This is a genomic window from Bradyrhizobium sp. Unk1 (assembly GCF_059512345.1).
The window spans coordinates 106,637-162,793 of record NZ_JCAMOP010000013.1 but is presented as its reverse complement, the minus strand read 5'-3'; the positions used below and the strand labels follow the sequence as shown (position 1 = coordinate 162,793).

The window sequence follows — 56,157 nt, the reverse complement described above, 5'->3', positions numbered from 1 at the left end:
GCACAAGCTGATCGACGTCGACAAGGTGGTGTCCATCGGAGGTTCCTATGCCTCGGCGGTGACGTCGGCCATCGCGCCGCTGTGCTGGGAAGGAAAGACGACGCTGCTGACCTCGTCGGGGGCCGACAGCATCACCAAGTTGCCGCACCAGGGTTACATTTTCCGGACTTCGCCCACCGTCACGCTGCAGGGCACCAGCGTCGGCAAGTACGCGGTGGAACTCGGCGGCAAGAAGATGTTCTTTCTCGGTCCGCAAACACCCTTCGCGCAGTCGTACATCGACATCATCTCCGGAATCTTCAAGGCCGCCGGCGGATCCGGCAGCGGGTTGATCTACGAAGACAAGAAGTCGAGCTACAGGTCGGAGGTCGATCAGGCGCTCAAGGAGTCGCCGGACGTCATCGTTCTCGGCGGCTACGTGCCGGACACCTCGGTTGTCCTGAAGGATCTCTATCGCGCCGGCTACACCGGCAAGAAGCTCGGCTTCTCGTTCGGCATCAACGATGCGTTGACGAAGGCAGTTCCTGCCGAAGTCTCCGAGGGAGCATATTCCCTGATTCCGTCGGCAGCCGAGGATTCTGAAGCCTACAAGCGGCTCATCGGCAAGTTGGGCAGGGCTTCTCTCGATAGCTATTCCTGCCAGGTATACGACCACGTCGTTCTGACGTCGTTGGCGCTCGCGCGCGCGACTTCCGGTGCGGTGAACGGCACCGCGGTCCGCGACAATCTGCGCGCGATCTCGGCGGGCGAAGGCAAGCGGACCGACGACGCCGTCGATGCGCTCAAGACCGTCGTCGCCGGGGGGCAGGTGAACTACGACGGTCCGAGCGGTCCGCTCGAGTTCGCTGACAACGGCGACGTCAAGGGCGTCTTCTTCCGCTACGAACAGGTGCAGGGCGGCAAGCTCACGCTTCGCAAGGTCGGTTGACGCAACAAAGAGAGCGGACGCCATGTTGACCGACCTGCTGCAGTATTTGGTGAACGGACTGATCGTCGGCGCGCTCATCGCGTTGCCGGCGCTCGGTCTGACGTTGATCTTCAGCGTGCTGGGTTTCGTCAACTTCAGCGTCGCTGCGCAACTCACGGCCGGCGCGTACGCGGGCTGGCTCGCGAATACGACCCTCCATTTGCCTCTAGTGCCCGTTCTGGTCATCGCCTTCCTGGTCGCCGGCGCGCTTGGGGTCGTGACCGATCGCATCGCGCTTGCGCCGATCCGACGCAGGCCCAGCGCCCAGACTCCGCTGATGGTGGCGGTGGTCTCGATCGCGCTGAACATGGCGCTGGAAAGCGCCTATCGCTTCTCCTTCGGGAGCGGCCTGAACAGCTTCGACATGCCGATCGCCCGCGACATGAAGGTCGGCGGCATCCGCATCGGGCTGCAGCAACTGCACAATCTCGAGATCGCGATCGGGCTCGCCGTTCTTCTGGCGTTGTTCTTCTCGTTGACCAAGCTCGGCAAGGCCATGCGCGCCGTCGCCGACAACGCCGATCTGGCCCGTCTCAAGGGCATCGAGCCGGTCCGTCTCGCCAATCTCGCCACGTTCATCGGCATGGGCCTGGCGGGCGTCGGCGGGGCGCTGCTTGCGATCGACACCAGTGTCGATCCGTCGACGGGATCCAGGCTGATCCTCCTGATCTTCGCCGGCAGCGTCGTGGGTGGCCTGACGAGCCTTCCCGGCGCGGTCGCCGGCGCGCTGCTGATGGGCGTCATCGGCGAATTGGGTCTTCTGGTCCTCCCGCCGGTCTATCAGTCGCTGACTGCCTTCGTCGCGATCCTGATCACCCTGCTCGCGCGTCCGGGCGGCATCTTTTCCGGAGCCTCGGGGGTGCGAAAATGATCTCCTATCTGATCTTCGCCGGCACCATCGCCGGATTCTACTCTCTGCTTTCGCTGGGCCTGGTCACGGCATGGGGGCAGGGTGGACTGGTGAATCTCGGCCTGGTCGGGTTCGTAGGCTTGGGCGCCTATACGTCGGCCCTGCTTTCGGGCGCGGGTTATCCGATCTGGATCGACTGGGGCGCGGCCGCCGCGGTTTCGGCGGCGGTTGGCGTCGCGCTTTGCCTGGTGGTCCGGAACCTTCGCGGCGACTATCTCGCGATCGTGACCCTCGGCTTCGCGGAGATCCTGCGCCTGGCCGAAACGAACGAAAAATGGCTGACGAAGGGCAGCGACGGGATCTCGGGAATCGTTGCGCCGTTCAAGGCTCAACTCGGAGACAACTTCGCCGTCTTCTATCTCGTTCTGACTTGGGTTCTTGTCGGTATCGTTGCGTTCGTTCTCAATTGGCTTCTCCGAAGTCCCTTCGGGCGGGCGCTGCGCGCGGTGCGCGACGACGAGCAGGTCGCGGCCGTGGCTGGAAAGTCGGTCCTCCGGCTCAAGCTTCAGGCTTTCGGAATCGGTGCGGCCCTCTCGGGCCTCGGTGGCGCGCTCTATGCGCATTTCACCAGCTACATCGCGCCCGACGTCTTCATCACCCAATTGACCATCTACATCTTTCTCGCGGTCACCGTCGGCGGGTACACACGCCTCGCCGGCGCCGTGATCGGCTCGCTGGCCCTGGTCGCATTGCTCGAGGCGACCCGCTTCGTCGCCGCGTGGGTCCCGGGCCTGGACGCGGTGCAGGTCGCCTCGCTCCGCGAGTTCGCGATCGCCGCGACCCTGATCGTCGTCATGCAATTGCGGCCCGAAGGCGCGTTCCGCATGACCAACGAACGGTCGGGCCTTGGTGCTTCTCGCCCGGGTCCGGACGCCTGCTACGGAAAGAAGGCGATACTCGATGACGCAACCTGACCTCGACGGTGCCGGCGAAGAGTTCGCCAAGATGTTCGCCGCGGGCGGCCTGCCTCAGGTCGAGGCCGCGACGTCGCGGACCCGCGGGCGGGGGCCGTTCAAGCGGCTGGTGCTGCGCGGCGCCTCCATCATCGACGGTACCGGTGCTCCTCCCTGGGGGCCCGCCGACGTGGTCGTCGAGAAAGGCCGGATCACGGTGCTGAAGAAGGTCGGCACACCGAAGCTTCCGATCAATCCGCAGCGCCGTCCCGCAGCGGGCGACTTCGAGATCGACTGCACCGGCAAGTTCCTGACGCCCGGCCTGGTCGATGCCCATGCCCACATCGGCGCGCCGTTCCATGCAGAGAACGGTCCCATGCCGAGCGCCGACTACGTCTACAAGCTTTGGCTGGCGCACGGGGTCACGACCATCCGCGAGACGGGCTGCTTCAACGGCCTGCAGTGGACACTGCAGCAGAAGCAGGCGGCAGCCGAGCATCGCATCGACGCACCGCGCATTCTGGCCTACGCGCCCTTCCCGGGCACGAACGACTACATCAAGACGATCCACACTCCCGACGACGCGCGCAATTGGCTTCAAGCGGTCAAGGACCGGGGAGCGGACGGCATCAAGTTCTTCGGAGCCCCGCCGGCGATGATGAAGGCCGCTCTGGAGCAATGCGCCAGCCTTGGCTTGCGGAGTTGCTGTCATCACGCGCAACTGGCCGTCGGCAGGATGAACTCGCTGAGAACGGCGCAATGGGGGTTGACGAGCACGGAGCACTCCTACGGAATTCCCGAGGCGCTCCTGGACGGTCAGACGCTGCAATCCTTCCCGCCAGAGTACGACTACAACGACGAATACCTGCGCTTCTCGACCGCCGGACAGACGTTCCTGCAGGCGGCTAAGCCCGGATCGCAGAAGTGGAACGACGTCCTCCACGCATTTCTTGAGGCCGGGCACACCTTCGTCCCCACCTTCAACGTCTACGACGGCAACCGAGACCTGATGCGGACCCGCCGGGCGGATTGGCACGATCGCTTCACCGATCCGACCCTCTGGGCCTACTTCCAGCCGCAGCGCGGTGGACACGGTGCGTATTGGTACCGTTGGTCGACGACCAACGAGGTCGAATGGCGCGAGACGTTCCGTCTGTGGATGAGGTTCGTCAACGACTACAAGAATCTCGGCGGGCGCGTGTGCGTCGGGTCCGACTCCGGCTTCATGTTCCAGACTTACGGCTTCGGCCTCGTCCGCGAGCTCGAACTGCTTCAGGAGGCCGGCTTCACTTCTCTCGAGGTCTTGCGGGCAGCGACGACGTGGGGCGCGGAACTTCTCGGCATCCAGGACGACGTCGGAACGCTGGAAGTCGGAAAGCTCGCCGACATCCTTGTGCACGACGAGAATCCGCTCAACGACTTCAAGCTCCTCTACGGGACCGGTGCGATGCGACTGGACGATCCGTCGGCGTCGGTCGTGTGGAAGCGCAGCATCTCCAGCGTCATCAAGGAGGGCTCCGTCTTCGATCCGGCCGAGCTACTCGCCGACGTCGAGGAAATGGTCAAAGCGCGCAGGAGAGCGGCGTGAGAACCGGATCGCCCCCGACGCCCGAGTTCGTCCTGCTGACCGGCAGCCTCGGTAGCGGCAAGACGACACTACTTTGCGACTATCTTTCGCTGCCCGATTCCGCCGACACCGGCGTGATCGTGAACGAGGCTGGCGAGATCAACGTCGACGGAGCCGTCGTGTCCTCAGGACGGCGCGATCTGCCGATGACCTTGCTGGGGAACGGTTGCGTATGCTGCTCGTTCGGTGACGACCTCCATTCGGCGATCGACGAGTTGCTCGCCGCGCGGCGGCAATCGGGCGCAGGCGAGTTCCGCCGAATCATCCTGGAGACCAGCGGCCTGGCTATGCCTAGCCCCATTTTGCGCTCGCTGATGCGCTACGACAGGGCTGAATATCGGCTTCGCATCGTCTCGACTCTCGATGCGGTCGCCCCCCGCGCGGACGACGTGACGTTTCCGATCCGGTCGGCGCAATTGACTGCCGCCCAATCCATCGTCCTGACCAAGCTCGACCGGGTAACTCATGGCGCGAGAGGGGCCGCCGAGCGCGTCGCCGGAGAGTTCAATCCGGCCGCCGTTCTGGTGACGACCGAAGACAGATCGGCTCGCGCTCGCGCGGCGTTTGCGCCGAGCGAACTCGAAGCAAAGAAGGTGGCGAGCCAATTTCAGGCGATCGCCGCCACCGACCACTCGCGGCTTGGCGTCTTCTTCGCGGAATGGCCCGGCTCCGTTCCGTGGGCGGATTTGGGTGACTGGCTCGAGGATCTCGCCGGGCTTTGCGGCGATCGATTGCTGCGCGTGAAAGGATTGGTGTCGGTGGGAGGCGCCCCCCGACCGATCCTGATCGACGGCGTCGGCACGACGTTTGCCGAGCCCCGCTGGACGGACGCCGACCTCGCAGCGGGACGAGGCATTGTCATCATCGCCCGCGACGTCCGCCTGAATGAACTGACCGAGATGTCTGGTGCCTATTCGCCGAACGTCAGGCCGTCCCTGAAAGCTACGTCGAGCGCGCTGCCTGAGCGCCACTGAAGGACGGTCGATGTCTCGCGGACCAGAAACTTCGGACGCCTCAGCGGCCGTCGCCGAGTTCCAGCGGATAGACGACCGCGCCGGCGTTCAGCAGGTTCGATGGATCGAAGGCGGTCTTGATCCGGCGCATCGCGGCGACGCGCCCGGCATCGCCGTACTTCTCCAAGAGATGCCTCTTGAACCGGCCGACGCCATGTTCAGCGCTGAAGGTGCCGTCGAGGGAGGCCGCGATGTCGTAGAGCTTCAGGGACAGACCGTTCTCGATCTCGCGGCTGAATTCGATCCGATCGAGGCCCGGCGGGACGAGAACGTTGTAATGGAGATTGCCGTCGCCGACGTGGCCGTAGACGGAGAGTTCGAGGTCGGCGGCATGGCTCCGCACCTGAGCGCCGGCGAGGTCCAGAAAGCGCTGAATGGCGGAGAGCGGAACGGAGATGTCGTGCTTCACGGACCCGTTGCGGCGCTTCTCGCCCTCGGGAATCGTCTCGCGCACCTCCCACATCGCCGATCGTTGGGATCCGCTTTGTGCGAGAAACGCATCGTCGAGCCATCCGGATTCCACCGCTTCGCCGAGAACCGCCTCCATCAGCCCGTCGAGATCGAGATGATCGGAGGAGGAGGCAAGCTCGACGAGGACAGCTCCGCCCGGGCCGGCGCCGACGGAGGGCGGATTGATCATCGAGTCTGTCGCGAGCGAAATCGATCTGGATGTCATGAATTCGAACGTGGTGAGCAGGTCGGCCGACTGACGCCGTACCAACGCGAGGAGTTCTGCGAGCGGGGCGCCGGCGGCGAGCTTCAGCCAGGCGGTCGCGCGGCGGACCGGAGAGGGCGCGAGCCGCAGCACCGCGCCGGTGACGATGCCGAGGGTCCCCTCGCTTCCGACGAAGCATTGCTTGACGTCGTAGCCCGTATTGTTCTTCCGCAGTTTGCGCATGTCCGAGACGACGGTCCCGTCCGACAGAACCGCTTCGACTCCGAGGATCAGGTCGCGCGTCATTCCGTATTTGACGACCGACAGACCGCCGGCATTCGTGCCGATATTGCCGCCTATACGGCAACTTCCCTCCGCGCCGAGGCTGAGCGGCAACAGGAGCCCCGCGGCCGCTGCGGCGTCCTGAACGTTCTTCAGGATGGCGCCGGCGTCGACCGAAACGGTCATCGACACCGGATCGATTTCGCGGATCCCGTCCATCCGCTCCAGACTGACAATGATCTGACGTCCGGAGGCGTCCGGCGTCGCGCCCCCGCAGTAGCTGGTGTTGCCGCCCTGCGGAACGATGCCGACGCCGAGACGTGCCGCCAACTTCACGATGTCGGCGACCTGCTGCGTGCTTGCCGGCCTCAACACTGCGTAGGCCGAACCCGTGAAGAGTTGGCGCTGATCCGTCGTGTAGGTGGCGATGCGTTCCGGATCGTCGACCACGCCCGCCTGGCCGATGAGATCGCGAAACGCGTGGATTGGTGCGGAGTTGGACATGCCGCTGCTCCCGATTGCCGTCGGGCGATCTTCGCGCATTCGCGCGGCAGCGCTTGCCGTTCGACCGCAATTTCGAAAAAGGCTCTGCCGAATTATCGCGATGTTCGGCAGTTCCGACTTCCCGGGTTTTGTATTGATCGGCGTGGAGTTGCTTCGGCTCCCGAGGAGATCATCGATGACCCGTCCAACGATCTATCAAGGCCCTGTGTTCGATATGGCGCGCCGTCAATTCGGCGGAGTGGCCGACTTGCTCGATCTATCGCCCGACGAGCGGGACCGTCTGCTCTATCCGAAGCGCGCGATGGCCGTGACGTGTCCGATCCACCGCGACGACGGAAGCGTCGCGGTCTTCGAGGGCTACCGGGTGCAGCATCATCTGACGCTCGGGCCGACGAAGGGCGGAACGCGCTTCGCGCCCAATGTGGACCTCGGCGAGGTCGCAGCCCTCGCCGTATGGATGAGCTGGAAGTGCGCGCTGTCCGGACTGCCCTACGGCGGAGCCAAGGGTGGCATCGCGGTGGATCCCCGCGCGTTGTCCAGGCGCGAACTGGAGACTTTATCCCGGCGATACATGCAGGAGATGATCCCCTTCGTCGGTCCCTACACGGATGTGATGGCACCGGACCTCGGGACGGACGAGCAGGTGATGGCCTGGTTCATGGACACGTACTCCATGTACCAAGGCCGAACCGTGACCGAGATAGTCACCGGCAAGCCGATCTCCGCTGGCGGAACGCACGGTCGGCGGGATGCCACCGGCAACGGGGTGGCGCACCTTGCGGGTCGGGCGATGGAGAAGCTCGGGATCGATCCGAAATCCGCGACGGCCGTGGTTCAGGGATTCGGCAACGTCGGATCGGTGAGTGCGGTGGCGCTGGCGAAGCAGGGTGTTCGCATCGTGGGCATCAGCGATCACTCCCTGGCGCTGCACGATGCCAAGGGCTTCGATATCGAGGCCGTCCTCGGGCACGTGCGGCAGACGGGCGTCCTGAAAGGTTTCGCGCAGCAGGCGGAGATCGATCCCAAAGAGCTTCTGATGACCGCGTGCGACATTCTCGTCCCGGCCGCGGTCGAACGTGTCATCGATGCATGCAACGCGGCGGCCCTCAAGTGTCGAATCATCGCCGAAGGCGCCAACGGTCCGACGACGCCCGATGCCGACGCGATCATCGAGGCGCGTGGAGATATCTTCGTCGTGCCGGATATTCTCTGCAACGCGGGCGGCGTCATCGTCAGCTATTTCGAGTGGGTGCAGGATCTCCAGAGGCTGTTCTGGGACGAAGCGGAAGTCATGCGGAGGCTATACGAAATCCTGGACCGCAGCTTCGCGCAGGTGGTGGGACGCGCCGAGCGGCTGAGCATCTCCAACAGAAATGCCGCGCTATCGATCGGTGTGCAGCGCGTTCGCGACGCCAAGGGCACCAGAGGTTTGTTTCCGTAGGCCGGCGTCCACTCAGCGAGGCAGACGGCAGATTGTGCTGCGCCGGGGACGATTTCCGATCGGTTCTGCGTCCAGGTCCCTTCGGACGCGGGGATCCTGCCATTCGTTTAACCTACAATGACAACATCAAAGAGGAGACATGACCATGTTGCTCACGGACTTCGACGCTCTGACCTTCGACTGTTACGGCACCTTGATCGATTGGGAGGGCGGGATGGTCGAGGCCCTGAAGGGGCTCACGGATCGCGTGAAGCGTCCGCTCACGCGAGACCAGATTTTGGAGGCACACGCGCGCCACGAATCGAGCCAGCAAAAGTATACTCCTGCGAAACGCTATCGCGACCTGCTGCCGATCGTCTACAAGCGCCTCGGCGAAGAATGGAGCGTGCACGTCTCCCACGAAGATTGCGCTGAGTACGGCCGATCCGTCGGAAATTGGCCGGCGTTCGAGGATTCCCCGGGGGCGCTTCAGTACCTGAAGAAATACTTCAAGCTCGTCATCCTTTCCAACGTTGACAATGAGACGTTCCAGGCCAGCAACCGCAGGCTCCAAGTGGAGTTCGACGCGATTTACACCGCTGAGGACATCGGCTCCTACAAGCCTTCGCACCGGAATTTCGACTACATGATCGAAAAGCTAGGCGAAATCGGCGTGAAGAAGGAGAAGATCCTGCATACCGCCGAGAGCATGTTCCACGACCACAAGCCGGCGAACGAGCACGGTCTGAAATCATGCTGGATCTATCGGCGTCACGATAAGGAAGGCTTCGGAGCCACAATGAACCCAGGCCAGATGCCGCATTTCGATTTCCGATTCAACAGCATGCACGATCTCGTCAAGGCTCATCAGGAGCAACTGAGGGTGAAGTGATTGCCGCGCGGCAGAGGGCCATCCAGGCCCTCTCTCCGCTTATCGAGACCGGCGCCTTTGTAGTTGAATATAGTGCAATGCGAGCGCCACTGGTTGTCTGGCATGGTCGCATCTAGCATCACTGCTGCCACGATCGGGGCGTTTCCCACCGTTGTGCCGGCAGTATCGGGCAGTGCGCATGACTATGGTCAGACGACCTAGATGCTGGATCGCCATGATCGACTACGACATAGCGATGACGTTCGGTTTGAAGTGGAATTGCGCTAACCGGACCATCAATGCCTGGTTCAGCCTAATGATTGACGGTATCGAGCAGAACCGGGTGAGAAGCCAAGAGAAAGCTGCTCCGACTTAGTAGGCGTCTGCTACGCCGATTGACTCTGATAGTTGCTGAAGGTGCCACCCTTCCGAAGCGCCAAAATTTTTCTGTGAACTCAAGACCAAAAGATTTGGGCGGGCATACCGTCGGGATTATACCGTCAGCCTTAAGAATTTATGCTTGGAAATCAACGCGGAAACATCTTTCTGAATGATAGAGTGGGAGTAGTGCTGCAGGCTGGCATCGCGCAGTTTAGCGTAGTTTGGTCGAGTGTTCTCGCTTCCTTCGCGTTGAAAATTCTGACCGAAGTAGTGAGCTTGGCTTAGACGCCATGGGATAGAGCGCGCAGATCAATTGGTACAGTCGATCCGATGCGCGTCGTAAAAAAGGATATCAGGGCGAGCAAAAACGGACTCTCCAGAGTTTTCGGACGAGGGGCGCTTAGGGACCGGCTGCGGGTCCATTGCGGAGACGCCGCCGCGCTGGTTTTGCGTCAGTTGTTCGCGCGCAAACTATCACCGCACGCGCAGCGTCAGCTTGCTGCAGGGCCGGAATGTTCGGGCCGGGGGTTTCGCCGGGAATGATCGAAGGTGACGAACTGCGCGATCGCAAGGACGGCGGTTGCTGCAAGCGCCGTGAGAACAAGCGCACGCGTTCAAGTTCGCGACTGGATTCTCTTCGATCATCGCTACTCGAACGCCGCTTCAAAGATCTCGACGTCGATGAGCGGCGGCTTTGCGATCACTGTTCCGTGCGCCTCAAGGGTCAATGACCGCCGAAGGGTTGGAAAGGCAAGACCGTGGTCGTCACCGGCGGCTCTTCGGGTATCGGGATCGAGACCGTCCCTTACTTCTTCTCCGCGGGCGCAAAGATCATCGTTCCGGCCCGCGATACCGCGAAGGCGAAGGACGCGCTCGTTGCAATGCCCGACGTTGTCGTCGAGGCACTGGAGCTGCTCTATCCGGCGTCGATCGATCGGTTCGCCGGGCGTGTCCTGTCATTAACCGACAAGCTCGGCATCCTCATCAACAACGCCGGAGTGATGGCCCGCGCCGCTGACGCGCGACGCCCGCGGCTATGAGTTGCAATTCGCCGCCAATCACCTCGGACACTTCCAGCTCTCCTGCCGGCTCTGGCCTGCGCTGGTCCGCTCCAACGGCGCGCGCGTCGTTGCGCTGAGTTCATATGGGCATCGCCGGGCGGGCGTCGACTCTCATGACCCAATTTCGAGGAGCGCGAATACGATCGCTGGGTGGCCTACGGTCAAAGCGCGAATGGCGAAGAACGTGCTAAGCGCGTCGCGCTGTAGGTTCTTCGTTCGCCGACAGGCTCGAACGTCAGTGAAGCGTCAAACGCGACGAAGAACGCTCGGGCGAGCCCCAGGCGCGAAAGACCGTTTCTGATATCTCGCTTACGGAGATATCGAGCGTCCGGGTCCCCTCGCGCATGACGGGGTAGAAATCGCGCACCGGAGTGCTGATCACGAACGGCAGAACCGCCAGGCCAAGATAGCGTCCCGACGCAAGGATGGTCGCCGGGTCAGCGCGTAGTGCACCAGGTGTCGCCAAACCCCGGCCCGACGTCCTCTGCCATCCGAGAAGTCTTATTTCCCAATCGGCTTCGTTCAATTCGAAATCAGGTTCCGAGATGGTCTCTAGCGCCCCCGAGCACGCGGCCTCGATCAAGGGCAGGTGTTCGAGATTTCGGCGCTTTAACGCGCCCTTGAGCGAACGCAGTTCGGCAAGGACCGTTCTGGCGGCATCCGCGTCCTCTAGCGCTATCGCGGAAAGCCCATATAGGGCATCGAAGACCTTGACCGGGTGCGTCGCGCGGGAGACCACCCGCAGATACTTCTCCACAACGTCACTTCCGAAGGCCATCGCCGAACGGGCGGCGCAGGCCGCCAGCCACAGCGTCCGTTCACGCAGCAGAGGGAACGTAGGCGTCCACGAGACCCACGGTATGCGCTTCGCCATGTCAGACAGCCAAGGGTTGGCCTCCGGCGCAGACGACAGGAGTATCGTGTTGGCCATGGTGTGGATCGCCATCCAGTATTGGCCAAGTCTGGCTTCCTTCACCTTGGACTCGAGGATGTCGTACCTGATGGTGTCCACCAGGCTGCTCATCCTCGTCGCACATCGATAGGCGAGGTGTTCGAGCACGGGAGACCACTCGATCAAACGGCCGAACTGCTGCCGCGACGGCAAATCCCATCCTTGGACCAAGGGCTCCATTAGCTTCCCGGCCCTTCTGAGGGCCCTTGTATCCGTCGATGCCGCATCAACCAATTCGCCGAGCGCCGGGTCGCGCGTCATCGCTTGCCCAAGGTCGATCGAAGGCGACCTTTCAGGCTTTTGGCGGCGCGCGATAACAGATCCTTTGGGATCGATCTCCAGCCATGCATCTGTCTGGAGGTAGCTCACGAAGATTGCCTGACTGTCGGATGTGCCGGCGAGTGCTCTCAAACGGCTCCGAAGGGATCGGTTCAGCCCGATTCCGATCGCGAAGGCGATCGACGATTCCATCGCCGCGTAGTCGGAGGAGATCAAAGATGCCAGCGATTCCGCATCCGAGTTCGACTGTATGTTCAACCCGAGCCTGCCTGTCTGATGATTTTCGGCAACCATGGAAATCTCTAGGTCATGCTCCCAGGCATGAAGCAGATAACTTGAGGGTGTCCGTCCAACCAGAAACACCAAACCATCGTCCGCCCCGCACGATTTGGCTCTGTTACAACGGCGTCCTCGGGGACGTCGACCCAATCCCCATCAATGTGAACGCGATAGTGACCGTCATGTGATTCCCAATCGATCTCCGAGAGCGCCCGACCATCGGCGTCCGAACAACAGCGACCCTTTTTGCTGGCCAGTTGTTCAAACCATTCGTGAAGTGGCGAATTGGCATATCTGCCATCGCGATCACGGGCATGCGCTGATTGGAAGGCCAGCAAGACGGCTGCAAACACGGCGAACGATCTGATCCACAAAGCCATCGATTGCCTCTCACATTGCCGATAGGTGGCGCTTACTTCACTTTCATTCGGCGCGGGTCGCAAAAGTGGTAATCCAGGATACTCGAAAGTGAAGTCGATGCGATGTCCCAGGATTCCTGCGCACGATGAAGATACCTATCCGAAGACTGTTGCACCGCGCTGCTGCGGCAATAGATGGCCCCAGTCCCAACTCACTCGTTGTCTACAGAGCCCATCGGCAAGATGCGCTTGAGCGCAGAAACCTCCTGTTCAAGTCGCAAGACCCGATCAGGAGACTCTCCAAAGGAGACGTCTCGATCGCCTCGATCATCCGGTAGAATTGGCCCAGGGTCCTCCGCATCCTGTGCTGGCGCCCGATGGCGTCTCTACTGTTCGCATGTTCGCTCCCGTAAGCTGAATAGAAACGTCGTCCTGGCGCGGACAAACTAACGCGATTCACGCAAGAGCTGTTCTAGCGTACTCGCCGTATTTTTGGCGATTGCACCATTAGATGATGATTGACCTCTATATTGCAAGCTAGAACGGACGGACAAGCGAAATCGATCCCCTCACACACGAAAGTGAATGCGTACCAGGGCAGAAACCGGCATTCGCCAGCGTGGATGAAGCGCGCTCGTCGTCATGCATGGCAAGGACCTGAACCGGCTCGAAGCCAACGCGTTAGATCGAACACGTGCTTTCAAACGGCTTCGGGTTTGGCGGCGTCAACGCGAGCGTGGTGTTGCGGAAGATGTAAGAGCGTCAATTCTTTGAAGACGGAGTAGGGAATACATGTGCTTCAGCGGTATGGGCACAGTCACTCGCGCTGCCGGCCGCAGGGGACGTGCTCGTGGATCGAGGGCTGAGCTTCCGCGGCGGCCGAGGCATTTCCCCATCGAGCGAGGGCCAGCAGGACGGGATAGAACTGGCGGCCTTTTTCGGTCAGGAGATATTCGTGAACCCGCGCCGACTTCCGCGAAGGCACCTTCTTCAGCACCCCTAGGCGTACCATTTTCTTGAGCCTTGCGGCGAGCAGCGGTCTTGATAAACCCAGCGAAGACTGGATTTCTCCATATCTGCGAAGCTTGAGGAAACCCTGGTTCAGTATCAAAAGTGTCCAACGATCCCCGATCACCGACAATGCATTGCACAGGGACGAGGATTGCTCGGCGTTCCACTTCATCGACCTTTTCCCCACGCCGATTCCCTCTCGTTGCAACCGGTCGGCGCAGCCCCGACCATTCACTGCCTGGTTTCGGCGGCTTCGGTTCTTGATCTTTTCATCTTGCCGTGACCGAGCGGGGGGAACTCCGGGAAGAACAGCCACATCGCTCTTGACTCTTTAGAGAATAGTCTGCGTTAGATGTCGATGGTACTCTAAATATCGAACTCACGTCCAGCGAGGATGACGCCGCTAAACTGCGGTCCGCGATAGTTAGTGGATCCGACTAAAATGTATGGGCAGGATGCGTTCAGCTGTCCTGCAGGAGACTACTCATGAGAAGGTCGAGAGAGGAAGCAGCGGAGACGCGACGTAACATCGTGAAGACCGCCGGAATTCGTTTCCGTCAGAATGGGATCTGCGAAACCGGCTTGGCCGATCTGATGGAAAGTGCCGGCCTGACGCACGGCGGGTTCTACCGGCACTTCGACTCGAAGGACCAACTCGTCTCCGAAGCTTCGGCGGACGCGTTCGCGGCCAATCTCGCCGAAATGGAAGCTGCCGCCTCCACGGGCAAGGGCCGCAAAGCGCTTGAGGCAATCGCCAACGCCTATCTTTCCCCCGAGCACAGGAAGGACCGGGCTCACGGATGTCCTCTAGCCGCGCTCGGGAGCGAACTCGCGAGATCGGAGAAGTCGACCCGGTCCGCGGCCACCAAGGGAATCCTGAAGATGATCGCCACAGTGGCCGAACGGATGAAGGATCCGAGTACCGACCGGGCGAAGAAATCTGCCAGCCTGTTCGTCGCGACGATGCTCGGCGCGCTGACGATCTCTAGAATTGTCGCTGATCCGAAGGTCTCGAACGAGATTTTAGCCGCCGCGCGCGCCAAGTTGTCTTCTTGGGAGTGACGGATTTCAGCGCATGCCACCTGGCCCGACGTGCCGGTCTCCACGTCTGACGGGCATACGCGGCGACTCGGCACAAGTGCCCGATCTCGAAGCTTCGAGGATCTCCGACAAGAACGCGTCGTCGTGGACGACGCGCATAGGGCGGCACCGACAATTCCCGTCATCAACGAGCGCAGCGCCGCACGCGAAATCGCTATGGCAAATTTGGGCCTGAGCGGGGCGTCACTGGAGGGGGCGCCAACCGGTAGTCAACGCGCTAGGAGCCATCCCTTTCACGCCGCGCGGGCGCGGCGACAGGACCGCCACCTGATGTGGGGACGCCGGCATTCCGTAGAGCATGAGCGTCGGCGTTGGTGATCTCTCTCGGACGCCAGCAGAACCCAACACCGCAACCTGGGTCTGCGTAATTGGAAATCCGAACCTTTCGAAAGCTGGAAGTTCTTCAGCCTTCGCGTTGATTCCGCCCAGCACGACGACCGTTGCGCCGATAGTCAAAAAAAGCTTGTTCACGCACACCTCCGTTCAAAGTTTGCGACGACTAACCAGCAAGGCGCGCGATCAGTTCGGCTATGCTGCGCCAGAACGTTTTAATATGTCGATTGACATCTAATTCAATCCCTCCTCGTTCGATGGACGCATATCACTTTCCTGTGTGGGGGATCGAATTCGCTTGTCTGTCCGCGCTTGTGCGATAGATGTCGATTAGCATCTAATTAGTAGTGTTCGTAAAATACGGCGGGCACGCTACGGCTCCAAACCTTCACTATTCGAGAGCGACGGTCCTTTAACAAGGAGATTGTACCGTGACGATGCTACGCTACCGAAATCGTGGGACGCCAAAGCAGAAAACACCGAGAACACGCGAGTCGTTACGCTCACTCAGGCGATACGCCGTAGCGCTGGCGCTTCCGGGTCCAGGACGCCGGTGACCTCGCAGACCCGGGATCAAGTAAGGCGCAGCCGATGGAGAGTCCTATGTTCGCGCATTCCAATTGTTCCCGCTATTACAGGCTTTTAGCTGGCGTGATGCTGGCCTTTGTTGTCGTGATTACGCTTACCGGCTGCAACGACACAGTGGCCCAAAAGGCCACCCCCGGTCGGCCCATTCTGATTGCCACCGTACATTATGAAGCGGAGACGCCGGAGCGCAGTTTCGTTGGTACGATCAAGCCCCGGATCGAGACCGACATGGGCTTCCGGGTCCCTGGCAAGGTGGAGAAGCGGCTGGTCGAGGTCGGCCAGACCGTCGACATCGGCCAGCCGATCGCCACGCTTGATGAAGTCGACCTGAAGCTGCAAGCCGAGCAGGCGGAAGCTGAATTCCGTGCCGCGACCGGCGTGCTGGCGCAGGCCGCCGCCGCCGAGCAGCGTGCTACGGATCTTCGCGCAAAGGGCTGGACCACCGATGCGCAGATGGACACCAGCCGCGCCGCCGCCGATGAGGCCCGCGCGCGGCTCAATCGCGCCGAGCGCTCGGTCGAGCTGACAAGGAATTCGCTCTCTTATGCGACGCTGATCGCCGATACTCGCGGCGTCGTCACCGCGACACTGATCGAGCCGGGCCAGGTCGTCGCCTCCGGTCAGACCGCGATCCGCGTCGCACGCCTTGGCGAGAAGGAGGCCGTGGTCGCAATTCCAGAAACGCTGCTCGGCCGCGCCAAGTCCGGCGTCGCCACCGTGACACTGTGGTCGCAAGCCAACAAAAAATATGCCGCGAAGCTGCGCGAGGTCGCGCCATCGGCCGATCCCGCCACGCGCACCTATCTCGCCAAGTTCTCGCTGCCTGACGCCGGCGACGACGTCTCGCTCGGCATGACTGCGACGCTGACGCTCACCGATGCCGCGACCGAGCGGATGGCAAGGCTGCCGCTGTCGGCGCTGTTCAGCCAGGGCGGCGATCCCTCGCTCTATATCGTCGATGCTTCAGGCGGAATCTCGCTAAAGCCGGTGAAGGTGAAGTCCTACGCGAGCAATTGTGTCGTGATCGCAGGTGGCGTCGATGAAGGCGCCAAGGTGGTCGCGCTCGGGGTGCAGAAGCTCGATCCGGAGCAAAAGGTGCGCGTCGTCTCGTCGCTATCGTTCTGACGCGTGGTCGGCAAAAACAGGCACTATTGGAGAGTTCTATGAAGCGCTTCAATCTCTCGGGCTGGGCGGTGAGCCATCCGACGCTGATCCTGTTCCTGATGATCGCGCTCGGCGCGGCTGGCTTCTTCTCCTATCAGCGGCTCGGCCGCGCGGAAGATCCGTACTTCACGGTGAAGGTGGTCAACGTGTCGGCGATCTGGCCGGGCGCGACGGCTGCGGAAATGCAAAGCCAGGTCGCCGACCCCATTGAGAAGAAGCTGCAGGAACTGCCGTTCTTCGAGAAAGTGCAGACTTATTCCAAGCCGTCGTTCACGGCATTGCAGGTCACCTTCAAGGATTCGACGCCGGCAAAGGACGTGCCTTACCTGTTTTATCTGCTGCGCAAGAAGATTGCCGACGTGCAGGGCCAGTTGCCGGCGGGGCTGCTCGGCCCGAACGTCAACGACGAATTCTCCGACGTCGATTCCGTTCTCTATATGATGACCGGCGAGGGGGCCGACTATGTGCAGTTGAAAAAGGCGGCCGAAGGCCTGCGCCAGCGGTTGTTGAAGGTGAACGGCGTCACCAAGGTCAATCTCTACGGCACCCAGGACGAGCGCATCTACGTCGAGTTCTCGCATGCGAAACTGGCGACGCTCGGCATCACGCCGCAGGCGCTGTTCGATTCGCTCGCCAAGCAGAACAACGTCACCCCGGCCGGCACCGTCGAAACCTCCTCTCAGCGCGTGCCGCTGCGTGTCACCGGCGCGCTCGACGGCGCCAAGGCGGTCGCCGAAACCCCGGTCGAAAGCAACGGCCGCGTGTTCCGTCTCGGCGACATCGCCACCGTGACGCATGGCTTCGTCGATCCGCCGAGCTTTGTGGTGCGGCAGGAAGGCAAGCCCGCGCTCGGCATCGGCGTGGTCACCACCAAGGGTACCAACATGCTCGAGCTCGGCAAGGACGTCGAGAAGGCGACCGACGAATTCATGAAGGCGGTGCCGCAGGGGATCAATGTCGAGCAGATCGCCGACCAGCCGAAAGTGGCCGAGCACGCCGTCGGCGAGTTCGTGCACTCCTTCATCGAGGCGCTGGCGATCGTGCTGTTCGTCTCCTTCGTGGCACTGGGCTGGCGCACCGGCATCGTGGTCGCAATGTCGGTGCCGCTAGTGCTCGCCATCGTGTTCATCGTGATGAATTCGATGTCGCTCGACCTGCACCGCGTCACGCTCGGCGCCCTGATCATCGCGCTCGGCCTGCTTGTCGACGACGCTATCATCGCGGTCGAGATGATGGTGGTGAAAATGGAGCAGGGCTGGGACCGCATCCACGCGGCGTCCTTTGCCTGGGAATCTACTGCGTTTCCGATGCTCACGGGAACGCTGGTCACAGCCGCTGGCTTCCTCCCCATCGGCTTTGCCAATTCCGGGGTCGGCGAATATGCCGGCGGCACTTTCTGGATCGTGGCGATCGCGCTGGTCGCCTCCTGGTTCGTGGCGGTGATCTTTACGCCCTATATCGGCGTCAAGCTGTTGCCGAATATCAAGGTCCACCATAACCACGATCCTCACGCGGTCTATGAGACGCGCGTCTATCGCATTCTGCGCGGGATGATTCAGTGGTGCGTCAATCACCGCGTCAAGGTAGTGCTGGCAACCGTCGGCGTGTTCGTCGCCTCGATCCTGGCCTTCGGTCACGTCCAGCAGCAGTTCTTCCCGCTATCAGAACGTCCCGAACTGTTCCTGCAATTGCGCCTGCCGGAAGGCACCGCCTTCAACGTCACGGAAAACGCCGTGAAGAAGGCCGAAGCGCTGTTGAAGGACGACAAGGACATCGCGACATACACCTCCTATGTCGGGCAGGGTTCGCCGCGGTTCTGGCTCGGCCTCAACCCGCAACTGCCGAACGAGGCTTTTGCCGAGATCGTGATCGTGTCCAAGGACGTCGAAGCGCGCGAGCGGATCAAGGCCAGAATTGAGAACGCAGTCGCCGACGGCGATTTGTCGGGAGCCCGCGTTCGCGTCGACCGCTTCAATTTCGGCCCGCCGGTCGGCTTCCCCGTTCAGTTCCGCGTGATCGGGCCCGACGCCAACACCGTGCGCGACATCGCCTACAAGGTGCGAGACATCATGCGCCAAAACCCCAACATCAAGGAGGCGCAGCTCGACTGGAACGAGCAGTCGCCCTACCTCAAGCTCGTGGTCGATCAGGATCGCGCCCGCGCCATGGGCCTGACCCCGCAGGACGTCTCGCAGGCGCTGTCCATGCTGATCTCGGGCGCGCAGGTCACGACCGTGCGTGACGGCATCGAGAAGGTCGGTGTGGTCGCCCGTGCGGTGCCGTCCGAACGGCTCGATCTCGGCCGCGTCGGCGACCTCACCGTGACGTCACGTAATGGCGTTGCCGTGCCGCTGCAGCAGATCGCCAAGATCGAATACGCCCACGAGGAGCCGATCCTGTGGCGGCGCAACCGCGACATGGCGATCACCGTGCGCTCCGACGTCGTCGACGGCGTGCAGGCGCCCGACGTCACCAACCAGATCACGCCGAAGCTGCAGGCGATCAAGGATCATCTCGAGCCGGCCTACCGGATCGAGCCGGGCGGTGCGTTCGAGGAATCCGCCAAGGGCAACGCCTCGATCTTTGTGCTGTTCCCGCTGATGGTCATCGTGATGCTGACGCTGTTGATGTTCCAGCTTCAGAGCTTCTCGCACCTGCTCCTGGTGTTCCTGACCGCGCCGCTCGGCATCGTCGGCGCCTCGCTCGGGCTCAACATCGCCAACGCCCCGTTCGGCTTCGTGGCGCTGCTCGGCCTGATCGCGCTCGCCGGCATGATTATGCGCAACGCGGTGATCCTGGTCGACCAGATCGAGACCGACGTCTCGCACGGCCTGACCCGCCGCGAGGCGATCGTGGAGGCCACCGTCCGCCGCGCCCGCCCGGTGGTGCTGACGGCGCTGGCCGCCATCCTCGCCATGATCCCACTGACGCGCTCGGCCTTCTGGGGCCCGATGGCGATCACCATCATGGGCGGTTTGTTTGTTGCAACCTTCCTGACCTTGCTGTACCTGCCGGGCCTCTACGCGCTCTGGTTCCGCAAGAGCCTGGAAGAAAGCGGCACCAGCGAGCAGCCCCCTTCTGCAGCGCGGCACGAAGCCCAGGGAAAGCCCGCATCTCCGCTTGCTCAGGCTGCCGAATAAATGAACATTGAGCACTGCACATGACGCTGGTTTCGGACCATATCGAAAGCGACACGCGGGAGCGGATCCTGGTGGTGGCCGAGCGTCTGTTCCGGCAGATCGGCTACCAGAAGACCACGGTCGCCGATATCGCCAAAGAGCTGCGCATGAGCCCGGCCAACGTGTATCGCTTCTTCGATTCGAGGAAGGCTATCCACGAGGGCGTGGCGACCATCCACCGCATGAATACGGAGCGCTATGTCGGCGATTCCAAGCTGCATGAGATGGTCAAAGTGGCGATGGAAGAGAGCTGGGAAGTCTGCGTCGCCCATATGGAGCTGATCACGACGACGCTCGGCGAGGTGATCGCGCAAGGCGCCGCATCGGGCGAGTTCGAGATCGCCGACCTGCAGACGGCCTCGCTCTGCGCCTGCACCGCGATGATGCGCTCTTCCACCCCCAGATGATCGCGCAATGCGCGACCAAGCCCGGCCCCTCGATCGATCAGATGATCGACTTTGTCATCGCCGGCCTTTCGCAGCATGCCAGGGCGAACTGACGCATTCGTCGTTTGACACGTCCGTCATTGTCCTGACGGTCATTGCGAGCCAACGGGTCGCGCGAATGCGCGCCCGATGACCGCAGCATGAACATGGTCGCGGTCGGACACGTGGTGTTGACGAGCCGCGAACACATCATCGTGCTCGAGCCGCTGGACAAGGGACTCGTCGGCACGCTCCTGCGCTACCCGTACGAAGTGCGCTCGGAAGCGGAGTATTTCGACGAAATCCATGACGTCAAAGTCGCCAAGGTGTCAATGTCGCTTCAGATTTCCCCCAGGCGGATTAGCGAGAGCACCGGAGGCGCTTACACGAATAGCTTCCGACAGGCTACGTCCGCGGCCATGCAGCACCTTTCTGTGTTGGAAAAAATACATAAGGTGCATTCAGCAATCGGTGCCACGGTCGCGGGTGTCGCTGGCGCGAAGGCGTTCCAGATCGCACGCTCCGCGGTCACGGATCACATCCCGTATGAGCGCGGGGTTCGCTATCAGCGCGCCATTCAGCACTACAGCGACGCAGACATGGCGTTGCTGGAAAGGCAGCGGTGTGGATCGGCGCCATGGAATGACCCCGCGCGGATCAATAATGTCAGTGGCTTACCGTGCCGATCGGCGTCGGGACCCCACGCCGATTCACAGTCTCTGGCGGGCTTAATCTTCGATTACCTCGTATTCGAAGGCGACGCCCTCCGGGTCGTTCTCCTCGAATCGTCTCTCCCCGGCACCTGTCGTCGCAAAGACCTTGATGTACTCGGTGTCGCCGACCTGTCGGGCGGTGTTGACGTATACGAAGACGGTCATTGGTCCCTCTTCAGTTTCCGCCGGCCCCAGTGCGGTTCTTTCCCCTTTGGGTTAAACTCAGGAACGTCGCCTCGATCATCCGGTAGAGGCCCAGGGTCAAACCTTTTGGTGTTCGCTTGTCCGTCCGCGCTTGTGAGATAGATGTCGATAATCATCTGATTAGTGCATGCTCAAAATAGAGCGGGTAAGCCGCGGCTCCAAGCTTCACCTCGAGAGCGATGGTCCTCCCTAGCAAGGAGATTGCACCGTGACGATACCATGCTACCGAAATCTTCTATGACCGTCGCAAGCGTTAATGCATACAGGGACGGGGCGGGGACAGTCCCTTCCATGTCGCTTGCGCTTCGCCAGGGACCTAAAGGTGGGTGCCACCCCGTCTAGACTCGGCGATCTCAACACGGCACCGCCCACAGAATAAGCCTGGCAAACAAAAACGTTTGCATCGCTCTTTCCGTGGGCTGTGGACGTCAATGGACGATTACCTCTTTGCCGCCTCCAGGATAACATCCGCTACTTCTTGAGGCTTTGACAGCATCGGCGCATGACTGGTCTTCAGGACAACCGTCTTAGCACCGATCTTTTTGGCCATGGACAACTGTAATCCAGTGGCCATCATACGGTCATTGCCTGCCACGATGAAATAGGATGGCTTGGTCTTCCATGCCGCCGTGGTGACCTTTTCTCCGAAGGCCTTGCTGTTGATGGGCACCTGACTAACGCCCATCAGCCTGGTTTCTTCTTTTGGTGCATCCGGAGCAAAATCCTGAACCATAGCTTCGGCAGGCAAGCTCAAATAGCCGCTATCATCAGCGTGCAATTTCTTCATGCCGGCGGGAGGCTCATATTCCTTGCCCAGGTCGCCGGCGGCCTGACCCTCGGATGGTGCAAAGGCCGAAACGTACACAAGCGCACTGACCTTATCGCTGGCCCCTGCCTCGGTGATCGCCATGCCTCCCCATGAATGCCCAACCAAGACGACCTTGCCAGTTTGCTGGGCAATAGCACGTTGGGTCGCCGCAACATCCTCGGCCAGAGAGGTCAGTGGGTTTTGCACGGAAACCACCTTCAAACCGTTGGCTTGCAGCAGCGGAACAACCTTGTTCCACTCCGAACCATCGACGAATGCTCCGTGCACAAGGACGATGGTCGTATCCTGTGGTCCAGCCGAGGCCGAGGTCGGCATAGCCAGGCCGGACAGCATCGTCATCGTCAGCAGCAGCGTTTTGAGATTGGGCAGGGCCCGCATAGTCTATTCCTTCCAAGAGTTCGTTGTTTACGTCCTCAGGGAAAGTGACCGAGAAACCAACCGGCCGGTATCGGTCGAACGACCGATCCATGGACATCGTCGATGTCACACATCATATGATGATCGTCAGACCGCGACGAGGAACTTACCGGTACGATGGAAGAGAATTCGACCCTTCGAGCCTTTGACGTCGCGAGAGCCCTGGCGTTTGTCTGCGACCTCAGCATGGGACAGCCGACGGACCACTCCCTGCGCACTGCCTGGCTTGCCCGGCAACTAGCCGTCGCCGAAGGCCTCAACCCGAATGAACGTGATGCCGTCTGCGAAGCGTCGCTGCTCCGATGGTCTGGATGCACGGCGAATGCATCTGAATCTGCGGAACTGCTCGGTGACGACATTGCCGGTAGAGAAGCCATGGTCGCCATGCGGCCGGGATGGGCAGATGCCATCAATGCGGTCGGGAATATCGATGACGCGTTCGAGCCGCTGGCGCGGATCCACTGCGAAGTTTCCGTGGAAGTCGCGCGTAGGCTTGGGCTCGACAACGCAACCCAAACGACATTGTGGAATATTTTGGAGACTTACGACGGCCGTGGAAAGCTCCACCAACTGCCCGGCGACCGTGTTCCACTTGCCGTGTTCATCATTTCGGTGGCTGGTGATCTGGAGATATTCGCCCGGGTTTACGGCACCGAACGGGCGTTGGCACTCATGGCCAGGAAAGGCGGCGCCTCATATCCCGCCAGCCTTGTCCAGACTGTCGAGGTACTGAGCGAGCAATGGCTCCGGGCGCTCGATCAAACTCGGCCAGATGAAATCGAAGCGGCACTCCTGACTGCGGGCATGCGGAAGGCGACGTCACCCGAGCTGATCGCCGACGTGGTCGACCTCAAACTGCCCTGGATGACGGGATTTTCTCGCGCCGTCGCGCAAATAAGCGCGGTGTGCTGCGAAAATGCCGGTCTGGATGGAGCCAGCCAAAGCCGCGTCTATCGTGCCGGCCTCATCCACGGAATTGGGGGCGCGGCGATTCCCAACGCGGCCCACGACGATCCTGCGACGAGATCAGCATCGGCGTGGGAGAGATTTCGGCTCGCCCCGTACTGGACATTGCGCGCGGGACGGCAGATTCCCGCCTTCGAGCGGGAAGCGGAAATCGCCTCGTTTGCCCATGAGCGCCTTGATGGCTCCGGATATTTCCGGGGCGCCGCCGGCAAGGCTATCCCCATGGAGGCACGTATCCTCGGGACTGTCGTTGCCTGGGTCGAGTTAAGATCGGCGCGGCCTTGGAGGAAGGCGCTGTCAGCCTCAGAGGCCGTGGCACAGCTCATGAAGGAAGCGAAGATCGGGCGTTTCGATCCTGATATAGTCGAGTACGTCGGATCGGCGACGCTCGTCGATCGTCAACCTCGGCGAAGGCGTTCGAATACGATCCGCCTTTCTTCGCGAGAAACAGAAGTGCTTCATCGCATCAGTCTTGGCGCCAGCAATAAGGAGGTGGCACGGGACCTGGACCTCAGCCCAAGTACTGTGCGCACCCATGTCGAGAGCGTTTTTCGCAAGCTTGAGTGCTCGACTCGAGCGGCCGCTACATTGAAAGCGTCCTCAATGGGGCTCTTACCTTCGGAACCGACCGATCCAGTGTCCAAAGCGATTTCTTATCGTTCAGACAATTCCATTTGAACAGAGGCGGCCCCCTTCGCTCGGACAGTTTGGCGGCCTGATTAGGCTAGTCCCGTGCTCCCTTATGCCGCCGGCTTTGTGCTCGCCGTTGCAGGGGCACGCGCCCGGCAACGGGGGCGGTTCGATCGTGTGATACGCCTCCCGACGGCCGAGCGCCGAATGCGGCCTGGCGGCATTGCAACAACCGGCCCATCGCGACAGCCTGGGCTGCAGTTCTGGTCGGGTCTCGAAGACATGAATTCTGGGGCTAGCTCCGACGACCGCTTCCCGCAGCAGCGAAAGAAAGCCAATCCCCGAGCGCTTCGGTCATTTGACCGATACAGCTCGCCTGGACGCACGAGTATGCACAGAGGCTGACGATAGCTAGGGGCTCAAGCGCATCGCGATATCGAGGCAAGTAGGACGACGGGGTTAACAACCCTGTTGGCAAAGCCGATCGAGTGACCCGCCCGTTACTGGTTATCTGTTGAACTATTCGCAATCGATGGGAGACACATTCATGTCCGACTTTACCCTGTGGGGCTTCGACGGCTCCACTTACGTACGCACCGTCAAGATGCTGTTCGCGGAGAAGGGCTTCACCGAGTTCAAACAAGTGCCGCTCAACGTTCTTGCCGGTGAGCCAAGGACGCCCGAACATCGGGAGCGTCATCCTTTTGGCAAGGTCCCTGTTCTCGACCACGGCGGGATGCGGATTCTGGAGACCCCGGCGATCACTCGCTACCTCAACGACGTATTGCCCGGGCGGTCACTGGTCCCGGCGAGTCCGCAGGATCGGGCTCGCATGGACATGATCGTTGGGATCGTGGGTTCTTACGGCTACGGCTCGCTGGTTCACGGCGTTGCCGGCTATCATCTCTTCCCTGATTTCGTTGGCGGCAAAAGCGAGGCGATGCGAAACGCCGGCATCGAGAACGGGCGCAAGGTGATCAAGCTGGCGATGGAGACCAAAGGCGCGTCGCGCTTCATCGCCGGCGATTTGAGCCTTGCCGATCTCTATCTCGCGCCGCTTGCATATTACGTCTCCCTGACGGCAGACAAGGATGTCGTTTTCGATGTAGATGGGTTTGCCGAGTGGTGGGCGACAGTGCAAGCCCTCCCTAGCTTCACGAAAACTCAGCCGTAATCCACCGTACCTTGGTTGAGAGCCGAGGGTTCCGGTATTAAATTCCGCTGCAATCGTCGCTTCGACTCACGTGGAGCGACGGTTGCAGTCAACCCGCCGGTCACTGCACAAAGCGACATCGACGGCTCGATGCAGCCGCCGGAGGCCTTGATGCAAATTGAACAGGCGCTGAAGTCGCTCGAGGCAAGGCTGTCGGCGGGTTATCATATCGAGGCGCACCGTGATATCGAAAATTCCCTAAAGAACGGCTTTGGTCCCAGTGTCCCTCGCCTTGTTGGTGCTCACGCTGGCGGTACTCGTCTTCCAGGCGCGACCGATCTTCGCAGTGATTATGGTGCTCCTCAGAGCGCTTTTTTGCCTAATCACACCGCGCCCCTACTTATTTTCCAGCAGCCATTCGGGTTCAACGCGATCGTGGGTCTGCTCGCTGCGGAATCCTGATGCGCAACATGCCCATCCTGATCGCCCGGATTCACAGTTGACTTCGCCACCATCGAACAAAGAAGTCAACAACGCCGGCATCACCGGGAAAACCACTCGTGCCAACGGGAATCGTGGCGATCGGACGCGACGCCCGAGCTTGACAGCCTTAAAGGTAACTGATATAGCTCTATTTATGGCTACGAACAGTCGTATGGCGAGTGCCGTCCACATTATGAGTTTTGTCGCTTACGCCGGCGACGAGGGGACGACGTCGGAGGCAATCGCGAAAAGCCTCCAGACCAACCCGGTCGTGGTGCGCAAGATCCTCAAGCTCCTCGAGCGAGAGGGACTGGTCGCTCTTCGCCAAGGCCGCCAAGGCGGCGTCGGGCTCCGACTTCCGGCATCTCGCATTACCCTCGGTCAGATCTACAAGGCGGTTGAAAGCGAGAGCGGCGTTTTTGCGATGCGCGGCCAGGTGCACGAGGCATGCGTGGTGGCCTGTGCGATGAAACGAAGGCTTGGCCCCATCTTCAACGCTGCGAACGACGCCGTTGAGCAGGCTCTCAGCAAAACGAGTTTGGCGGAACTGGTACGCGGCGTCCGCTGAATTTGCCCGAAATTGTAACTGATACGGATATGTTTAATCCAAGGGAGTGACGACGATGGGTAGACTGGCGGGCAAGAATATCCTTATCACCGGCGGTAACAGCGGGATCGGGCTGGCCGCAGCGCAGGAATTCGACCGAGAGGGTGCGCGCGTCGCCATCTGCGGTTTGAATGAGGGGTCGCTGCAGGCGGCCAAGGAGACGCTTGGAGCCGGAAGTCTCGCCGTTCGCGCGGACGTCAGCAATCTCAGCGACCTCGACACGCTGTTCGCCACGATCAAGCGGGAGTTCGGGCACCTCGACGGCCTCTTCGCAAATGCAGGTTACAGCGAGTTCCTGTTGTTCGAAGAAGTGACGGAGCAAAGCTTCGACAAGGTAATAGGCTCCAATTTCAAGGGCGCATACTTCACGATCCAAAAGGCCTTGCCGCTACTCAGGCCAGGCTCGTCAGTCATCATCAATGCGTCCGTTGGCGCGCGCAAGGGTTGGCCGACGACTTCGACCGTCTCGACCTGCAAGGCCGCGGTCGTCCATCTCGCGCGAATCCTCAGCGCCGAACTCGTCGACCGCGGGATTCGCGTGAATACCCTGAGCCCAGGCCCGACGGACACAGCGATGTTCGCTCGCTTCGCAGGCGAAGAGCAGGGCGAGGCGGTCAAGGACATCCTCCGGATCAACAATCCAAGCAAGCGGATGGCCGATCCGATGGAGATCGCGAAGCTGGCAGTTTACCTCGCGTCGGACGATTCAGCATACGTCGTTGGGGCAGACTTCCTGATCGACGGTGGGGTCACGGCCATTTCGGGCGTGGGCGCCTGAGCTTCGTTGCGAGGGTCGAGGCCGTTCTCGAAAGGGACGCGGCGCCAACCCCCGTCACCTCAAAAAATGTCGGTCGAGACGTTTCTGCTGTCTGCGGCCGTGCTGCTGAGATGGAAAAATCGTCGGTCACGCGGCTGACGGAAGTACGAACAGGCAGGATAAGGAGATCACATGATGGCGTCCACTCTCGAGCAGCGCAAGGCAACTCACACCCAACACGACGTCGGCTCTCCCTCGCCAGTTGAACTTGATGTCCCTCCGGCCGCGCGCCGACCCGGCGATCTCTCTTCAGCAACCACTCCAAATCAGGTGCTGGCCATCGTCTCCGTCGGAATGATTCTGGCCAATCTCGATCTCTTCGTTGTGAATGTCGGCCTACCCAACATTGCCCTGGATTTCGGCAGTCCCAGCCTGGAGAGGCTTTCCTGGATACTCAACGGGTACACGATAACGTATGCGGCCCTTTTGGTATTCTTTGGACGCTTGTCCGAGCGCTATCCACGCAATGTAAGCTTCCTCGTCGGGATTGGGGCCTTTACCGCAGCGTCAGCCGCGTGCGCAGCTGCCACCAGTACTGAGATGCTCATCGCTTTTCGTGTCGTACAGGCGGCCGCCGCGGCGCTCATGACGCCAACATCGCTTGGGCTACTGTTATCCGCCTTCCCCCCTAAGGGCCGGAGCGGCGCCGTGCGGACGTGGACGGCTGTCGGCGGCGTCGCGGCGGCGCTCGGGCCGCTCGTCGGCGGAGTTCTGGTCACGGCGAGCTGGCGCTGGATCTTCCTCGTCAACCTCCCGATCGGGCTGATCACCCTGGTCGTCGGTTGGCGAAAACTCCCGAGAATTCCTGGCCACAACAGCCCACACCCCGATTTCGGGGCAGCGCTACTGATGACCGCCGGTATCGCGTCGCTGGTTTTCGCGATCGTCAAGATAAACGATTGGGGTTGGCATTCTCCAGGCATTGTTGCAGCCTGTGCTGCGACGGTTGTTTTTCTCGGCTGGTTCGTTGCGCACTGCCTTCGGTCGTCCGCCCCTTTTATCGATCCGCATCTGTTCCGCATCCGTCCGTTCACCGGAGCCGCGTTGGCTATCGCTCCGTTTTCGGCAGCCTTTGGCGCGCTTTTGCTGTCGATGGTGTTGTGGGATCAGATGATCTGGGGCTGGTCGGCTCTGAAGATCGGTCTCGCGATGGCGCCCGGCCCACTGCTGATTCCCGTCGTCTCGCTTCTTTTTTCGCGCCAGCTCATAGCCCGGTTCGGCGCCGCTGCGGTTTGCGCCGCGGGGATGATTTTATTCGCTCTCGGACAGGTCTGGTGGTCCGTTGTGCCCGGTCTTGAGGCGAGCTTTCTCGCCGCGATTCTTGGCATGCTCCCGATTGGCCTCGGTGTTGGATTAGCGCTGCCGACCTTGATGGGGGTTAGTACATCATCGCTGCCTCCCTCATCGTTCGCGACAGGCTCCGGAGCAATCAACATGATCCGCCAGACTGGAATCGCAATCGGAGTCGCTCTGCTGGTCGCTATCGTCGGCGTGCCTCATGAGGTCGCGGAGTGGGCACAGGCCTTCCGAGTGGCCTGGTGGATCATGGCGGCGATCACCCTCATTGGCCTCGTCCCAACGTTCCTTTTGATCAGGCCCAGGCCCGCCCGAGTGCTGGCTGCGTCGGAGTAAGGCTGGCCGTCCGCATGGTGGAGATCTCGTTGACGACATCTCGTTTGAGCCCCCAATTCAATGAAAGGGTCGATACAATGCATCCATTCCGTAAACTTCGAGAGGGTGGCCCAATGACTCCGGCACAGGCCGCCGAGGTTCTCAATGAGAACGTCGTGATGCACACTCCGGTTCTGATAAAGCCGATCGTGGGCCGAAAGCTCGTGTCAATCGCGGTTTCAATCTCGACGCAGAGCCGCGACGATCCCGGCAAGTACATCTTCGAAGGCAAGATCGACGCTCGAACGACCTTTCTCCGATGGCAAGGCACCGTCCAAGGACACGAGATCGAGAGTCTCGAGGTTCTGACCGACGACGAGAACGGACTGCTGCTGGAGCGCACAATCGCATACAGGCCGTATCCGGCTCTCAAGCTATTCAGATATCGGCTGATCGCTCTGAACGCCGGCAGGTTGCCTGACGACATGTGGGATTATCCGAAGGCAAACGAAAAGTGATTGCGAGCATCGGGCTCGTTGTCGACCGGTTATCGGTTTGATCACTACAGTGATACGGCGGCCAAAGGGACTGCATTTATGAAGGCATTTGTTTTTGAACGCACCGGTGACCCCAACGACGTCCTCGCCGTACGAGAATTGCCGGAACCGAAACCCGGTCCAGGTGAAATTCTCGTCCGCGTGCGACTTTCGCCGGTTCATCCCAGCGACATGCACATCATGCGCGGCCGGTTCGGTCGTCAGCCGACGCTACCAGCCAGTCCCGGCATCGAATGCGTCGGTGTCGTTGAGGCGCTTGGGTCGGGCGTTGCAGGTCCCGCACCTGGCACGCGCGTCGTTCTTCTGAACGTTTGGGGTTCGTGGCGTGAACTCATCGTGAGCCCAGCGGACCGGGTCATACCTGTGCCTGACGATCTCTCGGACGAGGACGCCGCGCAGGCTTTTGTGAATCCGCTGACTGCCTGGGTGATGACCATGGTCGAGCACGATCTTAAACCGGGCGACTGGTTGGCCCAGACCGCCGCCGGTTCGACGGTGGGCCAGCTTGTGCTGCAACTCGCTCGTTCGGAACGCTTCCGCACGGTCAATATCGTGCGCCGTCGCGCGCAGGTTCCAGACATCAAGGCACTTGGTGGTGAAGTAGTGATCACCAGCGAGGATAGTGATTGGGGCACGCAACTCGCGACAGCTTGCGAGGGAAAGGCGCCATCTAAGGCGATCGATTGTGTCGCCGGCACGACCGGGGCGACGGTTGCGCGGCATCTCGCGCCTGGTGGCCTGTTGCTGGTCTATGGGGCATTGTCGTCCCACAGGCAAACCGATCCTTCGGCGTTTGAGATGCCACTCTTCGCACCAAGGCTGATCTACGGTGCGGCGACCGTGCAAGGCTGGTACAGCTCGCATTGGCTCGAAGTGACACCGCTCGCTGACTGTGCCGCCATCTTTGCCACCGTCCTCGACCGTCTGGCGTCCGGCGCGCTGCGCCTCCCGCCGGCGAAACGTCATCGGCCACAGAACATCGCGGACGCCCTGCGCGACGCGGATGGGGCACCGCGCGAAGGCAAGCCATTGCTCGATCTTAGCAACTGGACTGCAAACTGAGGGATCGTGCTGTGGTCGATTCGGAGCGCTTCAAAGCGGAGCTTCAGGTAACCAATAGCGACATTAAAGCGGTTCGCGACCGACTTCGATCGGCAGCCGTTGCATTTGCACGAAAGCCGCCGCGGCGGCATGGCGACGCCAAAAAGGTGACCGAGAAGATCGTCAAGGCGATGTGCGGATATGCAGGAGCGATATTGACTCTCCATAACATAACTATTATGGTTCGGTTATGGCAGCAAATAGTCGAATGGCGAGCGCAATTCAGGTACTGTGTTTCCTGGCGCGCGCGGGAAAAGACGGAACCAACTCGGAGAGAATCGCTGAGAGCCTCCGCACTAATCCTGTTGTTGTCAGACGTCTTCTCAAGCATCTCGAGCAGAATGGAATGGTCGAGGTTCGTCAAGGGAAGGACGGCGGCGTTCGATTGCAGCGGTCTCCGAAGGAGATAACTCTGGATCAGGTTTATGATGCGGTCGAAGGTGCTGGTGAAATCTTCGCTCTACGATCGGGGGGTAATCCTAATTGCCCGGTAAACCGGAGCATGAAAGGTGTTCTGAGGCCGGTATTCGACGCTGCTAATTCGGCGCTGCGAACGACGCTGAGCAAGACGAGGCTATCGAGCTTGATGAGCAGGATTCAGTAGATTCTTTTAGACGACAAAACAAAACATAACAGGTTATGTTGTGTTCTTAGGAGTGCGACGATGATTGGTAGACTTGGAGGCAAGCACGTTCTCATTGAGGGTGGCGGCTCAGGCAAGGGCCTCACCAGAGCATGGGACTTCGCGAAGGAGGGCGGTCGCGTCGCGATCCGGGGGCGAAACCCGGACACGTTGAAAAAGGCGCAATGCCATGTTGGCCACGAGATCGATCGGGGAGGATCAAATGTCTAAGGGATACTGGGTAGGAGCGTATCGTTCTATTTCGGACCCCGCTGCGCTCGCCTCCTACACCAAACTCGCTGGACCGGCAGTCGAGGCAGTAGGAGGTCGCTTTTTGGCGCGAGGCGGCACCGTCAAGACGCACGAAGCGGGCGTGAATGAGCGAACTGTGATCGTCGAGTTCGCGAGCTTTGAACTCGCCCAGGCTGCCTATGAATCTAAGGCGTACAAAGAGGCCTTGGCTGCGCTCGGCGACGGCGCGGTCCGGGACGTCAGGATCGTCGAAGGAGTCGACTAGAACGGCGTTCGCCGTCGTCGATCTGTTCACTGTCTGCTTCGAATGAATTGGGTCGGCGCCCGGCAAGCGCTGACCTCGCAGCCGAGCCCCGCTCACGTGAGGGCAGCACGCGATACCTCCTTACGGCGGGGAGGTCGATCGCATTGATTCTCCAACATGCCTACGGAGAAGGAACTATGAGAGAGAACTCATGACAACAGTCACGCATGAAATTGACGGCGGTGTGGGTATCGTGACTCTCGCTAAGCCACCTCACAATCTGATCGACGGAGTGATGATCGACGATCTTATGGCGGCTTATAAGAAAGTCGTCGCCGATGGCTGCAGGGCCATTTTGCTGCGCAGTTCGATGCGCCATTTTAGTGCGGGTGCGCAGCTGGACTCATTCGGTACCACGACTGTGCTGCATGAGGATCAAGAGCGCCTTACGGAATTTTGGGACGCTCTCGAGGATGTGTCTGTACCAACGGTGGCGGCTATCCACGGTGGCGTTTTGGGGGGCGGTTTGGAATTGGCGCTTACCTGCGACCTGATTATCGCTGCCGACACCGCTTTCCTCGGTCAGGTCGAAATGATCGTCGGGTTGCTGCCGTTGCTTGGAGGCACGCAGCGCCTCGCGCAACGCTGCGGATATGCCCGTGCTAAAGAGATTGCCTTGCTTGGGCGCAGGCACACGCCGCAGGCTTTTGAGCGATGGGGGATTATCAATTTGGTCGTGCCGGAAGCCGAATTGCCGACGGCATCGATGGCGATGGCTCGCCAGTTGGCGGCGGGTCCGACCCTCGCACTCAAGGGCATAAAAAAGCAGGCTAATCTAGCGGCTCGCGGTGGCCTGTCACTCGCGGACTCGAAGCAGGTCGAACTCAATGAAGCGGCTTGGAATACGACTGACCGGGAACGCGGCATATCCGCGTTTTTCGCGACAGGTCCGGCGTCCGCCGTTTTCGAGGGGGACTAACATGTCGGCTCCTTTGGACGGATTGCGGATAGTCGATTTTACCCGGGTGCTTGCCGGGCCCCATTGCACCAAAGCCCTTCGGGATTTGGGCGCCCAGGTCATCAAAATTGAACCGCCTTCCGGCGACATCGTTCGAATCGGACTTCCTCACGTCGGCGACATGGGCATGTACTTTGCCCAGCAAAATGCGGGCAAGCGTAGCCTCAGTCTCGATCTGAACTGGTCCGAGGGGCGCGAAGTTGCCGTCGAGATATGCAGGACCGCGGATGTAATCGTCGAAAATTTCCGACCTGGCACGCTGAAACGCTTCGGTCTTTCTTACGAGGATGTTCGCCAATTTAATCCGAAAGTCGTCTACGCCTCGCTTAGTGGCTATGGACAATCGACATCGTGGAGTAATCGTCCGGCCTTCGCGGTCACTGTCCAAGCGGAAACCGGGTTGACCTCAATCGTCGAGGACCATTTCGGTGGTGCGCTGTCGGAACCGATGAATGACGCTTGCAGTCATGCGGATATATACACCGGGCTTCAGGGTGTTATCGGAATTCTTGCTGCGCTCCAGCATCGCAATCGGACCGGTGAGGGGCAGCATATAGACGTCTCGATGGCGGCAACCATGCTATCGGTGAACGAGCGTGCCGGTTCTCAGTTGTCCGGTATCGACACCAACGGCGAACCGATCGCGCTGTCGGCGAATGAAGCTCATATTTTCGAGTTGCCGGACGGCAATCGGCTAACGATTGCGGCAAGCCCGATCTTTTCGCCGATGTTCGCGCGCTATTGCGCGATGATGAGACGGAATGATCTGTTGGGCGATCCTCGCTACGCGACGGCCAATCTCCGGCGCAAGCATCTGAGTTCCCTGCTGGAAGAGGTGCGCGTCTGGTTGATGACCTTCACGGACTTGCAGGAGTTGCAAGCTCAGGTCAGCGAAGCCGGCCTTGCCTGCGGCGTGATCCGAACCGTGAACGAGTTCGCCAAATCGGATTGGGTCAAGGAATGGGGGGCGGTTGTCGAAGTCGACGACAGGTCGGGCGGCACGACCCGTATGCCCGGCAATCCGTGGCGCTTCAGCCGATCGACGCTTCCGCCGCCCGGCATTCCTGCCTTTCAGGGGGAGCATAACGAGGAGATTCTCGCGGAAAGCAATGTGCCGGCCGATCGCATCAAAGACATGCAGGCGCGTAGGATCCTTCTGAGCCGCCGCAATCCGTTCGGCGGGTACGATTAAAAATGGAGCAAACGGGGGCGAGTTGTTAGTCCTTTTTCTGATTCAAGTCAGAATGACGGCCACAGCCAAATGGAGTTGCGGTGAGGAAGTTTCGGGCGGTCTTGTCGTAACGCGTCTCGCTCGCGCCGATAGGATCGTGGCGAAAACATATCTCCACTGAGGACGGTTGAATGAAGCGTGTGGAAATAACTTCATATGGCGTGCCAGAGCACGTGGCACATTGCGTCGAGGCGCCGGACGTGGGGACGCCGGCGGCCGGAGAAATTACCTTTGAGGTCTTGGCATTCCCGATCAATCCGGCGGACGTGATGTTCTGCGCTGGCGGATACCGACTCAAACCGCCTTTACCTGCCACGCCAGGCGCTGAATGCGTCGGAAGAGTTCTGGCAATTGGCGACGGCGTGTCTCACGTCGCGCCGGGTGATTTGGTCATCAACCTGCAGCGTGAGAACTGGGCTCAGCGCCGCTGCGTCAAGGGCGACGATGTGATTCGTCTGCCGACAGGCATCGACGTGAAACAGGCAGCTATGATCCGCATCAACCCGCCTACTGCTCTCCTGATGTTGACCGACCTAGTCAAGCTGCGGCCAGGAGAATGGGTGCTGCAGAACGCAGCCAACTCCGCCGTTGGAAGGTTGCTGATCCACTTTGCGCGGGCGCGCGGCCTGCGCACAGTCAACGTCGTCCGTCGTGAGGCTCTATTCACGGAGCTCAAGACTCTGGGTGCCGATGTCTGCCTGATTGATGGCCCTGACCTGCCGTCTCAGGTGTCGTCCGCCGTCGGCGGAGCGCCAATCAGGTTGGCTCTCGACGCGGTGGCTGGCCAGGCCACGCAGCGTTTGGCCGCTTCCGTTGCGGACGGAGGGACGGTTTGCAACTATGGGGCGATGACAGAGGCGGAAGTCACCGTAGCTTATTCAGATCTGATTTTCCGTGGTCTCAGCGTGGTCGGCTTCATGCTCGGGCGAGCCCTCGCCAGGCGCTCGTTGGCAGAAGTCCGTGCGCTCTATGCCGACATCGCCGGCCAGGTGTGCACTGACGGCTTGCAAGCCCCTGTTGAAGCTATCTACCCCATCGAGGAAATCGGCGCTGCCCTATCGCATGCTCAGCGTCCGGCGCGAGGCGGAAAAATCCTGGTCGCCCCCAATGGCGTCATCTGATCGAACGCGAGCTTCATACGAGGGCTCGGCTATCGTCGGCAACCGATTGATGTTCGTACGAGGAATGGGCGCATATGCGCGTGGTTGTTCTGCTGCGCCTAGGTAGCGTTTGCGTGGGCGCGCTCCGAAGGAAGATACAACAGGAGTATCTGGTGATGCGACTAAAGGGAAAGAACGCGCTCATAACGGGTGGCAACAGCGGCATCGGTCTCGCCACTGCAAAGCGATTCGTCGAGGAGGGCGCAAGGGTGCTTATTACGGGGCGAGATGCGAAAACGCTCGCTTTTGCGGAATCTTCACTCGGGTCTTCCGCAATTTCGATCCGAGCCGACGTCGTCGATGCGGACGCTCGCGCTCGCGTCATTGCCGTGGCCAAGGATAGCTTCGGAAAGCTCGATATCGTTTTTGCCAATGCAGGCATAGCCAAATCGACTACATCCTCGATCGAGGATACGCCCGAAGATATCTACGATGAGGTCTTGAAAACAAATGTGACCGCTGTCTTCCTGACGGTACAGGGCGCACTCCCTTTGCTTAGAGACCGCGCATCGATTATTCTGAATAGTTCGGTCGCCGCAAACGCCGGTTTTCCCGGTTCAGGCGCCTACCCCGCGAGCAAGGCCGCTGTGAAGGCCATGGCACACTCGCTTGCGTCCGAACTCGCTCCTCGACGGATCCGGGTCAACTGCGTCGTTCCTGGAGTCATCCGCACTCCCGTCTGGAATCGAGGGCGCTCTCCAGAAGAGGGAGAGGCGCGAGTGAAGCGGATGCTGAAGAAGGTGCCGTTCGGAGAGATTGGCGAGGCCGAGGATGTCGCGAACGCGGTATTATTTCTCGCCTCCGACGAGTCGCGGTACATCACGTCGACGGAAATAACTATCGATGGCGGGTTCTCTGGATCGCACGGTGCGGTCTGAAAGTCACACCTCATTGCTTGCTTGGGTCACGGGCGACGCTCATCCGAAGGCACCCGAAACGTAATGTGAGCGGCTCGCGCTCGTTATCGGCCGCTTATCGGTTTGACCATCATAGCGACACCACGACAAACAAATGGACTGCGCTTATGGAAACGTTTGAAAGCCGCCCTCCAGGTGCAGGAGCTATCGAATGACCGTTTCCTTCGAACCCAACATCAAGAATGCGTCGGCCCGAGATTCCGAGACTTTGCGTTGCGAGCTTATAGGAACGCCGGGATCACCCTATTCGGTCAAGCTGAGGGCAATCCTTCGGTACAGGAGGATTCCTTTCGACTGGATCATTCGAGCTCCGCAATTCGAAGCCGATCCACCTCCTGTCAGGCCGCTCCTAGTTCCGCTTCTTCGCTTTCCAGGCGAGGCGACCTACCATATTGACACGTCTCCAATCGCGCACGCGCTGGAGGTCCGCTATCCGGGCGGACGCTCGATCATTCCCGAAGATCCGGCATTAGCGTTCTTAAATTTCCTCTTTGAGGACTTGGCCGACGAGTGGATCACAAAGATGATGTACCACTACCGATGGTCGTATGCCGACAATATCGCCTATTGCAAATCCTGGATAGCAAGCGACCTTCATCCCGAGGATGACGCAAGAAAAAGAGCGCAAGTCGCGGAGATGCTGGCAACTCGGCAAATCGATCGCATGGAGATGGTCGGCTGCACACCTGAGAACGGCCCGGTGATCGAACAGGGGTTTGCCCGGGTGATCGCGGCTCTGACGTCACACATCGCAGAGGGCGGGCCTAACTATCTGTTTGGCACCCGTCCAGCCCTCGCGGACTTTGCTATGTTCGGTCAATTGCTGCAACTCGCGACCGATCCGGTGTCAGCCGCGATCATGCGACGGGATGCGCAGGATCTATTTGATTGGCTGCGCCGCCTCGACGATGCTTCCGGCGTCAACGGCGCCTGGGCGTCGTCGCGAGACATCCTCGATTGGCCAGTCGTTCGAAACCTCGCGCGGATCGCCGGCGACAGCTACCTTCCATATCTGAGCGCCAACAGTGCTGCATTCGAGGCGGGCCAACCGTCGTTCGAGGTCCTGCTTAGTGGCCAGAGGTTCGCGCAGCCCGTTTTCAGATATCAGGTCAAGCGTTTTAGGCGCCTGCGCGACGCGTTCTCCACCTTGCGGCGCGATGCCCGATGCCGGCTCGAACCTCTGTTGCGTGACACGGACTGTCTCCAACACATCGTTTAAGGGAAAGCGGCCATACCTCTGATGGTGAGACGATGCTTCTCTGGGATTTCGTGATCAATCATTCTCGACGCAAGCCCAGCGAGTTCTTCGCGCGTCAGGGATCGCGGCAAATAACGCTTGCAGAAACGGCGGAACGGATTGATCGGTTCGCGGGAGCGTTGATCGGAGAGGGGGCGGTCGTTGGCGACCGTATAGGCTATCTTTCAAAAAACGATATAGACATGGCCATCATGTTCCTGGCCGCTGGGCGCGTCGGGGTAGTGGCTGTGCCTCTGAACTACCGACTGTCCGCCGCCGAACTGAGCGCAATCGTGAGCGACGCCAAAATCAAACTGTTCTTTGCCCATTCAGCTTTCCTGTCCGTCGCCGACGCTTTCCGGTCCGAGCAGCCTGGGGTAGTACGTTGGATCGCGACAGGCACGCAGGGCCGCTCAGGCTGGACCGATCTGGAATCATGGTTCGATTCTCATCCCCCACTGTCTAGCGATCATCCCAGACCGGATGTCAGCGACGTCGCGTGCCAGATGTACACGAGCGGAACGACGGGGCGAGCAAAGGGCGTGATGATCACGCACGCCAACTATCACGCGAGTGTTTCACAAGTCGTTTCCTGCCTGGAGCACAGGCCATCCCTGGGCGAGGCCACGCTGCTTGCCATGCCGCTCTTCCACGCCGGCGGGATGCAAGTGCTGACGTTGGCCGCGTACCTAGGTCTCACATTGGTGATACACGCGGACTTCGACTCCCGGATGGTGGTCGAGAGTCTCGTCGAGAATCGAATTGCGATTGCTCTGTTCGCTCCGACGATGATTAGCTTCCTTTTGAATGAGATCGGTGACGTCGCAGAGCGTGACTGGAGCGCTCTAAAGACGATCATGTATGGGGCATCTCCGATAGACAAGCCGCTCCTTCTCCGCGCGATTGAGGTTTTCGGTTGCGATTTCTATCAATCCTATGGGCTGACAGAAACAACAGCGACAGTGACCATGCTCGATGCGTCGGCGCACGCTCGGGGCTTGCGCGACAAGGCTTCAGACCGTCAGTTGGCTTCCGCCGGACTTCCGGTCTTTGGAACGGAATTGCGAATCACGGATCGGAACGGCGTCCTCGTTTCGTCCGGAATGTCGGGAGAGGTCAGAGTTCGCGGTGCTCAGATCATGCTGGGTTATTGGAAAATGCCCGATGAGACTGCTGAAGTCTTGGCGGATGGCTGGTTTCGAACCGGCGATATCGGCCGGATCGACGAGCGTGGTTACCTGTTTATCGAAGATCGGCTGAAGGATGTCATTGTGTCGGGTGGGGAAAACATCTCCTCCAAGGAAATAGAGTCAGTTCTGATCGAGCATCCGGCAATATCGGATGTTGCGGTCGTCGGCATACCGGACTCACGGTTCGGCGAAGCGGCTTTAGGCTGCATTGTTGTTGCCGCAGGTGCGTCAACACCATCTCTGGACGATCTCGTTTCGTTCTGCCGGCAGAAGCTTGGCGGCTACAAAATTCCGCGTCGATTTGTGTTCGTGCCGGACCTCCCGCGAAACGCGACGGGCAAAGTGCTGAAGAGAGAATTGAGATCCAAGTTTCGAGATACTCACGACCACTTGAAGTGACGTCGCCGCATGGATCCGATCACCCAATGGGAACCAGCCGCCGACGCGCTACCCTATAAACGTCTTTAAATCGATTGCACGTTTTCTTTGAAGATTTGATCCCGGACTCCCGAACCGAGCGACGCGCCGCCGAACGGCGGCCAATCCGCAACCGCGCCGCCGATTCAATGCAGGGGGAATGGTGCTCTCGAGGCCGTCACCGCACGGCTGGTGTGGCAACTCGCATGCCATGAGCCGAGCGTCGCGTAGGCGTAAATCCCCATCTCGTCATGGTTGTTGCCCTGACGGACGATGCGGCCCTCGCGCTGCGATCTAGCTCTGGAGCCAGGGGGGCAGGCAGGCCCACCTCGACGAGCCGTCACCGCAGCGGAATCCAGAGCGGGCTCTTCCAGCCCTTCAATGCCTCGAGAAACACCTGAAGCTTGGACGGCAGAAACCGTCGCGTGGGATAGACGGTATGAATGAAGATTTCCGGAGAGGACCATTCCGGGAGCAGGCGAATGAGTTCTCCTTTCGCGATCCGCGCGTCGCAAAATGTTGAGGGGAGGAACCCGATGCCGTGGCTGCGGTATGTAAAGGCGCTCGCGGCTTGGTGGTCGCGAGCGGAGACCGGACCGGAAACGGGTACCTTGATCGATTTCCTGCCGCTGACGAGCTCCCACTCGGCTTCATTATTTCTTCCGTTCAGAAGGATGCACTGATGCTCGCGTAGATCATCGGGCCTGGACGGAGGATTGCGGCCGTCGAGGTAGTCCGGCGTGCAGACGAGATAGCGGACGCTCTTTCCAATGCGTTGGGCGATCAGCGTCGAGTCCCGCAACTCTCCATAGCGCAGGGCGACGTCGACATTCTCGGCAATCAGGTCGACGAAGGCATTCGTAACGAACAGATCGACCTGAACGCGAGGATAGGTCCGCAGGAACGACGAAATGAATTTATAAAACGGCTCCTGTCCTATGGTGACGGGCACCGAAACCTTGAGCAGCCCCTCCGGCTTTCGTTGGACCTGCGTGAGGGCCCGTTCGGCATCGTAGAGTTCGCCGAGCGGGTCGTTGCACTGATTGAAATAGGCGCGCCCCTGTTCTGTCAGATTTAGCCGGCGCGTCGTGCGCTGAAGAAGCGTTGCGCCGAGTTGCTCTTCGAGCACCGTCACCCTGCGGCTGACCGTCGACACGGGCATGCCGAGTGCACGCGCCGCTCGGCTGAAGCTTTCGAGTTGAGCCACCTTTGCGAAAATCGCGATGTCGTTGAGATCAATCATGGCCACACTTTCTCACAAATGGAAAACAGAATCCAGACATTTCCATCTAGTTAAAGAAGGCTCCATCCGGCAGGTTTTTGCGAGGTAATCGACGTGGTAGCGAAGGGTCGCATGGCAGACAAAGTCGCAGTCGGTGGCGCCAACCTCGTCAGAGAAGTTCGTAAACGGGTTTTATCGCCGCGCGACAACAGGCGGCGCGGGGGCCCCGTCACTTCATTGATGTCACTAGGGAGAAAAGAGATGTGCTTCGATACGCGGCCATTGGCGGTATTCTTGGGTGCTATCATTCTGTTTGCTGCGACCACAGGCAACTCACTTGCCCAGAAGCGAACGCCTCTACAGACGATTGAATTCCCACCGGACTACGAGACGGTGGCTGTGATTGCTGAACTCCAGCCGGGCCAGTGCACCACGCGCCACGGTCATCCAGGCATCGAAAGCGCCTATGTTCTGGAGGGTGAGGCTGTTGCGAAGTTCGATAACAAGCCGGACCAGATTCTCAGAACCGGGCAACCGCTGCAGTTCGGGGTCGAAGAAGTGCATAACGTCTGCAATGTCAGCAGTGCACCGTTCAGGGCTCTTGCCCATTACATCGTCCAAAAGGGCAAGCCGTTGGTAACGCCCGCTTGGTGATGCTCTCCGGATTGCTCACACGCAGAGCGATCGGTTTGTCCTGACAGCTTTTCAGTGTGTGCGCCTGTCGAGTGCGACGCTCGACACGGCAACGAAGGTCACGTTTCCCAACGGAGGACTGGTCATGCTGAGACAGGTAAGAGCCACGGTATCATTCGTCGTGGTTGCCTTCTTGCTCATAGCCGAAGGTGCGCTGGACGCGCGCGCGGACTCGAAATTGCCGGATCCTCGCAACGCAGCCGTAGCGCAACAGCTCTTCCGGCTGGATTGTGGGCGCTCCCTCGCAAATGACGAATCTGTGTGGACGCCGGGCCAGAACGTCGGGGTTAGCATCGAATTCTCATCGACTTGCTGGCTCGTAAAGCATGGAAACGAATGGTTGCTTTGGGATACGGGCGTTCCTGAAGCAACATTCGGCGACCCGCAAGGCTGGTCCACCTTGCCGAAATTGATCGTCTATCGCCTCGACAAGTCACTAACGGGTCAACTCGCCGAGATCGGGCTAAAGCGAGACGACATCTCTCGGGTCGCAATATCGCACACCCATGGAGACCACATAGGTAACGTGAGCCTGTTCCCCAATTCCACAATTCTGATGCAGCGGGCCGAATATAGCTGGATCCATTCCCCCGACGGGCCGAATGACAACGTGAATCAATTGATGGCGCTGGCACGCAAACTCATGGGGACCCCGAAAAACCTCCAACTCGTCGACGGTGATACCGACGTATTCAGTGACGGGAGCATCATCCTGATTTCCACGCCAGGGCACACTCCCGGCAGCCAGGCGCTGCTGGTCCATCTCAAGAATTCCGGTTTCGTCGTTCTGTCCGGTGACGTCGTCCATCTGGAAGGGAATTTCGAGAAAAGCATAGTCCCGTCCCTCAATACAAATAAGCCTGAATCGATCGCGTCGATGGAAAGAATCAGACAGCTGATCGGAACATACAAGGCGACGCTCTTCATCAATCACGACAAGAAGCAAACCGACAAGCTCAAGCTGCTCCCTGCATTCTACGATTGAGGCTTGGCGATTGATCGCCGTAATCCGGCGCGATTGAGCGGAGTCGCCGGGCTCGTCACCTATTAAACGTCAAATGCGAAACGTTGCGAAAGCACGAAGGAGCGGGGATGGCCAATACGACGGCACGGCTGACAGTTGCAGAAGAGGTCGGGTCCACGGATGACGTATTCCGAAAGGTGGCGTGGCGCCTCATACCATTCATGATCCTGCTTTATTTCGTAGCGTTCCTTGACCGTATCAATATCGGTATCGCCGCGCTCACTATGAACAAGGATCTCGGAATTTCAGCGACGGCATTATGGAAATGCTGCTGGAATATTCTTCCTCGGATATTTTCTGTTCGAGGTTCCGAGCAATATCATGCTCGAGAAGGTCGGTGCGCGCAGATGGATCGCAAGGATCATGGTCACGTGGGGCCTTCTCTCTGCGGGTATGACCTTCGTGCAGGGAGAAACCAGCCTTTTTGTAATCCGCTTCCTGCTTGGCGCTGCGGAAGCCGGATTCTTTCCTGGTATGATCATGTACCTGACTTATTGGTTTCCCGCGTCGACTCGGGCGAAGATAACTGGTGCCTTCCTCGTCGCAATTCCGTTATCGAGCGTTCTTGGTGCTCCAGTTTCCAGCGCAATTCTTGACCTGGAGGGATTTGGCTTACGTGGCTGGCAATGGCTTTTCTTGATAGAAGGAATTCCAGCGATCCTGCTTGGATTTGTAGTTCTCAAATATTTGACCGACAAGCCAGCCGATGCTGAATGGCTCTCTCCGTCGGAACGTCAAATTGTCAGCGACAGGATCGCGGCGGAGGCTGCTCATGGCGGCGAAAAGCACTCTCTTGTGGCTGGATTGGTGAGCCTTAAGGTGTGGTTCTTTGGTCTAATCTACTTCGGAATCGTCATCGGCGTTTATGGGATGAGCCTTTGGTTGCCACAGATCGTCAAAGGCTTTGGCGAGCTAAACAATCAGCAGGTCGGACTCATAACTGCCATTCCTCACGCGTTTGGTGCCGTCGCGATGGTCATTTGGGGACGGAACTCCGATAGGACGGGCGAGCGGGTTTGGCACATGGCGTTGGCGGCGTTTGCTGGCGCTGGTGGTCTGGTTGCGAGTGCTTTCCTTGCGAGCGCGCCGATTGTGGCCTTAAGTGCCATGGCGTTCGCTGCAATTGGAATATACTCGGCGCTGCCGGTCTTCTGGACATTGCCCACTGCAATACTACGTGGGACGGCCGCGGCCGGCGGCATAGCTTTGATCAATTCGCTGGGGAATCTGAGTGGGTATCTCGGACCCTCGATGGTTGGCTATCTCAAGGATCAGACTGGTGATTTCCAGTCCGGTCTGATCATGCTGGGAGGATTTCTCGCGATGGCGGGTCTCCTGGTGTCCGCGGTCACTCGCAACAGGGCCCCAGTGCGTTCATCTTGAAAAGCTGATCAAGCGGGTGGACTGTTCGTTGGGATCCACAGGACCAGCAGCGACCTGGTCAACCCCAGCATGTTGGGCTGTTTCCGTGACAACGCACTGCGCCTCAGGGATTCTTAAGAATGGCTAGGAGACCCTGATACGATGGACGATGAAACCCACCGAAACGGGTATCGGCCAGTCTAGCTTTGCTCCCTGATTTCGCGCGGGGTGATCGTTCCGTTGATCTACGCTCGGAACGAGTGCGGCTATCGTCGGGGCAGTCCCCCTTTGCTGATCGATCTTGAACCCGAGCATGGCATGACCGGGTATGCCGAGGGCCCGCGGCGCTCTGAAGCTTTCGAGCTGTGACACCTTCGCGAAGATCGCGATGTTGTTGAGATATGCTGCAGCTTTCTCATCAATGGAAAATAGATTCCACATATTTCCATCTAATCAAAGAAGGCTCCATTCGACACATTTCCACCGACAGAACCGACATGACCGACGCAACGGCGGAGGGGCTGGATGGCAGACAACATCGATAATGCGCAGAAAGGGGCGAAGGCCGGGCTGCGCGAGATTCAAAAGAGACTGGGGTTCATTCCGAACCTGGTCTCGGCTCTTGCCGGCGCGCCGGCCGCGCTGGACGGCTACCTCGCTCTGGACCGGGCATGGAACCATTCGTCCTTCACGGCCGAGGAACGCCAGATCGTCCTGCTCGCCGCGTCCGTGGAGAACAGTTGCCGCTACTGCGCGGCGCTCCACACGACGATGCTGAAGGCGATGCGGACGGCCCCCGCCACGCTCGCCGCCATCCGGAACCGGGTGGCGCTCCGGGAGCCAAAACGGAATGCCCTTGTGAAGATCACTGGGGACATCGTTGCGGGACGGGGCTTCGCTTCGGAAGGCGCCAAGCGGGATTTCCTCGCTGCCGGCTACGACGCCACCGCTCTGAAGGAACTCACCGTCGGCATCGCTCTGGCGACGATGGGCAACTACCTCGACCACCTGGATCCGATTCCGATCGATCCGGCTCTCACAATTGAAGCGCGCTGAGGCGCCTCACTCATCAAAGGAGAAAGACAATGTCGACATCGAAAACGATCGTGATTACCGGTGCCTCCCAGGGTATCGGCGCGAGCCTCGTCAACACGTTCGCGGCGCGCGGCTACAACGTGGTCGCCACTTCGCGGAGCGTCAGCCGATCCAGCGAGATTCCGGCCTCCGACAAGGTGGTCCGCGTGGACGGCGACATCGCCGATCCGGCGACCGCCCGTAAGGTGGTTGAGAAGGCGCTCTCCCGCTTCGGCAGTATCGATGCCCTCGTCAACAATGCGGGCATCTTCTTCGCCAAGCCGTTCGTCGATTATACGCTCGACGATTACCGCAAACTCGCGGCAACGAATGTCGAAGGCTTCCTCCATCTGACGCAGCTCGTCGTGCGCCAGATGGTGGCGCAGAAGAGCGGCGGCAGCATCGTCAGCATCACGACGCCCCTGATCAGCCACCCGATCGCCGGCATGCCGGTGTCGGTCGCCATGATCACCAAGGGCGGCATCGAGGCCGCCTCCAAGAATATCGCGATGGAATATGCGCGCGACGGCATCCGCGTGAACACGGTGGCGCCGGGCGTTGTCGACACCCCGCTGCACAAGGACAACCCGAAGGATTTCCTGAAGACGCTTTCGCCGATGAACAGCATTTCGAGCGCGCAGGAGATCGTCGATGCGGTCGTCTTCCTGACCGAAGCTCCGCATATCACCGGGGAGGTGCTGCACGTCGACGGCGGCGCACATCTGGGCAGATGGTAACCCTTGGCCACGTTCCGGCCGCTGGCGCCGAACAGCGGCTGAAGGATATCGGCGTCACCCTGCCGCCTCCGCCGACCCCCTTCGGGGCCTATGTGGAGGCGGTCCAGATCGGCAGGCTGCTCTTCCTGAGCGGGATGCTGCCGGTGGTCGACCGCAAGCCGCAATTCATCGGCCGTCTGGGCGGGGAGTTGTCGGTGGAGGAGGGTCGAAAGGCTGCGGAGCTCGCCGTCCTGAGCGCTCTCGCTGCCGTACGGGAGCATCTCGGCTCGCTCGACAAGGTGACGGGCGTCGCTAAGCTCGGCGTCTACATTGCGACGGCAGGGGACTTCCGCGATCACCCAAAGGTCGCCGACGGGGCTTCCGAAGTGCTCCTCAAGGTCTTCGGCCCCGAGATGCTGTCGGGTCGTGTCGTGCTCGGCATGGCCAGCCTGCCTCTGGGCTTGCCGGTCGAGGTAGAGCTCGTTCTCGAGGTCGCCGCGTAAACACTAGGTGCCGGGCTCGGCACGACAACCTGATGGATATAAATAATGATGGCTTTCTCCGATACCGTCATGCAACCGCTCAAGCTTCGTTCCCTCGTCTCTCGCGGTGTGCTCGTCCCGCTCAACTTCACGCTTGGAACGAGTGCCGCGATCATCAGGACGGTTCCTCTTTTGCTGGTCGATCTCGTGACGGATGACGGCGTGACCGGGCACGCCTACGTATTCTGCTACAGACCATCGGGAGCCCGCGCGATCGCAGCACACCTGGCGGAAGCCTTCGACCTGTTGGCTAGCCGCCCGGTGACCCCCTATGACGCGGCACGATCCCTTTCGCGCCAGTTCGCATTAATCGGCGTCACCGGCACCGTGCGAATGGCTCTTTCGCTGTTCGACATGGCGCTCTGGGATGCGCTCGCGCGATCCAGGGGAATGCCGCTCGCCGCTCTGCTGGGTAGCCAGCCGCGGGCGTTGCAGGCTTATGACAGCCGCGGCCTCGGGCTGATGGAGCCCGACCGTCTGTCGAAGGAAGCAGATGCGCTGCTCGCAAGCGGATTGAAGGCCGTCAAGCTTCGATTGGGATATCCGTCGGCCAAAGAGGATATCTCCGCTTTGAAGGCCATTCGCCGCGTCGTTGGCGATGCCGTCGCCGTCATGGTGGACTACAATCAGGCGCTTACGACGGCGGAAGCGATCGCCCGCGGACGACAACTCGAGAACGAGGGGATCTACTGGCTCGAGGAACCGATCCCCCACGAGGACTACAATGCGCATTCCACCATCGCCAAAGAATTGCGCGTACCTGTCCAGATCGGTGAGAATTTCAATGGGCCGGAAAGCATGCTCACTGCCCTGAGCGCTCGCGCCTGCGACTACGTCATGCCTGATGTTGCCAGGATCGGCGGCGTCAGCGGCTGGATGCAGGCCGCCGCGCTTGCAGTTGCAAGCGGCGTCGAGATGTCTTCGCATCTGATGCCGGAGGTCAGCGCTCAGCTTCTTTCGGCCACGCCGACGGCACATTGGCTCGAATACGTGGATTGGGCTGACGCTTTGTTGCAGGAACCGTTGCGAATAGATGACGGCAAAGTGTTGACGTCACAGCATCCCGGCAGCGGAATTGTTTGGGACGAAGACAAAATTCGTCGACTTGAGGTGATTTGACTATGTCAGACGAAGTCAAAGTCGGCACATGTGGCTTCGACCACGTGGGGTTGAGCGTTCGCGATCTTGCGATTTCGCGGAAGTTCTTTTGCGATTGCCTTGGATGGCACGTTGTCGGTGAACGTCCGGATTATCCGGCGGCGTTCGTGTCGGACGGACACTGCCTCCTCACGCTGTGGGAGGTCGCGTCACCCGACATGGCGATCGCGTTCGATCGGCGCGCCAATGTCGGTTTGCATCATCTGGCGCTCGCGGTCGCCGACCGGGCCGGCCTCGACGCCCTTTACCAGCGAGTGTCGGGCTGGCCCGACGTTGTCGTCGAGTTCGCACCGCAACCGTCCGGCTCCGACCCTAAGATTCATTTCGTGGTGTACGAGCCGAGCGGCGTGCGGGTCGAGTTTACCTTCGATCCTCGCCTCGAAGGCGTACGCAAGGCGGGGTAGCGCGGTTTGAGCGGCAACCGGACACGGCAAGGAGGCGACATCGTGAGCAAACCCAAGATCCTGGTGCTCGGTGCCGGCGGAACCGGCGGCTATTTCGGCGGCCGTCTCGCCGAGAGCGGGGCCGATGTCACGTTTCTCGTCCGTGAAGGACGGCGCAAGATTCTTTCGGAGCAGGGATTGCGGATCGAGAGCTCATTCGGGGACGCGCAGATAGCAGTGAGGACGGTGCTCGCTTCGGAGGTGACGCCGATCTACGATGCGGTGATTTTGACATGCAAGGCGTACGATCTTGATGCCGCAATCGCGTCGATCGTACCAGCCGTAGCGCCGACTGGATATGTACTGCCTTTCCTGAATGGAATTGCCCATATTGATGCGTTGAACAAGAAATTCGGCCGAGACCGTGTGCTCGGCGGCACCGCGAAGATTCAAGCGACGATCATGCCGAACGGTGCGGTCAGGCAATTCAACGACTGGCGGACGCTTACCTTCGGCGAGCAATCAGGGGAAATGACCGAGCGCGTAAGAACGCTGGCGGCGCTGTTCGAAAGTGCGAAGGGTGTAGAGGTCTTCGCTGTCGACGACATGGTTCAACGGATGTGGGAAAAGCTGGTTCACCTCTCGACTGCGGCCGCCATGACTTGCTTGATGCGGGCGAATGTCGGCGAGATCGTCCGCACCCCCTATGGCCGCGATCTTTTTCTCGATCAGCTTCGTTGTGGCGCGGCGATAGCCGCTGCCAACGGTCACGCGCCGAGCGCGGCCTTCCTGAAAGCGTGGGAGGAGACGTTTTCTCAGCAGGACTCCCAATATTCGACCTCGATGCTGCGCGACATCGAACGGGGCGGCCGGACCGAGGTGGAACACATCCTCGGCTTTATGCTCGACAAGGCGGTCGCGGCGCAAATCCCCTGCAACACGCTGCTGCTCGCCTACACCAACGTCAAGGCTTTCGAGCAACGGCGGGCTGCAGGCCGCTTGCTTTGATGTGCTTCCCCTAAATGTAAAGCTTGAACAAGGAGACGCATACCTCGCGAAATAGCTATGGCTATTGCGCTGATCGCCTTTACTGGCGGCATCAGCCTGCTTCCGCTCTACGCGCGGAACTTGCTGCCGAAAACCATCGTCCGCCGGCCGATTCAGGGCGGCGCGCCACCCATCGTCGATCTGGTGATCGGCTACAATGAGGGTATGCGCAACGACTTGCAATCGATTAAGCGAGATGCCCCAGGTCTCGACGGGAGAATGAGCTGGATTTCAACGTGTGGAAGCTGACAGCACCCTGCCGGTCGTCTCGTCAGATCGAAGTGACCGTTTACCGCGGGCTTAAGACGCGGCACCCCAGTCAGGACATTGACCTCTGCTGGGTGAGGGGACGGCTATACGCTGACCTGAATGGGCGGTCCCTCAGGCCGCTAGCGCCAGAGCCGCAATCGAATCCGCTTCACGCTTGACTGATGTGTTGCCGAGCGCCCTCGGCTCAGGACAAGGGTGGCCGGAAGTCGATTTCCGCACAAAACGACTAAATCGCATGGGGTGGGGGCTGATGAAAATTGACGGTATCGTGTGGAAAGCGAGAGGCGTGGGGGTAGCCGTTGTGCCTTAGCGCAAGCTCTCACTCTGTCGATTGACTCCGATAGTTGGCGAAGGAGCCATCTCTTCAAGACACACAAATTTTTCTGTGAATTCAAGATCGAAAAATTGCGACAGGTATACCGCCGGCATTTGTCCGTCAGACTTGAAAATTTGTGCATGTAAATCAACGACGGAACGTCGTTCGAAATGATAGAGTGGGAGTAGGGGGAGGCGAATTTTTCGTGACGTTGTCTCTTAGCAGCACGGGATGACAAGCTATGCCGGATTTCTTTGTTAGCTATACCTCCGCTGACCGTGCTTGGGCGGAGTGGATTGCATTTGTCCTTGAAGAGGCTGGCTTTTCGACCGTCATTCAGGCTTGGGATTTTCGCCCTGGCAGCAACTTTGTCCTTGAGATGCAGAAGGCTAGCGAAGCTGATCGCACGATCATGGTCTTGTCGCCGGACTACCTGAAATCTCAATTTACCTCGCCAGAATGGGCTGCAGCCTTTGCACAGGACTCGCAAGGTATTGATCGAAAGCTACTGCCCATTGTGGTCCGCAAGTGCAATGTGCCAGGTCTGCTGAGAAGTGTGGTCCACATCGATCTGTCAGCGCTTGACGAGGATAGTGCCCGCCAGCAGCTTCTCGATGGGACAAACGCCAAACGTGCGAAGCCGTCGAAGCGACCAAAATTTCCTGGAGCCGAGGCGCCAGCGCTACGCAAGCCGTTTCCTGGTTCAGCCTCCGAGGTGCATCGATCAACTTACATTCCCGATTTGAAGAAGCAATCGACGGACGTCGATCGCAGGCGTTTCAGCCAAGCGGCGTTCGATACAATTCGCGCCTACTTCAGGAATGGATTGAACGAACTCGCTGACCATAGCGACGCGATCGAATGTGACTTTCAATCAAGTTCAATGACAGGATTTTCGGCTGAAGTCTTCCTTCACGGCAAGAGCGCTTGTCGATGCCGCTTGTGGCTTGGGGGTCTAAGTTCACCTGACGGCATCTCCTATGCCGAGGGGCAGGCACATTTTGGAACCAACGCATGTAATGAGATACTCTCGATCTCGGAAGCCGGTGGTGCGCTATATCTCGAGGCTCTCTTCGGAACCTCGACTGCTCAGTTTGCTGAAACCCTGAACCCCAAACGGATGGACGCTGGGCAGGCTGCTGATTATTTGTGGCGACGCTTTGTTAAGCCGCTTGAGCGGTGATGGAAGCGGCCGCTATTGATGCAGCACGAGCTGCGTAGTGTTTGTATCGACTGTATCGGGCATGTATTAGCTTTGACGTTGGAGTTGCTCGTAGCCTTTCATGATTTCTTTGATTTGCTCGTCGCTTAAGTAACCTAGTTCGGGAACTTCTCCGACTGCGCCGAACATCTCGTGTAAGCCGCTTGACCAATCGCTTATCTGGACTCTGCCGTCCTCAGGCGCAAAGTGAGCCCGTATTGCGCCTTCCATCAAATTTAGAAATTCGAAGTAACAGGAGCCTGCGGTAATTCTGGTTAGTCTGCAATTGTCCCAACCATCGACAGCTTTGACGATGTCGTAGCGAAAGTAACCTTGCCCGTCCTCGATATGCCGTAGCAGTTTTTTCTTGTAGTCCGCGAATAGCTCCTTTGCTTGCGGAAAGGGCACGGGCACAATGTAAACCTGATTTGAAAAGTCGGTATTGCTGGGCAGCGCGATTCGATTTCCTTCGCGCTGGAGGTTGGGAGCGCTGGCCTTGTTTTTGATGAATAAGGTTATGGTGTCTCGGCTGTGAAGGGAGCCGGGTAAGACAAGATCCACTTGAAGCTTATGGGATACGTTGAAGCCGAACTGAAGGACGTGTCGGAATAGTTCTGCGCGATCCTCGACAGTTGCGATAGTTCCAGGCATTGCTGGAACGACATAGGCGCCTCGAAGTGTCTGGCCCGCCAAATTAGTGAGTGGTTCGATGAGTCGCTTGTCTGTAACATACTTCTTGATCTCATCGCGATTTCCGGATTGCACGAGAGTCGACAATCCTTGATCGATCTTCTCCAACGATTTGCGAACATAGTGGCTCACTGCTCCCTTGAGCATTGCGTCGATGGCGACATCCAGTAAATCCATGAGCTGACATTCCTTCAATGTGCTGCTCTATTCGTTTGGCGTCCTGAAATGACGAAGAGTACTCAGCAAGGGCATTCCAATCAACCCCAGCGTGCGACGGATTGAGCCGAGTCTTTCGGCCTGTGTTGGGTTCATCGATCTGGGCGCGCCGCAGCGAAGGCAGGGACGGCTCTTACCCAGAGCAAGCGTTGGAAGTGCGTCTTCTCCGTGCCAATTTCCGCCGCACTTGCCGCCACCCAGTTCCCCGTCACCCCGCCAACCCCGACCGGATGAAGGGCTTTCCACCGCACTGTCACCGTCCAGAACGGCTCGGTCCGGAGTTTCCCCAGTTGCGCCGGGCCTAGAGCAACATCCGTCAGTTGGTGCCGACCGTGAAGGTCGCGCGCTGCCAACCCGTAGAGCGATCATGCTTTCGCAAACAGCGCCTTCCAATGTCCTGTTCACTGGCCCGAGTTGGTCTTGAGTCCGCTCCCGCAAAGACGGACTTGAGCCGCTTCACATGCATGCTCGCATCGATGCTGAGATAAAGTACCTGCTGTGATTGTGCGCGGTGAATTGCTATCACATCAGCTTGAAATGAGCTGCACACGCCAGAGCGACATGTTGAAATAGTCTCCAACTGGCCAGAAGGCCGATGTGAGCTATGGAGCTGACAAACAGGGATTACGGTGGCAGTGCATCTAACTATCGCTCGCCAAAGAAGGCTTGCGAGTTTAACGCGCCGTCACCGCAATTCGACGTTTTGGGATTTTACTTCTCGGGCCAAATTACACGGCCGTAGATCGATCACTGTTCCTTCCTAAACAAATCCTGGAAGATGAGTTGGCCCCAGATGCAGCCGCGTGCGTGCACCAGCGCGCCGCCTTCGTTGAGCTTTCCCAGCTTGACGGGTGCGAAGCCGAGCTGTTTGGCCAAGGCCGCCACGGGAGCGATCGCGTCGTCGTCGTCGCTGGATAAAAAGACGACCCGGTGGCCGCCCTCGACGACCGGATCGGCGGCCAGGGTGGCCGCAACCAGGTGATTGAAACCTTTCACGAGCTTGGCGCCGGTGAACGCCTTCGCGACGAACGCGGAGGAGGGGAGACCGTCCAGCTCTTCGGGGACTGGAAACGCGTTCATCGCGTCGATGATCGTCTTGCCTTTCCAGCTCGGCAGGGCCTTCGCAACCTCGCGATGCTCGGCGAACGGGACCGCCAGGATGATCGTGTCGGCCTCGAGTGCTTCCCGCAGCGACTTGACGACGACCGTGGGTCCAATCGCCCGAGCCTGCGGCGCCAACGCCTCGGGTGGCCGGCGGCTCGCGACTGTGACCTCGATGTTCTTACGGGCGAAGGCGCGGGCGAGGGCCTGGCCTACCTTGCCGAATCCTATGATTGCGTAGCTCATCATGCGTCTCCGATTTTCAGATGGCCGAGAAGCCGCCGTCGACAGACAACTCCACCCCATTCACGAAGCTCGAATCGTCTGAAGCGAGAAACAGCGCGACCGCCGCAATTTCCTCAGGACGACCCATCTTTCCCCGCGGGATCAGGGCTTCGAACATCCGCTTCGCCTCCTCGGTGAGAACCTGGTCCTGCATCGGTGTGGCGATGGGCCCCGGGCTCAGCACGTTCACCCGGATGTTCCTGCCCTTCAGTTCGTTCAGCCACGTGCGTGCGAATGAGCGCAACGCCGCCTTGCTCGCCGCATACACGCCGTAACCGGGAAAACCTTTCACCGACGCAACCGACCCGGTCATGAAGATTGATCCGCCATCGCCAAACAGCGGCAACGCCTTCTGAACCGTGAACAGCGTGCCGCGCGTATTCAGGCCGAAGGTCGTGTCGAAATGCTGCTCGGTAATCTCGCCCAGCGGGACGGCTTCGCCGGTGCCGGCGCTCGCGTACAGGACGTCGATCTTGCCCTTGTCCCGCTTGACCGTGTCGAACAGGCGGTCGAGGTCGTCGAGATTGGCCGCGTCGCCGCGCACGCCGGTCACGTTCCGGCCAATCAGCCTGACGGCCTCGTCGAGCGCCTCCTGCCTTCGGCCCGTGATGAAGACATAGGCGCCTTCTTCAACGAAGCGCTTGGCGCTCGCCAGCGCCATGCCGCTCGATCCACCCGTGACGACTGCAACCTTACCTTCAAGCTTTCCCACGACTTCTCCTTTGAGACTCTGTCTTTGGCCGTTCGGGGAGGTCCCCGAGAACCTCGACATAGGTCCGCCGGCGACAGGCGTTGAGTGCGGAAGCGCGCACATCGGTGGTGCGGAATCGATCCGGCTGGACGGCTGGCGCCAGCCGCAACGATTGGCGTTCGCAGTTCGGAATTGGGCGGCGCTTGCCGGCATAGGCTGCGATGGCCGCCCGTGCTACCCACATACGAGATGCTGTTCGATGGATTGGACCGGCTTTGGAAGGCGCACCCCGGCGGTGCTGGATTGCACCATGATCGACTGGGATGACGTTCGCTATTTTCTTGCCGTCGCGCGTGGAGGCTCGGTGCGGGCCGCCGCCGAGCGCCTCGGGGTGAACCATTCGACCGTGCTGCGACGCGTCGCCCAACTGGAGGAACGGCTCGGGGCGCTCATGTTCGAGAAGCTGCCGTCCGGCTACCGCCTGACGGCTGCAGGGGAGGAGGTCCTCGAGCTTGCGGACCAGATGGAAGCGTCGTCGCACCAGCTGGAGACGCGCGTCTTCGGCCGCGACCAGGGCGTGCGCGGGCTTCTGCGGGTGACGCTGGCACCGCCGCTGGCGACACACCTGCTCATGCCTGATTTCGCCGATTTCGCGCGTCTGCATCCTGATATCGAGATGGACATCCTGTCGTTCGGCGAGCTGGCAAATCTGACCAACCGGGAGGCCGACGTCGCGATCCGCGTCGTCTACGACCGCAAAACCCTGCCGCCCAATCTTCACGGCCTGAAGGGACCGGAGCTGTTCGGCGGCGTCTACATGTCCAGGGATCGGCTAGCCGCGTGGCGTGCGGGCGCGCCTGATCCCATCCGTTGGATCGTCATCAGCATTCATGGAATTCCGGATTGGGCCAGCGAGGGTGAGGTTCGCACCGCCGAGGTTCCGTTCAGGGTCACAGATGCCGGGGCGCAGATCGTTGCCGTACGGCAAGGGCTCGGGATCACGACGCTGCCGTGCTTCGTCGGAGATGCCGATCCCTTGCTGGTGAGGGTGCCGGGCACCGACCTGCACATGTACGGAACGCTCTGGCTTCTCACACAGGGGGAGACGCGCAAGACGAAGCGCGTGCGGCTCTTCACCGAATTCGTATCCCGCAGGCTCGCCGCATACGCTCCGCTTCTCGCGGGGCTGTCAATATCGGGCGACTGATGCGAAACAGCGCGTAGTATGGATAGAGCGCAGCGAATCCGATCGCGATTGCAAATGGGATGAATGGATGCCACTGCGATCCAGTCATCCCACAAGCGGCGTCAAACCAGTCGGCGTACCGGATTGACGATCTGAAGTCCGGCGAAGTCCTTTTCGTTATCCGTCACCACCACACACTCGTTTGCGTCGGCGACTGCGGCGATGATCATGTCGAGCCCGCTTCGCGGTTTGCCCGTCGTTTTGCCTTGGGCCATCAACTGCGCCCAGATAAGCCCCGCCTTGTCGTCGAAGGATAGAATACGGCCGGCAAAAATGGCCTGCGGTCCTTCTGGCCCGGAGAACCACTTGTCGAGTATGGCGCGCTTCCTGCCGCTCGGCTTCTCCAAAATGCCGCGGCGGATTTCTGCAACGGTCAGCGAGGCGATGAACAAATCCTCGTCGCGCTGCATCGACATCCATGACAGCAGGGATTCCGATGGGCGCGGTTTGACGACGTTACGGATGATGTTGGTGTCGAGGAGATAGCGCATCACAGATCGACCTTGCGCCCTTTCTCGCGGGGCCGCGAAAGATCAAGATCGGCGCCTACGAGCGGTGAGCGACGCAAGGCGGCGAGAATCCCGCCGGGCTTGGGCGGCTCACCCGCGATCGACTTGCTCACGGCGGCACGAAGCTCCGAGGCCTCGGGCGTATCCTCTGACAGGTGTCTGGCGAACGAACGGATAAGATCGCGGTCGGCATCCCGACCGAGCACTTCAAAACGCGCCAAACCGCGCTTGCCGAGCCGGGATCGGTAATTCTGGATGGCACGCTTCTGCGAATTTCCCATGGAATTCCCTGGCAATATTTCCAGTAATATAGCCAGAAATGCCGCCTTCTACAAGCTCGATCGCTCGGGGTTAGATCTCGGAAGCGACCTCCAAACGTCCGCTGCTCAAACTTAGGCTGCTCCCGACGCCAAGGCGCCGGGAGCAGGTTCATCACTTCGCGAGCGCTGCCTTTTCGATGACTTCAGCGACTTCCTTCGCATGGACCACGAGCGAGGCATGGCTGCCGGCGACTTCCGTCACCTGAGCCTTCATTGTTGCGGCAAATCACCACCACATCGTTTGAAATGAGCTGCACACGCCAGAACGACATGTTGAGATATTCTTCAAGCGGCCAGAAGGCCGATGGGAGCTATGGAGACACTATGGCTGACACGGACAGAGCATGGTTGGGACGTGGACCAAAACCACGGCGGCTGCGTGCGCAGACAAATATCCCGCCACCCTCGCATTCCAGGCCGACGGCCTACCGCGGCATGCGCGGACCAGGGCAGGGGCACGGTGTGGTGGGATGCAGGAATCTACCGTCTCATTGAAACTTCTCAATCGGCTCCAAGCCGTTGCACCTACCGAGGTGCCAAGCCCGCGCCGTTTTGAAACGCCAACAGCCCAATGCAGAAAATCGCTGCGCCGATCAGCAGCACCAACGGGACCAGGTATGGCGACGAGATGATTTCGAGCACTGGAAATGCTTTGTCTGAAATGAATCGTCTGTAGGCCACCCATCCGGTTGCGACGAGGGGAGTGAAGGCGACGATGAAGTAGAGAGCTCCCAACACCCAGCCAAAGGCAGTCAGATCCCTGGATCGGGTGACCTCTCCTGCGAAGCCAAGAGCGGCAATCGAAACGAACGCGCTCAACGCGCTGACGAGAAGCTCGGCAGCCAGGACGACAATCGAGAGAGTTCCGTTCATTCTTGGATTCCGTTTGAGATGGGACGTCCTTGAGAAGTCGTCCCTGATTCATCCTGTGCCTAATGGCCTCGTAGCATCTAGGCCAGGGTGGCGCCAGGACAGGCGCGCCCGGCAGCCGCATCAGCCACGGTTGAAGTCCTCGAGGTCGCGGATGAAGCGCTCGAAGTTCGGCGCGAGCTCGTGCATGTTCGGGAAGTCGGCGAGATCATCGCCGCCGTCGGGCGGTTCGTTGTCGTGATCCCAGAAATAGACCCGGCCGTAGGACTTCGGTTCGAGGCTCAGGATGAACAAATTGCCGCCGGGGTCGCGCCCGATCGGGCAGCATCGGACCGGGATGCGATCCATGGACCGCCGCATCTCGTACTGCTGGAGGATGCCGGACGTCGCGGTGCCGTGGACCGACAGGATGCGATCGAGAATCGTCACATCATTTTGGGCTTTGATCCGAACGCCGTCGATCTTGAACTCGCCGCCGTCGCTCTGGGCCAGAAACGCCTTGAAGGGCTCGGGGAGTTTGGCGCCTAGGGCAGTCTCCACGCTGGCGATGTCTTGTACCGAAGCCGGTGGCTTGGTCACTTTCAGCAAAGG

At 60.0% G+C, this 56,157-nt stretch carries 54 protein-coding genes and 4 pseudogenes (2 of these 58 only partly in view); 42 read left to right on the top strand and 16 right to left on the bottom strand.

Going from position 1 to position 56,157, the window contains the following annotated elements:
* The 5 genes in view from AC5ZFO_RS18815 to AC5ZFO_RS18795 are tightly spaced (at most 22 nt apart) and all read left to right on the top strand, a layout consistent with a single transcriptional unit that may run on beyond the window.
* Positions 1 to 928, top strand: the 3' portion of a protein-coding gene (locus AC5ZFO_RS18815; RefSeq protein WP_496122332.1) for an ABC transporter substrate-binding protein. 284 nt of this gene lie to the left of the window's left edge; 928 of the gene's 1,212 nt are visible here — the last part of the coding sequence; its start codon lies beyond the left edge, outside the window; the stop codon is at positions 926 to 928.
* 22 nt (positions 929 to 950) lie between these two features.
* Positions 951 to 1,838, top strand: a complete 888-nt coding sequence (locus AC5ZFO_RS18810) for a branched-chain amino acid ABC transporter permease (protein ID WP_496122331.1) — start codon at positions 951 to 953, stop codon at positions 1,836 to 1,838.
* Positions 1,835 to 2,791: a branched-chain amino acid ABC transporter permease gene (locus tag AC5ZFO_RS18805; RefSeq protein WP_496122330.1), complete on the top strand. Its 957-nt coding sequence runs from the start codon at positions 1,835 to 1,837 to the stop codon at positions 2,789 to 2,791. The genes AC5ZFO_RS18810 and AC5ZFO_RS18805 overlap by 4 nt, the downstream gene beginning before the upstream one ends.
* Complete coding sequence (locus AC5ZFO_RS18800; RefSeq protein ID WP_496122329.1) at positions 2,778 to 4,358, top strand: amidohydrolase family protein; 1,581 nt, start codon at positions 2,778 to 2,780, stop codon at positions 4,356 to 4,358. The genes AC5ZFO_RS18805 and AC5ZFO_RS18800 overlap by 14 nt, the downstream gene beginning before the upstream one ends.
* The gene (locus tag AC5ZFO_RS18795) at positions 4,355 to 5,371 is read left to right on the top strand and encodes a CobW family GTP-binding protein (RefSeq protein ID WP_496122328.1); all 1,017 of its coding nucleotides are present in this window, start codon (positions 4,355 to 4,357) and stop codon (positions 5,369 to 5,371) included. Before AC5ZFO_RS18800 ends, AC5ZFO_RS18795 begins: the two co-directional genes overlap by 4 nt.
* A gap of 40 nt (positions 5,372 to 5,411) precedes the next feature.
* On the opposite strand, the gene AC5ZFO_RS18790 is transcribed toward AC5ZFO_RS18795, so the two are convergent.
* Positions 5,412 to 6,851 (bottom strand): FAD-binding oxidoreductase, encoded by a 1,440-nt coding sequence (locus tag AC5ZFO_RS18790; protein ID WP_496122327.1) that lies wholly within the window; start codon positions 6,849 to 6,851, stop codon positions 5,412 to 5,414.
* A 175-nt stretch (positions 6,852 to 7,026) separates the two neighbouring features.
* Between AC5ZFO_RS18790 and AC5ZFO_RS18785 the strand changes: the two genes are divergently transcribed.
* From AC5ZFO_RS18785 to AC5ZFO_RS18770, 4 genes are all read left to right on the top strand, one after another.
* Complete coding sequence (locus tag AC5ZFO_RS18785) at positions 7,027 to 8,292, top strand: Glu/Leu/Phe/Val family dehydrogenase (RefSeq protein WP_496122390.1); 1,266 nt, start codon at positions 7,027 to 7,029, stop codon at positions 8,290 to 8,292.
* 214 nt (positions 8,293 to 8,506) lie between these two features.
* Positions 8,507 to 9,163 carry a haloacid dehalogenase type II gene (locus AC5ZFO_RS18780; RefSeq protein ID WP_496122326.1) on the top strand — a complete coding sequence of 219 codons (657 nt, stop codon included), beginning with the start codon at positions 8,507 to 8,509 and terminating at the stop codon, positions 9,161 to 9,163.
* Positions 9,164 to 10,062: 899 nt separating this feature from the next.
* Positions 10,063 to 10,254, top strand: coding sequence for a hypothetical protein (locus tag AC5ZFO_RS18775; RefSeq protein WP_496122325.1), 192 nt, complete (start codon positions 10,063 to 10,065; stop codon positions 10,252 to 10,254).
* A gap of 27 nt (positions 10,255 to 10,281) precedes the next feature.
* Positions 10,282 to 10,563 (top strand): SDR family NAD(P)-dependent oxidoreductase, encoded by a 282-nt coding sequence (locus AC5ZFO_RS18770; RefSeq protein ID WP_496122324.1) that lies wholly within the window; start codon positions 10,282 to 10,284, stop codon positions 10,561 to 10,563.
* A 256-nt stretch (positions 10,564 to 10,819) separates the two neighbouring features.
* Here the strand turns inward: AC5ZFO_RS18770 and AC5ZFO_RS18765 are convergent, their stop codons facing one another.
* The 3 genes from AC5ZFO_RS18765 to AC5ZFO_RS18755 all read right to left on the bottom strand — a co-directional run bounded on the left by AC5ZFO_RS18765 (position 10,820) and on the right by AC5ZFO_RS18755 (position 13,636).
* Positions 10,820 to 12,109, bottom strand: a complete 1,290-nt coding sequence (locus AC5ZFO_RS18765) for a hypothetical protein (RefSeq protein ID WP_496122323.1) — start codon at positions 12,107 to 12,109, stop codon at positions 10,820 to 10,822.
* 8 nt (positions 12,110 to 12,117) lie between these two features.
* Positions 12,118 to 12,474, bottom strand: a complete 357-nt coding sequence (locus tag AC5ZFO_RS18760; RefSeq protein WP_496122322.1) for a hypothetical protein — start codon at positions 12,472 to 12,474, stop codon at positions 12,118 to 12,120.
* Positions 12,475 to 13,270: 796 nt separating this feature from the next.
* Complete coding sequence (locus AC5ZFO_RS18755) at positions 13,271 to 13,636, bottom strand: winged helix-turn-helix transcriptional regulator (protein WP_496122321.1); 366 nt, start codon at positions 13,634 to 13,636, stop codon at positions 13,271 to 13,273.
* Between the two features lie 359 nt (positions 13,637 to 13,995).
* Between AC5ZFO_RS18755 and AC5ZFO_RS18750 the strand changes: the two genes are divergently transcribed.
* The gene (locus AC5ZFO_RS18750; protein WP_496122320.1) at positions 13,996 to 14,526 is read left to right on the top strand and encodes a TetR/AcrR family transcriptional regulator; all 531 of its coding nucleotides are present in this window, start codon (positions 13,996 to 13,998) and stop codon (positions 14,524 to 14,526) included.
* Between the two features lie 222 nt (positions 14,527 to 14,748).
* Here the strand turns inward: AC5ZFO_RS18750 and AC5ZFO_RS18745 are convergent, their stop codons facing one another.
* Entirely contained in the window at positions 14,749 to 15,036 is a 288-nt protein-coding gene (locus tag AC5ZFO_RS18745; protein WP_496122319.1) for a hypothetical protein, read from the bottom strand.
* 465 nt (positions 15,037 to 15,501) lie between these two features.
* Between AC5ZFO_RS18745 and AC5ZFO_RS18740 the strand changes: the two genes are divergently transcribed.
* From AC5ZFO_RS18740 to AC5ZFO_RS18725, 4 genes and pseudogenes are all read left to right on the top strand, one after another.
* On the top strand, positions 15,502 to 16,611 hold the full coding sequence (locus AC5ZFO_RS18740; RefSeq protein ID WP_496122318.1) for an efflux RND transporter periplasmic adaptor subunit: 1,110 nt from the start codon (positions 15,502 to 15,504) through the stop codon (positions 16,609 to 16,611).
* A gap of 38 nt (positions 16,612 to 16,649) precedes the next feature.
* Positions 16,650 to 19,790 (top strand): efflux RND transporter permease subunit, encoded by a 3,141-nt coding sequence (locus AC5ZFO_RS18735; protein ID WP_496122317.1) that lies wholly within the window; start codon positions 16,650 to 16,652, stop codon positions 19,788 to 19,790.
* Between the two features lie 20 nt (positions 19,791 to 19,810).
* Positions 19,811 to 20,328 (top strand): annotated as a pseudogene (locus tag AC5ZFO_RS18730) (TetR/AcrR family transcriptional regulator).
* An 81-nt stretch (positions 20,329 to 20,409) separates the two neighbouring features.
* Positions 20,410 to 20,595, top strand: a pseudogene (locus AC5ZFO_RS18725) (Ku protein); the annotation flags it as partial.
* Positions 20,596 to 20,982: 387 nt separating this feature from the next.
* On the opposite strand, the gene AC5ZFO_RS18720 reads toward AC5ZFO_RS18725, so the two are convergent.
* Positions 20,983 to 21,132, bottom strand: a complete 150-nt coding sequence (locus AC5ZFO_RS18720; protein WP_496122316.1) for a hypothetical protein — start codon at positions 21,130 to 21,132, stop codon at positions 20,983 to 20,985.
* Between the two features lie 478 nt (positions 21,133 to 21,610).
* On the bottom strand, positions 21,611 to 22,378 hold the full coding sequence (locus AC5ZFO_RS18715) for an alpha/beta fold hydrolase (protein ID WP_496122315.1): 768 nt from the start codon (positions 22,376 to 22,378) through the stop codon (positions 21,611 to 21,613).
* Between the two features lie 156 nt (positions 22,379 to 22,534).
* On the opposite strand from AC5ZFO_RS18715, the gene AC5ZFO_RS18710 reads away from it, so the two are divergent.
* The 16 genes from AC5ZFO_RS18710 (at position 22,535) to AC5ZFO_RS18635 (ending at position 38,612) form a co-directional block, all read left to right on the top strand.
* Positions 22,535 to 24,061, top strand: coding sequence for an HD domain-containing phosphohydrolase (locus AC5ZFO_RS18710; protein ID WP_496122314.1), 1,527 nt, complete (start codon positions 22,535 to 22,537; stop codon positions 24,059 to 24,061).
* A 499-nt stretch (positions 24,062 to 24,560) separates the two neighbouring features.
* Positions 24,561 to 25,187: a glutathione S-transferase family protein gene (locus AC5ZFO_RS18705; RefSeq protein WP_496122313.1), complete on the top strand. Its 627-nt coding sequence runs from the start codon at positions 24,561 to 24,563 to the stop codon at positions 25,185 to 25,187.
* Between the two features lie 150 nt (positions 25,188 to 25,337).
* Complete coding sequence (locus tag AC5ZFO_RS18700; protein ID WP_496122312.1) at positions 25,338 to 25,628, top strand: hypothetical protein; 291 nt, start codon at positions 25,338 to 25,340, stop codon at positions 25,626 to 25,628.
* A gap of 193 nt (positions 25,629 to 25,821) precedes the next feature.
* Complete coding sequence (locus AC5ZFO_RS18695) at positions 25,822 to 26,217, top strand: RrF2 family transcriptional regulator (RefSeq protein WP_496122311.1); 396 nt, start codon at positions 25,822 to 25,824, stop codon at positions 26,215 to 26,217.
* A 55-nt stretch (positions 26,218 to 26,272) separates the two neighbouring features.
* Positions 26,273 to 27,034, top strand: coding sequence for an SDR family oxidoreductase (locus AC5ZFO_RS18690; protein ID WP_496122310.1), 762 nt, complete (start codon positions 26,273 to 26,275; stop codon positions 27,032 to 27,034).
* 171 nt (positions 27,035 to 27,205) lie between these two features.
* Positions 27,206 to 28,705, top strand: a complete 1,500-nt coding sequence (locus tag AC5ZFO_RS18685) for an MFS transporter (protein ID WP_496122309.1) — start codon at positions 27,206 to 27,208, stop codon at positions 28,703 to 28,705.
* Between the two features lie 14 nt (positions 28,706 to 28,719).
* A complete protein-coding gene (locus AC5ZFO_RS18680) occupies positions 28,720 to 29,202 on the top strand; it encodes a hypothetical protein (RefSeq protein WP_496122308.1) in 483 nt (160 codons plus the stop codon).
* Between the two features lie 78 nt (positions 29,203 to 29,280).
* A complete protein-coding gene (locus AC5ZFO_RS18675; protein ID WP_496122307.1) occupies positions 29,281 to 30,303 on the top strand; it encodes a zinc-dependent alcohol dehydrogenase family protein in 1,023 nt (340 codons plus the stop codon).
* 229 nt (positions 30,304 to 30,532) lie between these two features.
* Complete coding sequence (locus AC5ZFO_RS18670; protein ID WP_496122306.1) at positions 30,533 to 30,946, top strand: Rrf2 family transcriptional regulator; 414 nt, start codon at positions 30,533 to 30,535, stop codon at positions 30,944 to 30,946.
* Positions 30,947 to 31,187: 241 nt separating this feature from the next.
* Positions 31,188 to 31,481: a DUF1330 domain-containing protein gene (locus AC5ZFO_RS18665; protein WP_496122305.1), complete on the top strand. Its 294-nt coding sequence runs from the start codon at positions 31,188 to 31,190 to the stop codon at positions 31,479 to 31,481.
* A gap of 190 nt (positions 31,482 to 31,671) precedes the next feature.
* On the top strand, positions 31,672 to 32,439 hold the full coding sequence (locus AC5ZFO_RS18660) for an enoyl-CoA hydratase/isomerase family protein (RefSeq protein ID WP_496122304.1): 768 nt from the start codon (positions 31,672 to 31,674) through the stop codon (positions 32,437 to 32,439).
* A 1-nt stretch (position 32,440) separates the two neighbouring features.
* Positions 32,441 to 33,670 carry a CaiB/BaiF CoA transferase family protein gene (locus tag AC5ZFO_RS18655; protein WP_496122303.1) on the top strand — a complete coding sequence of 410 codons (1,230 nt, stop codon included), beginning with the start codon at positions 32,441 to 32,443 and terminating at the stop codon, positions 33,668 to 33,670.
* Between the two features lie 170 nt (positions 33,671 to 33,840).
* On the top strand, positions 33,841 to 34,830 hold the full coding sequence (locus AC5ZFO_RS18650) for an MDR family NADPH-dependent oxidoreductase (RefSeq protein WP_496122302.1): 990 nt from the start codon (positions 33,841 to 33,843) through the stop codon (positions 34,828 to 34,830).
* Between the two features lie 155 nt (positions 34,831 to 34,985).
* The gene (locus AC5ZFO_RS18645; protein WP_496122389.1) at positions 34,986 to 35,747 is read left to right on the top strand and encodes a glucose 1-dehydrogenase; all 762 of its coding nucleotides are present in this window, start codon (positions 34,986 to 34,988) and stop codon (positions 35,745 to 35,747) included.
* A 190-nt stretch (positions 35,748 to 35,937) separates the two neighbouring features.
* A complete protein-coding gene (locus tag AC5ZFO_RS18640; RefSeq protein WP_496122301.1) occupies positions 35,938 to 37,005 on the top strand; it encodes a glutathione S-transferase C-terminal domain-containing protein in 1,068 nt (355 codons plus the stop codon).
* A gap of 32 nt (positions 37,006 to 37,037) precedes the next feature.
* A complete protein-coding gene (locus tag AC5ZFO_RS18635) occupies positions 37,038 to 38,612 on the top strand; it encodes a class I adenylate-forming enzyme family protein (RefSeq protein WP_496122300.1) in 1,575 nt (524 codons plus the stop codon).
* A gap of 358 nt (positions 38,613 to 38,970) precedes the next feature.
* On the opposite strand, the gene AC5ZFO_RS18630 is transcribed toward AC5ZFO_RS18635, so the two are convergent.
* Complete coding sequence (locus AC5ZFO_RS18630) at positions 38,971 to 39,873, bottom strand: LysR family transcriptional regulator (protein WP_496122299.1); 903 nt, start codon at positions 39,871 to 39,873, stop codon at positions 38,971 to 38,973.
* Positions 39,874 to 39,984: 111 nt separating this feature from the next.
* On the opposite strand from AC5ZFO_RS18630, the gene AC5ZFO_RS18625 reads away from it, so the two are divergent.
* The 11 genes and pseudogenes from AC5ZFO_RS18625 (at position 39,985) to AC5ZFO_RS18575 (ending at position 49,620) form a co-directional block, all read left to right on the top strand.
* Entirely contained in the window at positions 39,985 to 40,506 is a 522-nt protein-coding gene (locus AC5ZFO_RS18625; RefSeq protein WP_496122298.1) for a cupin domain-containing protein, read from the top strand.
* A gap of 124 nt (positions 40,507 to 40,630) precedes the next feature.
* On the top strand, positions 40,631 to 41,530 hold the full coding sequence (locus AC5ZFO_RS18620) for an N-acyl homoserine lactonase family protein (protein WP_496122297.1): 900 nt from the start codon (positions 40,631 to 40,633) through the stop codon (positions 41,528 to 41,530).
* A 107-nt stretch (positions 41,531 to 41,637) separates the two neighbouring features.
* Positions 41,638 to 42,952 (top strand): annotated as a pseudogene (locus AC5ZFO_RS18615) (MFS transporter).
* A gap of 504 nt (positions 42,953 to 43,456) precedes the next feature.
* Positions 43,457 to 43,987, top strand: coding sequence for a carboxymuconolactone decarboxylase family protein (locus tag AC5ZFO_RS18610; RefSeq protein ID WP_496122296.1), 531 nt, complete (start codon positions 43,457 to 43,459; stop codon positions 43,985 to 43,987).
* Between the two features lie 29 nt (positions 43,988 to 44,016).
* Positions 44,017 to 44,742, top strand: a complete 726-nt coding sequence (locus tag AC5ZFO_RS18605) for an SDR family NAD(P)-dependent oxidoreductase (RefSeq protein ID WP_496122295.1) — start codon at positions 44,017 to 44,019, stop codon at positions 44,740 to 44,742.
* Positions 44,736 to 45,224, top strand: a complete 489-nt coding sequence (locus AC5ZFO_RS18600) for a RidA family protein (RefSeq protein WP_496122294.1) — start codon at positions 44,736 to 44,738, stop codon at positions 45,222 to 45,224. The genes AC5ZFO_RS18605 and AC5ZFO_RS18600 overlap by 7 nt, the downstream gene beginning before the upstream one ends.
* Before the next feature lie 45 nt (positions 45,225 to 45,269).
* Positions 45,270 to 46,382: an enolase C-terminal domain-like protein gene (locus AC5ZFO_RS18595; protein ID WP_496122293.1), complete on the top strand. Its 1,113-nt coding sequence runs from the start codon at positions 45,270 to 45,272 to the stop codon at positions 46,380 to 46,382.
* 2 nt (positions 46,383 to 46,384) lie between these two features.
* A complete protein-coding gene (locus AC5ZFO_RS18590) occupies positions 46,385 to 46,825 on the top strand; it encodes a VOC family protein (RefSeq protein ID WP_496122292.1) in 441 nt (146 codons plus the stop codon).
* 42 nt (positions 46,826 to 46,867) lie between these two features.
* On the top strand, positions 46,868 to 47,812 hold the full coding sequence (locus AC5ZFO_RS18585; protein WP_496122291.1) for a 2-dehydropantoate 2-reductase: 945 nt from the start codon (positions 46,868 to 46,870) through the stop codon (positions 47,810 to 47,812).
* A gap of 57 nt (positions 47,813 to 47,869) precedes the next feature.
* Positions 47,870 to 48,100 (top strand): hypothetical protein, encoded by a 231-nt coding sequence (locus tag AC5ZFO_RS18580; RefSeq protein ID WP_496122290.1) that lies wholly within the window; start codon positions 47,870 to 47,872, stop codon positions 48,098 to 48,100.
* A gap of 578 nt (positions 48,101 to 48,678) precedes the next feature.
* The gene (locus tag AC5ZFO_RS18575) at positions 48,679 to 49,620 is read left to right on the top strand and encodes a toll/interleukin-1 receptor domain-containing protein (RefSeq protein ID WP_282522169.1); all 942 of its coding nucleotides are present in this window, start codon (positions 48,679 to 48,681) and stop codon (positions 49,618 to 49,620) included.
* A gap of 66 nt (positions 49,621 to 49,686) precedes the next feature.
* On the opposite strand, the gene AC5ZFO_RS18570 is transcribed toward AC5ZFO_RS18575, so the two are convergent.
* The 3 genes from AC5ZFO_RS18570 to AC5ZFO_RS18560 form a co-directional block, all read right to left on the bottom strand.
* On the bottom strand, positions 49,687 to 50,505 hold the full coding sequence (locus AC5ZFO_RS18570; protein WP_496122289.1) for a hypothetical protein: 819 nt from the start codon (positions 50,503 to 50,505) through the stop codon (positions 49,687 to 49,689).
* 786 nt (positions 50,506 to 51,291) lie between these two features.
* A complete protein-coding gene (locus tag AC5ZFO_RS18565) occupies positions 51,292 to 51,891 on the bottom strand; it encodes an NADPH-dependent F420 reductase (protein ID WP_282522171.1) in 600 nt (199 codons plus the stop codon).
* A 16-nt stretch (positions 51,892 to 51,907) separates the two neighbouring features.
* On the bottom strand, positions 51,908 to 52,642 hold the full coding sequence (locus AC5ZFO_RS18560) for an SDR family NAD(P)-dependent oxidoreductase (protein ID WP_282522415.1): 735 nt from the start codon (positions 52,640 to 52,642) through the stop codon (positions 51,908 to 51,910).
* 289 nt (positions 52,643 to 52,931) lie between these two features.
* On the opposite strand from AC5ZFO_RS18560, the gene AC5ZFO_RS18555 reads away from it, so the two are divergent.
* Positions 52,932 to 53,828 (top strand): LysR family transcriptional regulator, encoded by an 897-nt coding sequence (locus AC5ZFO_RS18555; RefSeq protein WP_282522416.1) that lies wholly within the window; start codon positions 52,932 to 52,934, stop codon positions 53,826 to 53,828.
* A gap of 101 nt (positions 53,829 to 53,929) precedes the next feature.
* Here AC5ZFO_RS18555 and AC5ZFO_RS18550 read toward each other — a convergent pair whose 3' ends face one another.
* From AC5ZFO_RS18550 to AC5ZFO_RS18530, 5 genes and pseudogenes are all read right to left on the bottom strand, one after another.
* Positions 53,930 to 54,361, bottom strand: a complete 432-nt coding sequence (locus AC5ZFO_RS18550) for a type II toxin-antitoxin system VapC family toxin (RefSeq protein ID WP_282522172.1) — start codon at positions 54,359 to 54,361, stop codon at positions 53,930 to 53,932.
* Positions 54,358 to 54,657 (bottom strand): hypothetical protein, encoded by a 300-nt coding sequence (locus AC5ZFO_RS18545; protein ID WP_282522173.1) that lies wholly within the window; start codon positions 54,655 to 54,657, stop codon positions 54,358 to 54,360. The genes AC5ZFO_RS18550 and AC5ZFO_RS18545 overlap by 4 nt, the downstream gene beginning before the upstream one ends.
* A gap of 151 nt (positions 54,658 to 54,808) precedes the next feature.
* A pseudogene (locus AC5ZFO_RS18540) lies at positions 54,809 to 54,922 on the bottom strand (alpha/beta hydrolase); the annotation flags it as partial.
* 299 nt (positions 54,923 to 55,221) lie between these two features.
* Positions 55,222 to 55,569, bottom strand: coding sequence for a hypothetical protein (locus tag AC5ZFO_RS18535; RefSeq protein WP_282522174.1), 348 nt, complete (start codon positions 55,567 to 55,569; stop codon positions 55,222 to 55,224).
* 120 nt (positions 55,570 to 55,689) lie between these two features.
* On the bottom strand, positions 55,690 to 56,157 hold the 3' portion of the coding sequence (locus tag AC5ZFO_RS18530; protein ID WP_282522175.1) for an SMI1/KNR4 family protein. Its footprint extends 12 nt past the window's final position; the window shows 468 of its 480 coding nt (coding positions 13–480); the start codon falls outside the window, past its right edge; the stop codon is at positions 55,690 to 55,692.

Coding starts and splice junctions, on each gene's coding strand:
- AC5ZFO_RS18810 (WP_496122331.1), top strand. CDS start 951: ATGTTGACCGACCTGCTGCAGTATTTGGTGAACGGACTGATCGTCGGC.
- AC5ZFO_RS18805 (WP_496122330.1), top strand. CDS start 1,835: ATGATCTCCTATCTGATCTTCGCCGGCACCATCGCCGGATTCTACTCT.
- AC5ZFO_RS18800 (WP_496122329.1), top strand. CDS start 2,778: ATGACGCAACCTGACCTCGACGGTGCCGGCGAAGAGTTCGCCAAGATG.
- AC5ZFO_RS18790 (WP_496122327.1), bottom strand. CDS start 6,851: ATGTCCAACTCCGCACCAATCCACGCGTTTCGCGATCTCATCGGCCAG.
- AC5ZFO_RS18785 (WP_496122390.1), top strand. CDS start 7,027: ATGACCCGTCCAACGATCTATCAAGGCCCTGTGTTCGATATGGCGCGC.
- AC5ZFO_RS18780 (WP_496122326.1), top strand. CDS start 8,507: ATGGTCGAGGCCCTGAAGGGGCTCACGGATCGCGTGAAGCGTCCGCTC.
- AC5ZFO_RS18775 (WP_496122325.1), top strand. CDS start 10,063: ATGATCGAAGGTGACGAACTGCGCGATCGCAAGGACGGCGGTTGCTGC.
- AC5ZFO_RS18765 (WP_496122323.1), bottom strand. CDS start 12,109: ATGGTTGCCGAAAATCATCAGACAGGCAGGCTCGGGTTGAACATACAG.
- AC5ZFO_RS18760 (WP_496122322.1), bottom strand. CDS start 12,474: ATGGCTTTGTGGATCAGATCGTTCGCCGTGTTTGCAGCCGTCTTGCTG.
- AC5ZFO_RS18755 (WP_496122321.1), bottom strand. CDS start 13,636: ATGAAGTGGAACGCCGAGCAATCCTCGTCCCTGTGCAATGCATTGTCG.
- AC5ZFO_RS18740 (WP_496122318.1), top strand. CDS start 15,502: ATGTTCGCGCATTCCAATTGTTCCCGCTATTACAGGCTTTTAGCTGGC.
- AC5ZFO_RS18735 (WP_496122317.1), top strand. CDS start 16,650: ATGAAGCGCTTCAATCTCTCGGGCTGGGCGGTGAGCCATCCGACGCTG.
- AC5ZFO_RS18720 (WP_496122316.1), bottom strand. CDS start 21,132: ATGACCGTCTTCGTATACGTCAACACCGCCCGACAGGTCGGCGACACC.
- AC5ZFO_RS18715 (WP_496122315.1), bottom strand. CDS start 22,378: ATGCGGGCCCTGCCCAATCTCAAAACGCTGCTGCTGACGATGACGATG.
- AC5ZFO_RS18710 (WP_496122314.1), top strand. CDS start 22,535: ATGGAAGAGAATTCGACCCTTCGAGCCTTTGACGTCGCGAGAGCCCTG.
- AC5ZFO_RS18705 (WP_496122313.1), top strand. CDS start 24,561: ATGTCCGACTTTACCCTGTGGGGCTTCGACGGCTCCACTTACGTACGC.
- AC5ZFO_RS18700 (WP_496122312.1), top strand. CDS start 25,338: ATGCAAATTGAACAGGCGCTGAAGTCGCTCGAGGCAAGGCTGTCGGCG.
- AC5ZFO_RS18695 (WP_496122311.1), top strand. CDS start 25,822: ATGGCGAGTGCCGTCCACATTATGAGTTTTGTCGCTTACGCCGGCGAC.
- AC5ZFO_RS18690 (WP_496122310.1), top strand. CDS start 26,273: ATGGGTAGACTGGCGGGCAAGAATATCCTTATCACCGGCGGTAACAGC.
- AC5ZFO_RS18685 (WP_496122309.1), top strand. CDS start 27,206: ATGATGGCGTCCACTCTCGAGCAGCGCAAGGCAACTCACACCCAACAC.
- AC5ZFO_RS18680 (WP_496122308.1), top strand. CDS start 28,720: ATGGTGGAGATCTCGTTGACGACATCTCGTTTGAGCCCCCAATTCAAT.
- AC5ZFO_RS18675 (WP_496122307.1), top strand. CDS start 29,281: ATGAAGGCATTTGTTTTTGAACGCACCGGTGACCCCAACGACGTCCTC.
- AC5ZFO_RS18670 (WP_496122306.1), top strand. CDS start 30,533: ATGGCAGCAAATAGTCGAATGGCGAGCGCAATTCAGGTACTGTGTTTC.
- AC5ZFO_RS18665 (WP_496122305.1), top strand. CDS start 31,188: ATGTCTAAGGGATACTGGGTAGGAGCGTATCGTTCTATTTCGGACCCC.
- AC5ZFO_RS18660 (WP_496122304.1), top strand. CDS start 31,672: ATGACAACAGTCACGCATGAAATTGACGGCGGTGTGGGTATCGTGACT.
- AC5ZFO_RS18655 (WP_496122303.1), top strand. CDS start 32,441: ATGTCGGCTCCTTTGGACGGATTGCGGATAGTCGATTTTACCCGGGTG.
- AC5ZFO_RS18650 (WP_496122302.1), top strand. CDS start 33,841: ATGAAGCGTGTGGAAATAACTTCATATGGCGTGCCAGAGCACGTGGCA.
- AC5ZFO_RS18645 (WP_496122389.1), top strand. CDS start 34,986: ATGCGACTAAAGGGAAAGAACGCGCTCATAACGGGTGGCAACAGCGGC.
- AC5ZFO_RS18640 (WP_496122301.1), top strand. CDS start 35,938: ATGACCGTTTCCTTCGAACCCAACATCAAGAATGCGTCGGCCCGAGAT.
- AC5ZFO_RS18635 (WP_496122300.1), top strand. CDS start 37,038: ATGCTTCTCTGGGATTTCGTGATCAATCATTCTCGACGCAAGCCCAGC.
- AC5ZFO_RS18630 (WP_496122299.1), bottom strand. CDS start 39,873: ATGATTGATCTCAACGACATCGCGATTTTCGCAAAGGTGGCTCAACTC.
- AC5ZFO_RS18625 (WP_496122298.1), top strand. CDS start 39,985: ATGGCAGACAAAGTCGCAGTCGGTGGCGCCAACCTCGTCAGAGAAGTT.
- AC5ZFO_RS18620 (WP_496122297.1), top strand. CDS start 40,631: ATGCTGAGACAGGTAAGAGCCACGGTATCATTCGTCGTGGTTGCCTTC.
- AC5ZFO_RS18610 (WP_496122296.1), top strand. CDS start 43,457: ATGGCAGACAACATCGATAATGCGCAGAAAGGGGCGAAGGCCGGGCTG.
- AC5ZFO_RS18605 (WP_496122295.1), top strand. CDS start 44,017: ATGTCGACATCGAAAACGATCGTGATTACCGGTGCCTCCCAGGGTATC.
- AC5ZFO_RS18600 (WP_496122294.1), top strand. CDS start 44,736: ATGGTAACCCTTGGCCACGTTCCGGCCGCTGGCGCCGAACAGCGGCTG.
- AC5ZFO_RS18595 (WP_496122293.1), top strand. CDS start 45,270: ATGATGGCTTTCTCCGATACCGTCATGCAACCGCTCAAGCTTCGTTCC.
- AC5ZFO_RS18590 (WP_496122292.1), top strand. CDS start 46,385: ATGTCAGACGAAGTCAAAGTCGGCACATGTGGCTTCGACCACGTGGGG.
- AC5ZFO_RS18580 (WP_496122290.1), top strand. CDS start 47,870: ATGGCTATTGCGCTGATCGCCTTTACTGGCGGCATCAGCCTGCTTCCG.
- AC5ZFO_RS18575 (WP_282522169.1), top strand. CDS start 48,679: ATGCCGGATTTCTTTGTTAGCTATACCTCCGCTGACCGTGCTTGGGCG.
- AC5ZFO_RS18570 (WP_496122289.1), bottom strand. CDS start 50,505: ATGGATTTACTGGATGTCGCCATCGACGCAATGCTCAAGGGAGCAGTG.
- AC5ZFO_RS18565 (WP_282522171.1), bottom strand. CDS start 51,891: ATGAGCTACGCAATCATAGGATTCGGCAAGGTAGGCCAGGCCCTCGCC.
- AC5ZFO_RS18555 (WP_282522416.1), top strand. CDS start 52,932: ATGATCGACTGGGATGACGTTCGCTATTTTCTTGCCGTCGCGCGTGGA.
- AC5ZFO_RS18545 (WP_282522173.1), bottom strand. CDS start 54,657: ATGGGAAATTCGCAGAAGCGTGCCATCCAGAATTACCGATCCCGGCTC.
- AC5ZFO_RS18535 (WP_282522174.1), bottom strand. CDS start 55,569: ATGAACGGAACTCTCTCGATTGTCGTCCTGGCTGCCGAGCTTCTCGTC.